The sequence below is a fragment of the Streptomyces sp. NPDC102437 genome, assembly GCF_044765565.1.
Classification (GTDB): domain Bacteria; phylum Actinomycetota; class Actinomycetes; order Streptomycetales; family Streptomycetaceae; genus Streptomyces.
Genome location: NZ_JBIWKI010000019.1, coordinates 112,567 through 168,598, shown reverse-complemented (window position 1 = coordinate 168,598; position 56,032 = coordinate 112,567). Strand labels below are relative to the sequence as shown.

Annotated in this window: 48 protein-coding genes and 1 pseudogene (2 of these 49 running past the window's edge); 26 read left to right on the top strand and 23 right to left on the bottom strand. The window is 71.2% G+C overall.

Features of this window, described 5'->3' with window-relative positions; genetic code table 11:
• The 3 genes in view from ACIRJP_RS24530 to ACIRJP_RS24520 are tightly spaced (at most 19 nt apart) and all read right to left on the bottom strand, a layout consistent with a single transcriptional unit that may run on beyond the window.
• Positions 1 to 435: the start of a sugar ABC transporter permease gene (locus ACIRJP_RS24530; RefSeq protein ID WP_404177876.1), read on the bottom strand. Its footprint begins 438 nt before the window's first position; the window shows 435 of its 873 coding nt (coding positions 1-435); its start codon is at positions 433 to 435; the stop codon falls past the left edge of the window.
• The gene (locus ACIRJP_RS24525; protein ID WP_404177874.1) at positions 432 to 1,451 is read right to left on the bottom strand and encodes a carbohydrate ABC transporter permease; all 1,020 of its coding nucleotides are present in this window, start codon (positions 1,449 to 1,451) and stop codon (positions 432 to 434) included. The genes ACIRJP_RS24530 and ACIRJP_RS24525 overlap by 4 nt, the downstream gene beginning before the upstream one ends.
• A 19-nt stretch (positions 1,452 to 1,470) precedes the next feature.
• Complete coding sequence (locus ACIRJP_RS24520) at positions 1,471 to 2,745, bottom strand: extracellular solute-binding protein (protein WP_404177871.1); 1,275 nt, start codon at positions 2,743 to 2,745, stop codon at positions 1,471 to 1,473.
• A gap of 358 nt (positions 2,746 to 3,103) precedes the next feature.
• Between ACIRJP_RS24520 and ACIRJP_RS24515 the strand changes: the two genes are divergently transcribed.
• Both ACIRJP_RS24515 and ACIRJP_RS24510 read left to right on the top strand, forming a co-directional pair.
• Positions 3,104 to 4,141 carry a LacI family DNA-binding transcriptional regulator gene (locus ACIRJP_RS24515; protein WP_404177868.1) on the top strand — a complete coding sequence of 346 codons (1,038 nt, stop codon included), beginning with the start codon at positions 3,104 to 3,106 and terminating at the stop codon, positions 4,139 to 4,141.
• A 197-nt stretch (positions 4,142 to 4,338) separates the two neighbouring features.
• Complete coding sequence (locus ACIRJP_RS24510; protein WP_404177941.1) at positions 4,339 to 5,238, top strand: phosphatase PAP2 family protein; 900 nt, start codon at positions 4,339 to 4,341, stop codon at positions 5,236 to 5,238.
• A gap of 34 nt (positions 5,239 to 5,272) precedes the next feature.
• Here the strand turns inward: ACIRJP_RS24510 and ACIRJP_RS24505 are convergent, their stop codons facing one another.
• Positions 5,273 to 6,871, bottom strand: a complete 1,599-nt coding sequence (locus ACIRJP_RS24505) for an amidohydrolase (protein WP_404177865.1) — start codon at positions 6,869 to 6,871, stop codon at positions 5,273 to 5,275.
• Positions 6,872 to 6,882: 11 nt separating this feature from the next.
• Positions 6,883 to 8,358: an APC family permease gene (locus ACIRJP_RS24500; protein ID WP_404177862.1), complete on the bottom strand. Its 1,476-nt coding sequence runs from the start codon at positions 8,356 to 8,358 to the stop codon at positions 6,883 to 6,885.
• 142 nt (positions 8,359 to 8,500) lie between these two features.
• On the opposite strand from ACIRJP_RS24500, the gene ACIRJP_RS24495 reads away from it, so the two are divergent.
• Positions 8,501 to 9,115 carry a TetR/AcrR family transcriptional regulator C-terminal domain-containing protein gene (locus tag ACIRJP_RS24495; RefSeq protein ID WP_358942304.1) on the top strand — a complete coding sequence of 205 codons (615 nt, stop codon included), beginning with the start codon at positions 8,501 to 8,503 and terminating at the stop codon, positions 9,113 to 9,115.
• Positions 9,116 to 9,148: 33 nt separating this feature from the next.
• Here the strand turns inward: ACIRJP_RS24495 and ACIRJP_RS24490 are convergent, their stop codons facing one another.
• The gene (locus ACIRJP_RS24490; RefSeq protein WP_404177859.1) at positions 9,149 to 12,139 is read right to left on the bottom strand and encodes a bifunctional [glutamine synthetase] adenylyltransferase/[glutamine synthetase]-adenylyl-L-tyrosine phosphorylase; all 2,991 of its coding nucleotides are present in this window, start codon (positions 12,137 to 12,139) and stop codon (positions 9,149 to 9,151) included.
• A gap of 135 nt (positions 12,140 to 12,274) precedes the next feature.
• On the opposite strand from ACIRJP_RS24490, the gene ACIRJP_RS24485 reads away from it, so the two are divergent.
• Positions 12,275 to 12,787 carry a pyridoxamine 5'-phosphate oxidase family protein gene (locus tag ACIRJP_RS24485; protein WP_404177856.1) on the top strand — a complete coding sequence of 171 codons (513 nt, stop codon included), beginning with the start codon at positions 12,275 to 12,277 and terminating at the stop codon, positions 12,785 to 12,787.
• Here the strand turns inward: ACIRJP_RS24485 and ACIRJP_RS24480 are convergent.
• The 4 genes from ACIRJP_RS24480 to ACIRJP_RS24465 form a co-directional block, all read right to left on the bottom strand.
• Complete coding sequence (locus ACIRJP_RS24480) at positions 12,780 to 13,601, bottom strand: putative protein N(5)-glutamine methyltransferase (protein WP_404177853.1); 822 nt, start codon at positions 13,599 to 13,601, stop codon at positions 12,780 to 12,782. The two genes, ACIRJP_RS24485 and ACIRJP_RS24480, sit on opposite strands and share 8 nt — an antisense overlap.
• A gap of 193 nt (positions 13,602 to 13,794) precedes the next feature.
• The gene (locus ACIRJP_RS24475) at positions 13,795 to 14,865 is read right to left on the bottom strand and encodes a TolB family protein (protein WP_404177850.1); all 1,071 of its coding nucleotides are present in this window, start codon (positions 14,863 to 14,865) and stop codon (positions 13,795 to 13,797) included.
• Positions 14,862 to 16,163, bottom strand: a complete 1,302-nt coding sequence (locus ACIRJP_RS24470) for an MFS transporter (protein ID WP_404177847.1) — start codon at positions 16,161 to 16,163, stop codon at positions 14,862 to 14,864. Before ACIRJP_RS24470 ends, ACIRJP_RS24475 begins: the two co-directional genes overlap by 4 nt.
• Entirely contained in the window at positions 16,163 to 17,509 is a 1,347-nt protein-coding gene (locus tag ACIRJP_RS24465) for a discoidin domain-containing protein (protein ID WP_404177844.1), read from the bottom strand. The genes ACIRJP_RS24470 and ACIRJP_RS24465 overlap by 1 nt, the downstream gene beginning before the upstream one ends.
• A 593-nt stretch (positions 17,510 to 18,102) precedes the next feature.
• Here ACIRJP_RS24465 and ACIRJP_RS24460 point away from each other — a divergent pair.
• On the top strand, positions 18,103 to 18,303 hold the full coding sequence (locus ACIRJP_RS24460) for a hypothetical protein (protein WP_404177841.1): 201 nt from the start codon (positions 18,103 to 18,105) through the stop codon (positions 18,301 to 18,303).
• Between the two features lie 368 nt (positions 18,304 to 18,671).
• Here the strand turns inward: ACIRJP_RS24460 and glnA are convergent, their stop codons facing one another.
• Positions 18,672 to 20,033 (bottom strand): type I glutamate--ammonia ligase, encoded by a 1,362-nt coding sequence (glnA, locus tag ACIRJP_RS24455; protein WP_072483343.1) that lies wholly within the window; start codon positions 20,031 to 20,033, stop codon positions 18,672 to 18,674.
• A gap of 245 nt (positions 20,034 to 20,278) precedes the next feature.
• On the opposite strand from glnA, the gene ACIRJP_RS24450 reads away from it, so the two are divergent.
• The 5 genes from ACIRJP_RS24450 to ACIRJP_RS24430 all read left to right on the top strand — a co-directional run bounded on the left by ACIRJP_RS24450 (position 20,279) and on the right by ACIRJP_RS24430 (position 26,272).
• Positions 20,279 to 20,971, top strand: a complete 693-nt coding sequence (locus ACIRJP_RS24450) for a DUF3105 domain-containing protein (protein WP_404177838.1) — start codon at positions 20,279 to 20,281, stop codon at positions 20,969 to 20,971.
• Positions 20,968 to 21,699: a DUF305 domain-containing protein gene (locus ACIRJP_RS24445; RefSeq protein WP_404177835.1), complete on the top strand. Its 732-nt coding sequence runs from the start codon at positions 20,968 to 20,970 to the stop codon at positions 21,697 to 21,699. The genes ACIRJP_RS24450 and ACIRJP_RS24445 overlap by 4 nt, the downstream gene beginning before the upstream one ends.
• Positions 21,700 to 21,825: 126 nt before the next feature.
• Positions 21,826 to 22,251: a CBS domain-containing protein gene (locus ACIRJP_RS24440; protein ID WP_404177833.1), complete on the top strand. Its 426-nt coding sequence runs from the start codon at positions 21,826 to 21,828 to the stop codon at positions 22,249 to 22,251.
• Between the two features lie 453 nt (positions 22,252 to 22,704).
• Positions 22,705 to 24,381: a multicopper oxidase domain-containing protein gene (locus ACIRJP_RS24435; protein WP_404177830.1), complete on the top strand. Its 1,677-nt coding sequence runs from the start codon at positions 22,705 to 22,707 to the stop codon at positions 24,379 to 24,381.
• 136 nt (positions 24,382 to 24,517) lie between these two features.
• Positions 24,518 to 26,272, top strand: coding sequence for an NAD+ synthase (locus tag ACIRJP_RS24430; protein ID WP_404177827.1), 1,755 nt, complete (start codon positions 24,518 to 24,520; stop codon positions 26,270 to 26,272).
• 88 nt (positions 26,273 to 26,360) lie between these two features.
• Here ACIRJP_RS24430 and ACIRJP_RS24425 read toward each other — a convergent pair whose 3' ends face one another.
• The 3 genes from ACIRJP_RS24425 to ACIRJP_RS24415 form a co-directional block, all read right to left on the bottom strand.
• Positions 26,361 to 27,401 (bottom strand): endonuclease/exonuclease/phosphatase family protein, encoded by a 1,041-nt coding sequence (locus ACIRJP_RS24425; RefSeq protein ID WP_404177824.1) that lies wholly within the window; start codon positions 27,399 to 27,401, stop codon positions 26,361 to 26,363.
• A gap of 227 nt (positions 27,402 to 27,628) precedes the next feature.
• Positions 27,629 to 28,321: a TetR/AcrR family transcriptional regulator gene (locus ACIRJP_RS24420; RefSeq protein WP_404177821.1), complete on the bottom strand. Its 693-nt coding sequence runs from the start codon at positions 28,319 to 28,321 to the stop codon at positions 27,629 to 27,631.
• Entirely contained in the window at positions 28,318 to 29,934 is a 1,617-nt protein-coding gene (locus tag ACIRJP_RS24415; protein ID WP_404177818.1) for an MFS transporter, read from the bottom strand. Before ACIRJP_RS24415 ends, ACIRJP_RS24420 begins: the two co-directional genes overlap by 4 nt.
• 175 nt (positions 29,935 to 30,109) lie before the next feature.
• Between ACIRJP_RS24415 and panB the strand changes: the two genes are divergently transcribed.
• From panB to ACIRJP_RS24400, 3 genes are all read left to right on the top strand, one after another.
• On the top strand, positions 30,110 to 30,997 hold the full coding sequence (gene panB / locus ACIRJP_RS24410) for a 3-methyl-2-oxobutanoate hydroxymethyltransferase (RefSeq protein WP_404177815.1): 888 nt from the start codon (positions 30,110 to 30,112) through the stop codon (positions 30,995 to 30,997).
• A 141-nt stretch (positions 30,998 to 31,138) separates the two neighbouring features.
• Positions 31,139 to 32,161, top strand: a complete 1,023-nt coding sequence (locus ACIRJP_RS24405; protein WP_404177812.1) for an ATP-binding cassette domain-containing protein — start codon at positions 31,139 to 31,141, stop codon at positions 32,159 to 32,161.
• On the top strand, positions 32,158 to 33,012 hold the full coding sequence (locus tag ACIRJP_RS24400) for an ABC transporter permease (RefSeq protein ID WP_404177809.1): 855 nt from the start codon (positions 32,158 to 32,160) through the stop codon (positions 33,010 to 33,012). Before ACIRJP_RS24405 ends, ACIRJP_RS24400 begins: the two co-directional genes overlap by 4 nt.
• A 9-nt stretch (positions 33,013 to 33,021) precedes the next feature.
• Here ACIRJP_RS24400 and ACIRJP_RS24395 read toward each other — a convergent pair whose 3' ends face one another.
• Complete coding sequence (locus ACIRJP_RS24395; protein ID WP_404177938.1) at positions 33,022 to 36,342, bottom strand: AfsR/SARP family transcriptional regulator; 3,321 nt, start codon at positions 36,340 to 36,342, stop codon at positions 33,022 to 33,024.
• Between the two features lie 204 nt (positions 36,343 to 36,546).
• Here ACIRJP_RS24395 and ACIRJP_RS24390 point away from each other — a divergent pair, with 204 nt between their 5' ends.
• Positions 36,547 to 37,353 carry a site-2 protease family protein gene (locus tag ACIRJP_RS24390; RefSeq protein WP_404177806.1) on the top strand — a complete coding sequence of 269 codons (807 nt, stop codon included), beginning with the start codon at positions 36,547 to 36,549 and terminating at the stop codon, positions 37,351 to 37,353.
• 31 nt (positions 37,354 to 37,384) lie between these two features.
• Here ACIRJP_RS24390 and ACIRJP_RS24385 read toward each other — a convergent pair whose 3' ends face one another.
• Complete coding sequence (locus ACIRJP_RS24385) at positions 37,385 to 37,558, bottom strand: hypothetical protein (RefSeq protein ID WP_404177803.1); 174 nt, start codon at positions 37,556 to 37,558, stop codon at positions 37,385 to 37,387.
• A gap of 144 nt (positions 37,559 to 37,702) precedes the next feature.
• Positions 37,703 to 38,413 (bottom strand): NADPH-dependent F420 reductase, encoded by a 711-nt coding sequence (gene npdG, locus ACIRJP_RS24380; protein ID WP_404177800.1) that lies wholly within the window; start codon positions 38,411 to 38,413, stop codon positions 37,703 to 37,705.
• A 152-nt stretch (positions 38,414 to 38,565) separates the two neighbouring features.
• On the opposite strand from npdG, the gene ACIRJP_RS24375 reads away from it, so the two are divergent.
• Positions 38,566 to 39,168 carry a hypothetical protein gene (locus ACIRJP_RS24375; RefSeq protein WP_404177797.1) on the top strand — a complete coding sequence of 201 codons (603 nt, stop codon included), beginning with the start codon at positions 38,566 to 38,568 and terminating at the stop codon, positions 39,166 to 39,168.
• A 96-nt stretch (positions 39,169 to 39,264) separates the two neighbouring features.
• A complete protein-coding gene (locus ACIRJP_RS24370) occupies positions 39,265 to 40,590 on the top strand; it encodes an MFS transporter (protein WP_404177794.1) in 1,326 nt (441 codons plus the stop codon).
• A gap of 46 nt (positions 40,591 to 40,636) precedes the next feature.
• Here the strand turns inward: ACIRJP_RS24370 and ACIRJP_RS24365 are convergent, their stop codons facing one another.
• Complete coding sequence (locus ACIRJP_RS24365; RefSeq protein ID WP_404177791.1) at positions 40,637 to 40,870, bottom strand: hypothetical protein; 234 nt, start codon at positions 40,868 to 40,870, stop codon at positions 40,637 to 40,639.
• A 58-nt stretch (positions 40,871 to 40,928) separates the two neighbouring features.
• Between ACIRJP_RS24365 and map the strand changes: the two genes are divergently transcribed.
• Both map and ACIRJP_RS24355 read left to right on the top strand, forming a co-directional pair.
• Positions 40,929 to 41,786 carry a type I methionyl aminopeptidase gene (map, locus tag ACIRJP_RS24360; RefSeq protein WP_404177788.1) on the top strand — a complete coding sequence of 286 codons (858 nt, stop codon included), beginning with the start codon at positions 40,929 to 40,931 and terminating at the stop codon, positions 41,784 to 41,786.
• Positions 41,787 to 41,968: 182 nt separating this feature from the next.
• Positions 41,969 to 42,046 (top strand): annotated as a pseudogene (locus ACIRJP_RS24355) (biliverdin-producing heme oxygenase); the annotation flags it as partial.
• 18 nt (positions 42,047 to 42,064) lie between these two features.
• On the opposite strand, the gene ACIRJP_RS24350 reads toward ACIRJP_RS24355, so the two are convergent.
• Positions 42,065 to 42,751, bottom strand: a complete 687-nt coding sequence (locus tag ACIRJP_RS24350) for a PhzF family phenazine biosynthesis protein (protein WP_404177785.1) — start codon at positions 42,749 to 42,751, stop codon at positions 42,065 to 42,067.
• A gap of 348 nt (positions 42,752 to 43,099) precedes the next feature.
• Between ACIRJP_RS24350 and efeO the strand changes: the two genes are divergently transcribed.
• Genes efeO through ACIRJP_RS24330 form a run of 4 tightly spaced genes read left to right on the top strand, consistent with a single transcriptional unit; the run spans position 43,100 to position 47,421 of the window.
• A complete protein-coding gene (efeO, locus tag ACIRJP_RS24345) occupies positions 43,100 to 44,236 on the top strand; it encodes an iron uptake system protein EfeO (protein ID WP_404177782.1) in 1,137 nt (378 codons plus the stop codon).
• Positions 44,237 to 44,256: 20 nt separating this feature from the next.
• Positions 44,257 to 45,531: an iron uptake transporter deferrochelatase/peroxidase subunit gene (efeB, locus tag ACIRJP_RS24340; protein WP_404177779.1), complete on the top strand. Its 1,275-nt coding sequence runs from the start codon at positions 44,257 to 44,259 to the stop codon at positions 45,529 to 45,531.
• 32 nt (positions 45,532 to 45,563) lie between these two features.
• Complete coding sequence (gene efeU, locus ACIRJP_RS24335; RefSeq protein WP_404177776.1) at positions 45,564 to 46,550, top strand: iron uptake transporter permease EfeU; 987 nt, start codon at positions 45,564 to 45,566, stop codon at positions 46,548 to 46,550.
• Entirely contained in the window at positions 46,483 to 47,421 is a 939-nt protein-coding gene (locus tag ACIRJP_RS24330; RefSeq protein ID WP_404177773.1) for a hypothetical protein, read from the top strand. Before efeU ends, ACIRJP_RS24330 begins: the two co-directional genes overlap by 68 nt.
• Before the next feature lie 63 nt (positions 47,422 to 47,484).
• Here the strand turns inward: ACIRJP_RS24330 and ACIRJP_RS24325 are convergent, their stop codons facing one another.
• Positions 47,485 to 48,231, bottom strand: a complete 747-nt coding sequence (locus tag ACIRJP_RS24325; protein ID WP_404177770.1) for a bifunctional DNA primase/polymerase — start codon at positions 48,229 to 48,231, stop codon at positions 47,485 to 47,487.
• A gap of 256 nt (positions 48,232 to 48,487) precedes the next feature.
• Here ACIRJP_RS24325 and ddaH point away from each other — a divergent pair, with 256 nt between their 5' ends.
• A complete protein-coding gene (gene ddaH / locus ACIRJP_RS24320) occupies positions 48,488 to 49,381 on the top strand; it encodes a dimethylargininase (RefSeq protein WP_404177767.1) in 894 nt (297 codons plus the stop codon).
• 13 nt (positions 49,382 to 49,394) lie between these two features.
• Here the strand turns inward: ddaH and ACIRJP_RS24315 are convergent, their stop codons facing one another.
• Positions 49,395 to 50,399, bottom strand: coding sequence for a small ribosomal subunit Rsm22 family protein (locus ACIRJP_RS24315; protein ID WP_404177764.1), 1,005 nt, complete (start codon positions 50,397 to 50,399; stop codon positions 49,395 to 49,397).
• 138 nt (positions 50,400 to 50,537) lie between these two features.
• Between ACIRJP_RS24315 and ACIRJP_RS24310 the strand changes: the two genes are divergently transcribed.
• Positions 50,538 to 51,848 (top strand): hypothetical protein, encoded by a 1,311-nt coding sequence (locus ACIRJP_RS24310; protein ID WP_404177761.1) that lies wholly within the window; start codon positions 50,538 to 50,540, stop codon positions 51,846 to 51,848.
• A 65-nt stretch (positions 51,849 to 51,913) separates the two neighbouring features.
• The gene (locus ACIRJP_RS24305) at positions 51,914 to 52,255 is read left to right on the top strand and encodes a hypothetical protein (RefSeq protein WP_404177758.1); all 342 of its coding nucleotides are present in this window, start codon (positions 51,914 to 51,916) and stop codon (positions 52,253 to 52,255) included.
• Positions 52,256 to 52,297: 42 nt separating this feature from the next.
• Here ACIRJP_RS24305 and ACIRJP_RS24300 read toward each other — a convergent pair whose 3' ends face one another.
• Positions 52,298 to 53,620, bottom strand: a complete 1,323-nt coding sequence (locus ACIRJP_RS24300; protein ID WP_404177755.1) for a multidrug effflux MFS transporter — start codon at positions 53,618 to 53,620, stop codon at positions 52,298 to 52,300.
• A gap of 86 nt (positions 53,621 to 53,706) precedes the next feature.
• Here ACIRJP_RS24300 and ACIRJP_RS24295 point away from each other — a divergent pair, with 86 nt between their 5' ends.
• On the top strand, positions 53,707 to 54,711 hold the full coding sequence (locus tag ACIRJP_RS24295) for a Gfo/Idh/MocA family protein (RefSeq protein WP_404177936.1): 1,005 nt from the start codon (positions 53,707 to 53,709) through the stop codon (positions 54,709 to 54,711).
• On the opposite strand, the gene ACIRJP_RS24290 is transcribed toward ACIRJP_RS24295, so the two are convergent.
• Positions 54,698 to 56,032 carry the 3' portion of an alkaline phosphatase D family protein gene (locus ACIRJP_RS24290; protein ID WP_404177752.1) on the bottom strand. 294 nt of this gene lie beyond the right edge of the window, so the window shows 1,335 of its 1,629 coding nt (coding positions 295-1,629); its start codon lies off the right edge, out of view; it ends in the stop codon at positions 54,698 to 54,700. The genes ACIRJP_RS24295 and ACIRJP_RS24290 overlap by 14 nt on opposite strands.

The window sequence follows — 56,032 nt, the reverse complement described above, 5'->3', positions numbered from 1 at the left end:
GCCCGCCATGATGTTGTAGATCGGCACGATGAGGACGGCGACCGGGAACATCTGGGTGATCAGCAGCGTCCACATCAGTCCGCGCTTGCCGGGGAAGCGGAAGCGGCTGACGGCGTAGCCGGTGGAGGCGGAGACGATGACGCCGAGGAGCGTGGTGAGTCCCGCGATGAGCAGGGAGTTGCCGAACCAGGTGAGGAACTTCGTGTTCTGGATCAGGTTCGTGTAGTTGTCGAACGTCGTCTCTTTGAAGAAGTCCGTGGTGGTCGCGTACGCGGCGGGCTTCAGCGAGGTGAGCAGGACCCACAGCACGGGGAAGACGGCGATCACGGACGCGACGATGAGCGTCAGGTGCAGACCGGCGGAGGCCAGCGGCGAACGCTCCCCGCGCAGCCGGACCTTGGGCGACGCGGTGGGGGTGGGTGCGGTGGTGGTCACCAGTCGTCTCCCTGGGTGCGCAGGACTCGCCGGTAGACGGCGGCGAAGATCAGCAGGAGTACGAGGATCAGTACGCCCCAGGTGGAGGACTGCGCGAAGTCGCGCGGGCTGATCTCGAAGGAGAACTTGTACGCCTGGGTGACCAGGATCTGGGTGGCCTCGCCGGGTCCGCCGCGGGTCAGCAGGAAGATCACCGGGAACATGTTGAAGGTCCAGATGGTGGAGAGCAGGATCACCGTGGTGGAGACCGGCCGCAGTCCCGGCAGGGTGATGTGGCGGAACCGCTGCCAGGCGGTGGCACCGTCCATCTCGGCGGCCTCGTAGTGCTCGCTGGGGATCGACTGCAGTCCGCCGAGCAGGGCGACCATCATGAACGGGACGCCGAGCCAGACGTTGACGGCGATGACGGAGAACTTCGCCCAGGTCGGGTCGTTCAGCCACGGGACGGCGTCGATCCCGCCGCCGGAGAGGATCTTGTTGAGCAGCCCGCGGTCCTCGTTGTAGAGGAAGCGCCAGGCGAAGACGGAGACGAAGCCGGGGATGGCCCAGGGCAGGATGAGCGCCATCCGGTAGGCGGAGCGGCCGGCGATCCTTCGGTTGAGGATGTTGGCGAGGGCCATGCCGAGGCAGAAGGTGATGGCCACGCAGGAGACCGTCCACACCAGGGTCCAGCCGAGCGTGCCGAGGAACTGGTCGCCGGTGAGGGCGTCGGTGTAGTTGTCCAGGCCCACGAACTCGTACGTGGCGGGCATGTGGTTGACACCGATGGACCGTTCGACGTTGCGCTCGTTGGCGTCGGTCATCGACAGGTAGATGCCGCGGACCAGCGGATAGCCGATGATCACGCCGATCACGACGACGACCGGGGCGACCATGGTCCAGGCGTACCAGTGGGTCGACAGGGCCCGCCGGAGCCTGCCCGGCGGCGGGGGGGTGCCAGTACCGCGGCTCCGGCCGCGGGCGACGACGTCGTCGCCCGCGGCCTTCGCCACCGACTGGCCGGTGTGGACAGCCATCAGCCGGCCTGCCTTCCTGTTACTTCCAGCCCTTGAGGAGCTTGCGATAGGAGTCGCCGGTCGTCTTCGTGGCCTTCTCCGGCGTGGTCTGGCCGGTGAGGACCTTGGTGTACTCGGTGACGAGCGGGGCGAAGAGGCTGCCGGTCTCGGGGATCCAGGGGCGCTCGACGGCCGTCTCGACGACGGGCTTGAAGAACCCGACGATCTCGTTGTCGACGACGTCCTGGCGGGCGTAGGCGGAGGTGCGGGTCGGCAGGAGGCTCAGCTCCTTGGTGACCTTGGCCTGGGTCTCGGCCGACGTCATGTAGTCGACGAAGGCGTAGGAGGCGTCCAGGTTCTTGGAGCCCGCGTAGACGGCCAGGTTGTGGCCGCCCTGCGGGGCGCCCTGCGCGGCGGAGCCGGCCGGGACCGGGGCGATGCCCAGGTTGGCCTTGTCCTTGAACTCCTTGCCGGCGTAGGTGTCGGCGACGGCCCACGGGCCGTTGATCATCATGGCGACCTTGCCGTCCTTGAAGGACGCCTGCATGTTCTCCCAGCCGTCCGTGGCATCGGTCTTGGCGGCCCCGGAGTCGACGAGGTCCTTGACGACCTTCATCGCCTTGACGCCCGCGGGGTTGTCGATGGTGACGGACTTGGTGGAGGCGTCGACCATGTCGCCGCCCTCGCCGTAGAGGAAGGAGAGGAACCAGTACGCGTCGTCGCCGCGCAGGTACATACCGGTCTTGCCGGTCTTGTCCTTGATCTTCTTGGAGACGGTCTTCAGCTCGTCGACGGTCTTGGGGACCTCGACGCCGGCCTCCTTGAAGATCTTCTTGTTGTAGAAGATGCCCATGGAGTCGATGACCTGCGGCACCGCGTACGTCTTGTCGTTGTACTTGGTGGACGCGGCGGCCTGCTTGAGGAAGTCGCCCGGGTTCTTCAGCGCGGCGGTGCCGTCGAGCGGCGCCAGGTAGCCGAGGTCGGCGAACTCGGGGGTCCAGGCGACCTCGGAGCGGATGACGTCGGGGGCGTCGGAGCCGGACTGCGCGGCGTTCTTGAACTTGTTCTGCGCGTCGCCGAAGGGGACGTTGACGTACTTGACCTTGACCTTCGGGTGCTTCTTGGTGAAGTCCTCGGCGATCTTCTTGAAGACCTTGTCCTCGCTGCCCGCGGTGGAGGTGTCCCACCACGTCACGGTGCCGGCGAGTTCACCCGAGCTCTTGCTCGTGCCCTCGGACTCGTTGTCGCTGCCGCAGGCGGTCGCCGCGAGCGCCAGGGCCGCGACCAGGGCGGTGGCCGTTATGCCACGTCGCATCTGAACTCCTTCAACTGCCGTACCGCTCCGTCGCGGCGCCGGGTCGACGAGAACGTAACAAGGATGAAAGAACGCCGAAAGAGTTTGCGGAATATTTCTGCAAGTGCCGACGATCGTTACATTCGCGTGTCCTCACGGTTGCCGTCAAGACCCTTGACGCCCGGCATCACGCCCTGGCAGTCGCAGTCCACAGCCCCCGGGCCGGGTGGTGCGACGATCCGACCGAAGCCCGCAAGCCCGGCTCGCAAGTCCTTGCAAGATGTTGCCGGGAAACCCCCGCGAACCGGCGCACGGGGGCACTCGTCGGATACATGCCCATGGTGGGCAATCCGACATACGCCCGGTACAGTCCACTTCCATGACCGCACGGCTTGCCGATATCGCAACTCAGGCGGGGGTCAGCGAAGCGACGGTCAGCCGTGTACTGAACGGCAAGCCCGGTGTTGCAGCGGCCACCCGTGAATCCGTTCTCGCCGCGCTCGACGTCCTCGGCTACGAACGGCCCGTACGGCTGCGCAGGCGCAGCGCGGGGCTGGTCGGGCTGATCACGCCCGAGCTGGAGAACCCCATCTTCCCCGCCCTGGCCCAGGTCATCGGCCAGGCGCTGACGCGGCAGGGCTACACGCCGGTGCTGGCCACCCAGACCCCGGGCGGCTCCACCGAGGACGAGTTGACCGAGATGCTGGTCGACCGCGGCGTCTCGGGCATCATCTTCGTCTCCGGTCTGCACGCGGACACCTCGGCCGATATGCAGCGCTATGAAAAACTGCGCGCCAAGGGTGTCCCGTTCGTCCTGGTCAACGGCTTCTCGCCCAAGGTCCAGGCGCCGTTCATCTCGCCGGACGACCGGGCCGCGATGCGGCTCGCGGTGACGCATCTGGTGTCGCTGGGCCATCAGCGGATCGGTCTCGCGGTCGGCCCGAAGCGGTTCGTGCCGGTCCTGCGCAAGATCGAGGGCTTCCATGCCACGATGCAGGACCAGTTGGGCCTCGCGCCGGACGCGGTGGAGGAACTGATCCAGCATTCACTGTTCACTCTTGAGGGTGGACAGGCCGCGGCGTCGGCGCTGATGGAGCGGGGCTGCACGGCGGTGGTGTGCGCGAGCGACATGATGGCGCTCGGCGCGATCCGGGCCGCCCGGCGGCTGTCGATGCAGGTGCCGCGCGATCTGTCGGTGGTCGGTTACGACGACTCGCCGCTCATAGCGTTCACCGATCCGCCGCTGACGACGATCCGTCAGCCGGTGACGGCGATGGGCCAGGCCGCCGTGCGCACGCTCCTGGAGGAGATCGGCGGCACGCCCGCCCCGCACAGCGAGTTCGTCTTCATGCCCGAACTGGTCGTTCGCGGTTCAACGGCAGCCGGCCCCGGACCCGCTCCGACCACCACCGCCTGACCACCCCAGGATCCCACGACCGCTCCTGACGCGCATTCCACCGCGCGCTCGCGCATTCCACCACGCACTGATGTGCAGCCCGGACCCGACCGGAGGATGATCGGGCGGAGGGGCAATTTCTGGCAGACTCTGTGCCTATGGGTGAATTGAGCGTGACATCGAAGGAAGGCCGGTCGAAGGCCACCCCGTCACCCATCGTGGACGAGGCGGCCCCTGCGGCGAACCCGAAGCGCAACACCGGACGGCGTGCCGGCGGCCCGGCGGGACTGCGTTCCCTGCGCTCCCCCCGACGCCCACGCATCTGGTTCGAAATCCTGCTCGTCGCGGCCAGTTACTGGGTGTACTCGCTGGTGCGCAACGCCGTCCCGGAACAGCGGACCGAGGCGCTGCGCAACGCCGACCGGATCTGGTCGGCCGAGAATCACCTGGGCATCGCCGTGGAGCAGGCGGTCAACCACGCGGTGAATTCCGCGACATGGCTGATCGTCTCGATGAACTACTACTACGCGACACTGCACTTCGTCGTCACCGTCTGTGTGCTGGTGTGGCTGTTCCGCTGCCACGCCGGCCGCTACGCGGCGGCCCGGCTGGCCCTGTTCGCGACCACGGGTGTGGCGCTGCTGGGCTACTACCTGTATCCGCTGGCACCGCCCCGTCTGATGAACGGCGGCCAATTCATCGACACCGTGCTGGTCCATCACACCTGGGGTTCGATGGCCTCGGGCAACTTCAAGAACATGTCGAACCAGTACGCGGCGATGCCGTCGATGCACATCGGCTGGTCGCTCTGGTGCGGTCTGACCGTCTTCGCGCTGACCTGCGCGCCCTGGGCACGGATCCTTGCCCTGCTCTACCCGACGCTCACCCTGGTCGTCATCGTGGCGACCGCCAACCACTTCTGGCTGGACGCGCTGGGCGGCATGGCGTGCCTCGCCTTCGGCTGCGCCGTCTCGTACGCCTGGTACGGCTCGCTGCCGCACCATCTGCCCAGGCGAGTGGCGCCACCGTGCCAGAAGGCCCGGCTGGCGGGCCTCACCGCCGCTGCGCCGCTGCGGACCCGGCGCCCGACGGCGGACGCGGCGGCGGGCCGCCGCTGAGGCCGCGCCCGCCCGCCGCCGGGGCCGCGCCGGCTCAGCCCCGGTGCGCCACACGTCCCCCGCACACCGTGAGCCGCACCGGCGCCTCGCCCAGCTCGTCCGCCGGTGCCGCCACCGGGTCCACCCCGAACGCCGTCAGATCGGCCCGGTAGCCCACCGCGATCCGGCCCGCGACCTGCTGCTCCCCGGCGGCGACCGCCGCGTGCGAGGTGCAGCCCTCCAGCGCCATCAGCCCGGTCAGCGCCTGCTCGGCGGTGACCGGCTCGGTGTCGTACGCCCCGGGCAGCCGCCGCAGCCGGGCCGTGGCCAGCACCTGCCGGACGTCGTAGTGGGCGATCGGCCAGTCGGAGCCCAGCGCCAGGTACGCCCCGGCGTCCCGCAGGTCCCGGCAGCGCCAGGCCCGTCCGGCCCGCTCGTCGCCGAGCCGCTTCGACCACTCGTCGCTGTGGTCTGCCCGGGTGTACGCGGTGTGTGTGGGCTGCATCGAGGCGATCACCCCGACCTCGGCGAACCGGGCGGCGAGGTCACCGGGCACGGTCTCGATGTGCTCGATGCGGTGGCGGAGCCGGCCGCCCTCCCCCAGCGCCTGCACCGTGTCCAGCACATGCCGCACGGCGGCGTCGCCGATGGCGTGGGTGGCGGTGCGCACCCCGGCGTGGTGCAGTTGGTGGACGGCGGCGGTGTACGCCTCGGGGTCTGGCCAGAACGCCTCGGTGCCCTCCCCGTGACAGTCGGCGTGCTCCAGCCACGCGGTGCCGCCCTCGACGGTGCCGTCCATGAAGAACTTGACACCACCGACGCGCCAGAGCCGGCCCGCCTCGCTCTGAACGCGCACCAGCTCGTCCAGGGCCTCCTTGTCGGCGCCCGGCATGCACCAGGGGGCCAGCCGCAGTCGTACCGGCAGGTCCGTCTCCTCCTCCACGGCGGCCAGCAGCTCGGGCACGGAGCCGTCGGCGAGGTCCATCACATGGGCCCCGGTGAGACCGGTGGCGGCCATCGCGGAGAGCAGCTCCACGAGGCGGGTGCGGCGCTCGGCGTACGAGGGTCTGGGCAGCCGTTCGCCGACCAGATCCATCGCGGCGTGCTCGATCAGATGCCCGGTGGGGCGGCCGTCGGGGTCGCAGACGACGGTGGAGCGCTGGACGAAGGTGCGAGGGCCGGTGATCCCGGCGCGTTCCAGGGCCGCGCCGCTGGCCAGGGCGGAGTGTCCGTCGTAGAGCCGGATGAAGGCGGGGGCGCCGCCGATGGCGTCCTCGATCAGGGCCCGGTCGACGGGCCGGCCGCCGAAGGCGTTGTGGTCCAGGCCCCAGGCGACGATCCAGTCCTCGGTCCGTTCGGCCGCGGCCAGAGCGGCGCGCAGCTGGTCGAGGTCGCGGACGGCGGTGAGGTCGGTGCCGGTGGCCATCTCCAGTCCCCAGACGGGGTGGCTGTGCGCGTCGACCAGGCCGGGCGTGAGGGTGGCCCCGGACAGGTCGATGTGCTCGGTACCGTTGCCGCGCCATTCGCGCAGCCCGGCCTCGTCGCCGACTGCGGTGATCACCCCGTCCTTGACCGCCACGGCGGTGGCTTCCGGCCGGGCCGGGTCGAGGGTGCGGACACGGGCTCCGGTGAGGAGGAGGTCGGCTGCGGGCACGGTGGGGCTCCTTAGGCGGTGGTGGTGGCAGGGGCGGGGGCGGCCTCGGCCGCGGTCTCCTGCGACGGTGGAGATGACGGCTCGGCCGCGAAACGGGCGTACACCTCGGGCTTGTCGCGCTTCAGCCGGTACGCGAGGGCCAGCCCGATCAGGAAGACCGCGGGCACCAGCGAGACGAGCACGATGTTCACCCCGGTCGAGGCGCCGGAGAACAGGTCGACATGATCGGTGACCAGGAAGAGCGCGGCTGCCAGCAGTACGGAGGCGACGACCGGTGCGACGACGGTGCGGAACCTTCCCTCGCCGTGGGCGAACCGGCGGAAGAACAGCGGTACGGCGATCGCGGCGAGCAACTGGAGCAGCATCAGGCCGAGCATTCCCGGGGTGTTGACCCAGAGCAGCAGTTGCGCGTACGGGTCGGCGCCGGCCGCCGCGAAGCCGATGACGATCACGGCTCCGAGGGCGATCTGGGCTAGCCCGGCCACGTAGGGGGAACGGTGGCGGGGGTGAATGCGGCCCAGGGCAGCGGGCAGCACCCCTTCCTCGGAGAGCGCGAGTCCGTACCGGTTGATGGCGTTGTGGAAGGCGAGCAGCGAGGCGAGGACGCTGGTGACGATCAGGATGTGCATCAGGTCCGCGGCCCAGGAGCCGACGTAGTGGGTGATGGCGGAGAAGAAGAGTCCGCCGGGGTCTGTGGTGGCTGCCCTGACGACGTCCGCGTCGCCGAACGCCTGGATGACGGTCCAGACGATGAACGCGTAGAAGAGCCCGAGGAACGCGACGGCGATATAGGTGGCGCGGGGGACTGTGCGGTCGGGGTTCCGTGCCTCGCGCCGGTAGATGACCGTGGACTCGAAGCCGGTGAAGGCGGCGAACGCGCAGGCCAGCACCGCGGCCGTGCCGGGTACGAGGGCGTTGCCCGGGGTGAAGGAGGCGAACGAGATCCCGTCGGCCCCGCCGTCCAGGAGCACTCCGCCGGCGAGCAGGACGAGGATGCCGGTCTCGGCGACGAGCAGCACCCCGAGGACCTTGGCACCGAAGTCGATGGAGCGGAAGCCGCCGTACCAGATGAGCAGCAGCCCGGCGAGAGAGATCGGCAGCCAGGGGATGTCGATGCCCCACAGGGCCTTGGCGGTGTCGGCGGTGGTGGAGCCGAGCAGCCCGTAGACGCCGATCTCCATGCCGTTGTAGCCGAGCATCGCGATCAGGGCGGAGGCGATGCCGACGGGGCGGCCGAGGCCCCGGGTGATGTAGGCGTAGAACGCGCCGCCGCTGCGGACATGGCGGCTCATGGTGGTGAACCCGATGGCGAATATCGCGAGCGTCACCCCGGCCAGCAGATAGCCGACCGGGGCGCCGATGCCGCCGAGCATGATGGCTATGGGGGCGACTCCGGCCATGACCGTGAGCGGGGCGGCCGCCGAGATGACGAAGAAGGCTATGTCGGCGGTGCCGAGGGTGCCTTTTCTGAGGGTTGGCGCATCCATGCGAAAGGGGAGCCCTTCTGCGACTGGCGGGGAGCAGGGACCGGCGACCGAAAATCTAAAGGCTTTCGGTTTCGCGCAATGTAGCCTCACCCACGGGCATCCGGGAAGACCTTCCGGTGGATACACGTCAGGAGAACCAGCCATGGGGCGGCCGCGGAAACCGCTGCTGGACCGGGAGCGCATAACCAGCACGGCGCTCGAACTCATCGACGAACAGGGCGAGTTCAGCGTCCCGCAGATTGCCCGACGGCTCGGGGTGCAGACCGGGTCGCTCTACCACCATGTGGACGGAAGGGGCGGCGTCGTCGAGCTCGTCCGGGAACGGGTGTGCGCCGCGATCGACTCCGCGGCCTTCGACGTGGAGCCCTGGGACGCGGCCATGACGGCGTGGGCCCGCTCCTACCGTGCCGCGTTCGCCGCCCACCCGCGGGCGATTCCGCTGCTGACGACGTCACCGGTGCGCGCCCCGAAGGTCCTGGACCACTACGAGCGGGCGGTCCGGCTGCTGCTGGGCGTCGGCTTCGCGATGGCCGAGGTGATGACGGTGATCACCGCGCTGGAGAACCTGGTGCTGGGCTCGGCGCTGGACCTGGCGGCCCCGGAGACTATGTGGGAGCTCCCGGACGACACCACGACGCCCCGCCTCGCCGAGGCGCTGGCCGCGGTGGGCACGGGGCGGGCGGACGCGGCGTTCGAACTGGCGCTGGGCGCGTTCATCGGGCACGCCCGCGCGCTGCTGGACGCGAAGGAGGCGTGACGGGGGCGGCCGACGGACCGTCTCGCGCCCGCATCACGCCCCGTAGAACCGCTCCTCCATCACCGCCCGCGCCCGCCGGGTGATCCGCCGGTAGTCGTCCAGCATGTCCCCGACGTGCCCCGGCTCGTACCCCAGGTACCGCCCGACCGCGAGGAGTTCACGCGGACCCGACGGGAAGGTGTCGCCCGGCCGGCCGCGCACCAGCATCACCGCGTTGCGCACCCGGGTCGCCAGCACCCATGCCTCGTCCAGTGTGGCCGCGTCCTCGCCGGAGATCAGCTCCGCCGCGCAGGCCGCGGCCAGTGCCTCACGGGTGCGGGTGGTGCGCAGCCCCGGTTCAACCCAGCCGTGCTGCATCTGCATCAGCTGGACGGTCCACTCGACATCGCTCAGCCCGCCGCGCCCCAGCTTGGTGTGGAGCGTCGGATCCGCGCCGCGCGGCAGCCGCTCGGACTCCATCCGGGCCTTCAGCCGCCGGATCTCACGGACCGCGTCGTCCCCCAGGCCCTCCATGGGATAGCGCAGCGGGTCGATCAGGTCGATGAAGTCGCGGCCCAGTTCCGCGTCGCCCGCGACCGGTACGGCGCGCAGCAGCGCCTGGCTCTCCCAGACCAGCGACCAGCGCCGGTAGTAGGCCTCGTACGACGCCAGCGAACGCACCAGGGGCCCGCTCTTGCCCTCCGGCCGCAGGTCGGCGTCGATGATCAACGGCGGGTCTGCGGTGGGCAGTTGGAGCAGCCTGCGCATCTCGGCGACCACCGCGTTCGCGGCCCGGCCGGCCTCCTGCTCGTCGACGCCCTCGCGCGGCGAGTGGACGAACAGCACATCGGCGTCGGAGCCGTAGCCGAGCTCGTGGCCGCCGAACCGGCCCACGCCGATGACCGCGAACCGGGTGGGCAGGGTGTCCCCCCACTGTTCGCGCACGGCGGCGCGCAGGGCTCCCGCGATCGTGACGGCGTTCAGATCGGTGACCGCGTTGCCGACCCGGTCGACCAGCGCCCCCGGGTCCTCCTCGGCGGGCCTGTCCTCCGTACCGTACGAGCCGATGAGGTCCGCGGCCGTGGTCCGGAACAGCTCGCGCCGCCGCACCCCGCGCACCACCGCGACCGCGGTCTCGGCGTCGTCCGCGCGCCCCACCGCGGCCAGCACCTCCTGCTCCAGGTTCTCCCGGGTGCGCGGCCGCAGCCCCTGCGGGTCGCCGAGCAGCGCCACCGCCTCCGGGGCCCGCAGCAGCAGGTCGGGGGCGAGCCGGCCGGCCGACAGGACCCGGGCGAGGTTCTCCGCCGCGGCGCCCTCGTCCCGCAGCAGCCGCAGGTACCAGGGGGTCTTGCCGAGCGCGTCGGACACCTTGCGGAAGCCGAGCAGCCCGGCGTCCGGATCGGCGGAGTCCGCGAACCAGCCGAGCAGCACCGGCAGCAGGGTGCGCTGGATGGCTGCCTTGCGGGACACCCCGGACGACAGTGCCTCCAGGTGCCGGAGCGCGGCGGCCGGATCCGCGTAGCCGAGCGCTTCGAGCCGGTGCGCGGCCGCCTTCGCGCTGAGCCGGGACTCGCCGGGCGCGAGCTGGGCGACGGCGTCGAGCAGCGGCCGGTAGAACAGCTTCTCGTGCAGCCGCCGCACCACGGAGGCGTGCCGCTTCCACGCCTGGTTGAGTTCGGTGATCGGGTCCGTGCGCATCCCGAGGGAGCGGCCGATCCGCCGCAGGCCCGGCGCGTCCTCCGGGACCAGGTGGGTGCGGCGCAGCCGGTAGAGCTGGATGCGGTGCTCCATGGCGCGCAGGAAGCGGTAGGCGTCGTCCAGTTGCGCGGCGTCCACCCGCCCCACGTAGCCGCCCTCGGCGAGGGCGCGCAGGGCCTCCAGCGTGGTGCCGCTGCGCAGGGTGGTGTCGCTGCGGCCGTGCACCAACTGGAGGAGCTGTACGGCGAATTCGACGTCCCGCAGGCCGCCGGGGCCGAGCTTGATCTCGCGGTCGACGCGGTCGGCGGGGATGTTGTCGACGACGCGGCGGCGCATCTTCTGCACGTCGGGGACGAAGTTCTCGCGGTCCGCGGCCTGCCACACGAGCGGCGAGACGGCGTCGACGTACTCCGCGCCGAGCTCGGGGTCGCCGGCCACCGGCCGGGCCTTGAGCAGCGCCTGGAATTCCCAGGTCTTGGCCCAGCGCTGGTAGTACGCCAGGTGCGAGGAGAGGGTCCGCACCAGGGGGCCGTTGCGGCCCTCGGGGCGGAGGTTGGCGTCGACGGGCCAGATGGTGCCCTCGACGGTCGTGTCGGAGCAGATCCGCATCATGTGCGCGGCCAGCCTGGTGGCGGCCTGGACGGCCTCGCTCTCCTCGTAGCCGTCGACCGGTTCCGTGACGAAGATGACGTCGACGTCGGAGACGTAGTTCAGCTCGTGCCCGCCGCACTTGCCCATCGCGATGACGGCGAGCCGGCAGCGGGCGGCGTCGGCGGGCGCCGCCGTACGGGCGATGGCGAGCGCCGCCCGCAGGGTCGCGGTGGCCAGGTCGGCCAGCTCGGCGGCGGCCTCGGCGACGTCCGTCGTACCGCACACGTCACGGGCCGCTATCGACAGCAGGCACCGGCGGTAGGAGACGCGCAGCGAGTCCGGGTCGTCGGCCCCGGCGAGCCCCTGCTCGAACTCGGCCACGCCGGGGTGGAGGTCGGTGGCCTCGTAGGTGACCAGGGCCTGCCAGTCGCGGGGGTGACGGGCGAGGTGGTCGCCGAGCGCCTCGGAGGCGCCGAGCACCCCGAGCAGCCGGTCCCGCAGCGGTTTGGCGGTGATGAGCGTGTCCAGCAGGACCTGCCGTTCGTCCGCCTCCTCGGCCTCCACCAGCCGGACGAGCCCGTTCAGCGCCAGATCCGGGTCGGCGGTGGCGCCGAGCGCTTCGAGCAGCACCGGGTCGGAGCGTACGGACGACAGATCGGGCAGGTCGAGCAGCCGCTCGGCGGCGGAGGGGTCGGTGAAGCCGTGCCGCAGCAGTCGGGTGAACGTGCTGCTCCTTCGCCCCGGCACCGTCGTCATTCCGTGCTCTCCCGCTCGCCGCCCACACACCATTCAGCGTTCCGAGCCTAGCCCGGCACCGATGAATTCGGAGCGGGTGCGCGGTCTGCACTTCGCAGGCACGATCATCTCAGGACCCGACCGAGAGGCCCCTTCATGTCCGGATTCGAACCCTACGCCGAGCTGGACGGCGACTACAGCGACAAGAACGCGACGGCCTGCCCGTGGTCGACGGCGCGGGACCTGCTGACCAGGGCGGAGCTGTACTGGCTGTCCACGGTCCGCCGGGACGGCCGCCCGCACGTCACTCCGCTGATCGGGGTGTGGGCGGACGGCGCGCTGCACTTCGCCACCGGCGCCGAGGAGCGCAAGGCCCGCAATCTGGCCGCCAACCCCGAAGTGGTGCTGACGACCGGGATCAACACCATGTCGGAGGGGCTCGACGTGGTGGTCGAGGGCAGGGCGGAACGGGTGACGGACGAGGGCCGGCTGAATCTGCTGGCCACGGTCTGGGAGGCGAAGTACGGCCCGGAGTGGCACTTCGACGTCCGGGGCGGCGCCTTCGTGCACTCGGGCCGTACGGCGCTGGTGTTCCAGGTGCGCCCCCGCAAGGCCTTCGGCTTCGGCAAGGGCGCCCGTTTCAGTCAGACCCGGTGGCGGTTCAGCTGACCGTGCCGCTCGCGGGCGGGGCGGCCGGGCCGGGTCTGGTCGCGATGACGACGGTCGCGCAGAGCTCCTCGGAGCGGACGACGCGCGGGATCAGGCCGCTGCGGGCGACGGTCTCCTCGGCCCGTGCCGCCTGCCGCTCGCTCGTCTCGACCAGCAGATGCCCACCCGGTGCCAGCCACCGCGGGGCCTCCGCGGTGACCCGGCGCAGGACGTCGAGGCCGTCCGCGCCGCCGTCGAGCGCCACCCTCGGTTCGTGGATACGGGCCTCCGGGGGGAGCAGCTCGACGTCGTCCGTGGGGACGTAGGGCACGTTGGCGAGCAGGATCTCCACCCGGCCGCGCAGCGAGGCGGGCAGCGGTTCGAAGAGGTCGCCCTCGTACACTTCGCCCGCGTCGCCGATGTTGCGGCGGGCGCACCGCACGGCGGCGGGTTCGACGTCCGCGGCGTGGAGTTCGGCCCGGCCCAGCGTCGCGGCGAGCGCGGCGCCGAGGGCTCCCGAGCCGCAGCACAGGTCGACGACGACCGCTCCGGGAGCGGTGAGGGCGGCGGCCTGCCGGACCAGGAACTCGGTGCGGCGGCGGGGCACGAAGACGCCGGGGTCGACGGCGATCCGCAGGCCGTCGAACTCGGCCCAGCCCAGGACGTGTTCCAGGGGGAGTCCGGCAACCCGCCGTTCGACCATGGCCGCGATCGCGGCGGGATCGGTGGCGGTGGCGAGGATCAGCTCCGCCTCGTCCTCGGCGAATACACAGCCGGCGGCGCGGAGCGCGGGAACGATGGCGGAGAGGGTGAGCGGTGAAGCGGTGACCGACATGAGCGGAGCCTTTCGGGAAAGCCGATGGGCGCTCCGCGGTCGACTATGCCGGGTCGACGACGCGTTCGCGGGAGCTGAGCACCCAGCCTGATACAGCGTTGATGGGTCTCACCTCCTTGGTCGGCCCCCGTGTGGGGATGCGTCACATTACACCGGCCGTGTCGTACCTGTCGCGCTCCGGACAAGGCCCGGCTCAGCCCGCCGATGCCGGGGCCGCCACCGCGACCGGCGACGACCCGCCCTGCACGGCCATGCGGGGCGCCCCCGTCCCGTCCGCGGGCACGGTCCAGATGTCGCTCCCCCGGCCACCCGTGCCCGGCAGCGCGTAGGCGAGCGTGCCGTCGCCCAGCCAGGCCGCCTGGTCGTCGACGCTGTGCTTCTCGGCGAGCGGCGTCTCACGCATGGTGCGCAGGTCGAGGACGTACAGCCGCCAGGGCGCCGCCTCGTCGTCGGAGACCTTCTTCTTGAAGGCGAGCTTGGTGTTGTCGGGCGACAGGGAGGGGCATTCGACGTTCTGCCGCAGTGCCTTCGCCGTCCAGTCCCGCATGTTCCCCTCGACGAGGTAGGTGCGGCCCTTGGTGGAGACGGTCGCGTAGAAGCGGTTGTCGTCGCGGGCGAAGGTCACGCCCCAGTAGTTGACGTCGGGGGCGTGGTAGCGGGCGCCGTCGATGGTGAGCTGGATGTTCTCCATGGACTTGATGAGGTATCCGGTGCGCTGGTCGAGGATGGCGGTGCGGGTGGAGAAGGACGTGGTGGCGTACGAGTCACCGGTCGCGAACACCGTCCAGGACAGCATCCGCCCGGAGGCGGAGACCCGGGCGCGGGTGGGTACGCCGGGCACGGTGATGCGGCGCTTCTCGCGCAACTGCCGGTCGAGGACGATCGCGTACGTCTTCGGCAGCACCCCGGGCCCGGCCCGCAGGCAGAGCGCGCCTGTGTCCGAGGCGTAGAACCGGTCGCAGGCGGGTCCGCCGCGGGTGCGGGCGCCACCGGTGCGGGCGTCGGTGGTCCGGGCGCCGCCGGTCCGGGCCTCGGTGAGCGGCTGGTGCGCGACGCGCCCGCCTGCCGTGTCCCGGAAGTACAGCGCGGGGCCGCCGAGGGTGAACGAGGCGTCGGCCTCGGCGCTTTGGCCCTTCGTCCGCTGTCCGGCGTGCATCACGTACCCGACGGAGCCGCCCGCGAGGAGCAGCACCGCGGCCACCACGACGGCGATCCTGGCGCGAGGGCCCAGCGGGGCCGCGGCTTTCGGGAACCTGGCACTCATACGGTCCGCCTTCCGGAGATCTGGGCTTGCGGTTCCCCGGGGGCCGGGGCGACGGAGGGGTTGCGCGGCAGCAGCGCCCAGCCGCCCGCGAGGGCGGCGAGCAGGGCCGAGAGAGCCGCCCACAGCGCCGGCTTCGGACCCCACAGGGTCCAGGCGGCGCCGAAGCCCGCCGCGGCGAGCATCCGGGCCAGCGCCTGTCCGGTCTGGAGCACGGCGAGTCCGCCCGCCCTGCCGTCGGCGGGCAGCACGGGCCCGGCCAGGGCCATCAGCACCCCGTCGGTGGTGGCGTAGAAGACTCCGAGCAGTACGAGGACGGGTACCAGCAGGAGCGGGGCCGGGCCGCCGGCCGGGGCGAGAAGCGCGGCGTACACGCCGAGCAGCGCGAGATGTCCGTAGAGGAACGGCAGCCGCCGGCCGACCCGGTCGGCGATCCGGCCCGCCGGGATCGCCAGCAGCAGGTAGCAGGCCGCCGCGCCGAGCGGCAGCAGCGGGAACCAGCTGACGGGGAGGTCGAGCCGGTGCTGGAGCAGGAGATAGACGAAGGCGTCGCCGACGGTGGCGGCGCCGAGCAGACAGGCCGCCGCCAGGATCCGCCGGAAGGCTGGGTCGCGGAGCGCCGCGAACGCCTTGCGTCGGCGGGGAGCCGGGGTCACCGGTTTCGGTGCCGGCTGCTGCCCGGGGACGTACAGGACGAGGAGCAGTACGCCGAGCAGGCCGACGCAGAAGCTGACGACGAACACCGCGTCGTAGGCGTCGGCGGTCGCCCAGAGCAGCGCGAACGCGGCGAGCGGGCCGAGGAGGGCGCCCGTGGTGTCCATCGCCCGGTGCACGCCGAAGGACCGGCCGAGCGCCTCGGGCGGGCTGCTCAGGGTGATCAGCGCGTCGCGGGGTGCCGTGCGGATGCCCTTGCCGACCCGGTCGGTGGCGAGGGCGGCGGCGATCTGGGCGGTGGCTCCGCCCGCGAGCAGCAGGCCGAGCCGGGAGAGGGCGGAGAGGGCGTACCCGAGCCCGGCGACCCGTTTGTGGCCGCGGCCGCGGTCGGCGGCGTACCCGCCGAGCAGTCGTACAACGGCGGCGGCGCCATTGAACAGGCCGTCCAGGAAGCCGAATTGGAGGGGTGAGAGACCGAGTCCGAGGACCAGGTAGAGCGGCAGCACCGCGGTGACCATCTCGGAGGAGACGTCGGTGACGAGGCTGACCGTGCCGAGTGCGATTACGGTGCCTGGAACGCCCCGGCCCGCCCCGCCGGAGCGGGGCCGGGCCGGTGCGTCCCGGCGGCCTGTGGTCGCCAGGTACATCAGTGGCAGGTGTACTTCGGGCTGGTGTCCTTGGTCTTGCCGTCGGTGCCGACGTAGTTCCAGCTGTAGCCGGAGTCGGTGAAGTCCAGCTTCAGGACGCCGTATTCACCGCTGATCCGCTTCTGGCTGTTGGGCTGGACCTCCTCGATGGGGTAGGGCTCGGCGCCGCCCATCCCGCCGACGATCTCGGTGATCCCGTCGGCGACGGCCTTCCCGTCGGGGTTCTGCGGGGCGAACCGCTCGTAGTGGTGGTCGTGTCCGTTGAGCACCAGGTCGGCCTTGGCCGCGTACAGGAGCTTCCAGACCGGCCTGCTGACCGGGTCGTTGCCGTGTCCACCCGAGGAGTAGAGCGGGTGGTGCCAGTAGGCGGCGACGCACGCCTTGCTGTTCTTGGCGATGTCGGCCTTGAGCCAGTCGATCTGGGCGCTGTTGTCGAAGGAGTTGGAGTCGAGGGCGATGAAGTGCCAGTTGCCCTCGTCGTAGCTGTAGTAGGTCTTGCCCTGCGGGTAGGCGATGGCGCCGAAGTACGACTTGTAGCCGGCCAGCGCCCCGGCCGGGTCGTACGTCTCGTGGTTGCCCGGCACCGGACGCGTCTTGGCCTTGAAGACACCCCATGTCTTGTCGTAGTAGGCGCGGAAGTCGGCGATCCGGGCGTCGTCGTACTGGCTGTCGCCCATCGTCAGATAGAACTTCGGGTCGATCTTCTGGGCCAGCGCCGCGGTCTTGGGGTGAGCGCAGTCGCTTTCGGAAGCGGTGCACTGGGCGGCTATGTCACCGGCGGCGACCACGGTGAAGGCGCCGGTCTGCGGCGGCTCGCTGCCGGGCGTGCCGTACACCTCCATCTCGTACAGCGAGTAGCCGTAGGCGGTGGAGCGCGCGGTGCCGTACACGCGCAGGTAGCGGCCCTTGCCGGTGAGGGAGGCCCAGTCGTCGGTGCCGCCGTCCCCGGCCGTCTCCTCGGCGAGCCGGGTCCAGGTGGTGCCATCGGCGGAGATCTCGATCCGGTACGCCTTGGCGTACGCGGCCTCCCAGCTGAGCTTGACCCGCGTGACGCCGGCGCCGGCGCCGAGGTCGACGCCCAGCCACTGCGGGTCCTTTCCCTCGACGCTCGCCCAGCGGGTGGCCGGGTCGCCGTCGAAGGCGTTCTGCGGTCCGAATTCGGAGCTTTCGTCGGAGGAGGAGGTGGCGGTCCTGCCGCCCGAGATGAGGGGGTCGGCCGCCGCGCCGGCCCGGTCGGGGTAGGCGAGCAACAGGCCGCCCACGAGGACGAGTACGGCGGCGACGACCACGCCCACCGTACGGCGCCGCGTGGGCGTGAGGGGCAGAGCTGAGCCGTTCGGGTGCATCCCTGGACTCCTGGCCTTGTGGGGGTGGCGAGAGCTGTGCATCGGTGCGTGGCCCCGCATCCGGCCCGGGTGCGGGCAGGGGGCGGGGCCGTGGTGGCCGGGCCAGAGCTCTCACTGAGCGCGTCATGCCTGCGGAAGCGGGGCACCGCGCCGAGCCACCGCCGGGAATGCTAGCGAACAGTAAACTTTCCTACCAGTCCCCCAACTGGCTTCCTTACACGGCCTGTTCGGCATTCGTGCGCTCGACATTCCAGCGTTCGGATTCCGTTCGACGGCGAGCGGCAGCCGGACGCACTCCGGGCCGGAGGCTTGCCGACTCCGGCCCGGATCGTCACCGCGTCGCCGCGACGTGGCTACAGCACCGGCAGCAGCGCCTTCAGCTCGAAGGCGGTGACCTCGCAGCGGTACTCCCCCCACTCCTGCCTTCTCGTTGCACAGGAAGTTGCGGTGGGCGGCTCACCTCCACAAAGGCGAATGACACCCTGCACCGCCAGCACTGTCACTCGAACGGCGCAACATGACGTGCCACCCACATGGGTGAAAGCCAAGCTGACTAGTGCCCCAACCGAGGTAATCCGTGAAAGGGGAACCAAATGCGCATTCGACGAATCCTCGCCGCCGTCATCGCCACGTCAGCCCTCGCCGGACTCGGCCTCACAGGCATCGCCACAGCCACCGCACAGGGCGCCCCCTCCTACGTCACCCCTTCTGAGTGCAGGCAGGGCGGCGGAACGCCCGATCTGGCGGACAACCTCTGCAAGGGCGGTATGCACAACGGGGAGCAGATCGACTGACCCCCCACGAGGCGCTCGACTGAACCCCACAAGGCGCCCCGCAGCCACGCGCCGCGGGGCGCTCCCGCGCGAGCGCAGCGAACTGCCAAGGTCCGCGCGGCCGTAGACCGCACCCGAGGGACTCCTTCGTGCAGGTCGGCGGAACGACATTCGCGCAGGCACGCCTGCGAACCGGCCCTCCTGCCCGCTTCCTGCGCCCACCGCTGATGCCTAGCCGTGAAGGACGCACGCGGAAGCCGTGGACGGCATGTACGAAGCCGTCGCTGCGGCAGCGGACGGCCCAGGGCGTCAAGAACGGCTTCGGGCCGACGGTGCGACACCGTCGGCCCGAAGCCGAGAGCACAGGCTCTATACCCTCTGGCCAGGGATCACAGCACCGGCAGCAGCGCCTTCAGCTCGAAGGCCGTGACCTCGGAGCGGTACTCCTCCCACTCCTGCTTCTTGTTGCGCAGGAAGAAGTCGAAGACGTGCTCGCCGAGCGTCTCGGCGACCAGTTCGCTCTTCTCCATCAGCGCGATCGCCTCGCCCAGGTTCTGCGGCAGCGGCTCGATGCCCATCGCGCGGCGCTCCGCGTCGGACAGCGCCCAGACGTCGTCGTCGGCGCCGGCCGGGAGTTCGTAGCCCTCCTCTATGCCCTTGAGGCCCGCGGCAAGGAGTACCGCGTACGTCAGGTAGGGGTTGGCGCCGGAATCGATGGAGCGGACCTCCACCCGGGCGGAGCCGGTCTTGCCGGGCTTGTACATCGGTACGCGGATGAGCGCGGAGCGGTTGTTGTGGCCCCAGCAGATGTACGAGGGGGCCTCGCCACCGGCGCCCGCTGCGCGGGAGGAACCGCCCCAGATGCGCTTGTAGGAGTTGACCCACTGGTTGGTGACGGCGGAGATCTCCGCGGCGTGGGTGAGCAGACCGGCGATGAAGGAGCGGCCGACCTTGGAGAGCTGGTACTCGGCGCCCGACTCGTAGAAGGCGTTGCGGTCGCCCTCGAAGAGGGAGAGGTGGGTGTGCATGCCCGAGCCGGGGTACTCGGAGAACGGCTTCGGCATGAACGTCGCCTGCACGCCCTGCTCCAGCGCGACCTGCTTCATCACCAGGCGGAAGGTCATGATGTTGTCGGCGGTGGAGAGCGCGTCCGCGTACCGCAGATCGATCTCCTGCTGGCCGGGGGCGCCCTCGTGGTGGCTGAACTCGACCGAGATCCCCATGGATTCGAGCATGGTGATCGCCTGGCGGCGGAAGTCCATGCCGACGTTCTGCGGGGTGTGGTCGAAGTAGCCGGAGCTGTCGGCGGGGGTGGGGCGGCTGCCGTCGACCGGCTTGTCCTTCAGCAGGAAGAACTCGATCTCCGGGTGGGTGTAGAAGGTGAAGCCCAGGTCGGAGGTCTTGGCGAGGATGCGCTTGAGGACGTAGCGCGGGTCGGCGAAGGACGGTGAGCCGTCGGGCATCAGGATGTCGCAGAACATCCGGGCCGTGCCGGGGGCCTCCGCCCGCCACGGCAGGATCTGGAACGTGCCCGGGTCCGGCTTGGCGATCATGTCGGACTCGTACACCCGGGCGAAGCCCTCGATGGCCGAGCCGTCGAAGCCGATGCCCTCGTCGAACGCCTGCTCCAGCTCCGCGGGGGCGACCGCGACCGATTTGAGGTAGCCGAGGACATCGGTGAACCACAGCCGTACGAAGCGGATGTCGCGCTCCTCAAGCGTCCTGAGGACGAATTCCTGCTGCTTGTCCATAGCCACATCCTTGCAGTTCAGACGGTCCGTGCACCACCGCCCGGGGTAGGGGAGAAGCTCCAGTATCACGACCCGGGATTTCACCCAGATTACGCACACGAAGTGAGATGGAGCACCCGCCCACCCACTACGATCGGCGCCCATGGCGCGCAAGGGGTGGAACGCCTTCATGACGGCCCCGCGCGCGCCGGTTCTCCCGGCCTCCGGCCCGTCCGCCCCACCCCTTCCCAGAAGGACCTGACGACATGAGCTTCGACCCCAGGACCCCCATGGCGCAGCAGCACGACGCCCACCGCGCGCGGCAGCGCCGCGACCGTGCCCTGGCCATAAGCCTGAGCGTGCTCGTGGTCGTGGGGCTGGTCGGCTTCGGCTCGTACATGGTGCTGGAGAAGTCCGAGGCGTCCGAGCAGAAGCATGCCTCCCCGGCTGCGGACGGCAAGGCCGACGACAAGGCGCCCTCGGCACAGCAGCAGCAGAAGTCCGCCGGTGGGCCGATCGAGGGGCTGCGGACCTGGGACGCGAAGAAGCTGACCCGCAACCATGTCACCGGGGCCGTCGCCTACCCGATGAAGCCGCCGGTCGGCGGCGACCACAACCCCGTATGGATGAATTGCGACGGCCGGGTCTACAAGAACGCGGTCCCCGATGTGAACGCCGTGCACGCGATGGAGCACGGAGCGGTGTGGGTGACGTACACGGGCAATGCACCGGCCGCCGATGTGGCGAAGCTCGCCGAACGGGTCGGCAGGACGCCGTACTCGCTGATGAGCCCGTACGCGGGCCAGTCCGGAACGATCATGCTGACCGCCTGGGGCAACCAGGTGACCGTGGACGGCGCCGACGACCCGCGGGTCGACCAGTTCTTCTCGAAGTTCGTGCAGGGGGCACAGACGCCCGAGCCCGGTGCGACGTGCTCGGGCGGGCTGGAGGCGCAGTGACTGCGGGGAGGCGCATCCGGCGCGTCGAGTGGGTGGCGGGCTCCGCCGTGGTGCTCGCGCTGCTGTTCGCGGGGGTGGCGACGGTCGCCTCCGCTCGCGAGGACGGGAGCGGGGCGGACCGTGTCGCGGCCGCGCCGCGCACACCGGCGGCGGACTCGGCGGACGCCGGTTTCGCCCGCGACATGGCGGTCCACCACCAGCAGGCCGTGGAGATGTCCTTCATCGTCCGTGACCGCACGAAGGACGCGGAGGTGCGCCGGCTCGCGTACGACATCGCCAATACGCAGGCCAATCAGCGCGGCATGCTGCTGGGCTGGCTGGACCTGTGGGAGCTGCCGAAGACGTCCGCCGGGCAGCCGATGGCCTGGATGGCGGCCGGGCACGAGGGCCACTCGATGAACGACATGGACGACATGGACGGGATGGACGGGATGGCGGGCACGGGGACCGGCTACCGGGCCCACGACGGCTCCCTCATGCCCGGCATGGCCACCAGGACCGAGCTGGACCGGCTCCGTTCGGCGAGCGGCAGAGCGGCAGAGGTCCAGTACCTCCGGTTGATGACCGAGCACCACAAGGGCGGCGTCGACATGGCCCGCGGCTGCGCGAAGCTGTGCACGGTGAAGGCGGAGAAGCGGCTCGCCGGCGGGATGGTCGAGGCCCAGCGCTCGGAGCTGGACGAGATGGCGGGGATGCTCGCGGCGCGAGGCTCCGCACCCCGCTCCTGAAACATTCCCCGGATCCGCAGATGCACTCGAACGGGTGGTAGCGGTCGCGACCCCCGAACGGACCCATGACGATGGGTTCGCTCGGGGACGTACGGCATGCCCATCGGCACGCAGGAGGAATCCCTCATGACCACTGCCAAGGACATCATGCACACCGGGGCCACATGGATCCCCGCGCACGAGACGCTCGACCGGGCCGCGCAGCTGATGCGTGACCACAAGGTCGGCGCGCTGCCCATCTCGGCAAGCGGCGAGAAGGACCGGATGATCGGCATCCTCACGGACCGCGACATCGTGATCGGCTGTGTGGCGATGGGCCACGATCCGTCGAAGATGACGGCGGGCGACCTCGCCCAGGGCACGCCCCGCTGGATCGACTCGGAGGCGGACGTGGACATGGTTCTGGAGGAGATGCAGACCCATCACATCCGCCGGCTCCCGGTCGTGAAGGACAAGATGCTGATCGGCATGATCAGCGAGGCCGACCTGGCGCAGCACCTCACCGCGGAGCAGATCGGCGGCTGGGCGGAGAAGGTCTACGCCCGCGGCTGACCCGCCGCACCGACCCGGCCCGGCCCGGCACCCCCGCTCTTACGGACCCCGCTGTCCGGATCCGGCCGAAGCACGGCCCGGTCCGGACGGGAGGCCCCGGGTGCCGGGCCGTTGTGCTGCCCCCCGGCCGCCCTGCGGTCCGCCCCGCCGGGCCCCGTACCAGCGGCGATACGTTTCTGCGCGCGAGGGATACCCGGCGGGGGTAGGGTGCTCGACATGACCCTGAGTGGATGTGCGAAATACGGACAGTTGTTGCTGTACGTCTCGCTGCTCATCGGGATCCTCCGCCTTCTCAGGGGCGTCGCGGCACGGGACGCACCCCGGCCGGGGCGGGATCCCCGGCCGGACATGACCCGACCGGCCCCGTTGTCGGTACTGCACATATAGAAGGGGCGCCTCCCCCCTCCCCCAGCAGACCGAAATACCGACAACACCCCGAGGTGCACCTCCGTCATGCGCACTCCACCCACCCGACGCGCCGTGCTCGGCGCCGCTGTCGCCACCGCCGGTTCGGCCGTGCTGGCCGCGTGCTCCGGCGAATCCGACACGGCCCACGGCGGCAAGAAGACCGGCAGCGCGAACGCCGGTGGCACCAGCCACGGCGGCGTGAACCACGGGGCCTCCCCCGGCGGGAAGCACGGGGTCTCGCCCCGTGCGAAGTCCGAGGGCGAGTACGTCTCCCCCCACGGGGCGGAGGTCACGGCGGCCGAGGCGAAGCGGAGCTCGGGCCCCCTGCGGAAGGTCCGCCTCGTCGCCACCCCGTCCCGGCTCGATCTGGGCGGCGGGCTCACCGTCGGCTCCTGGGCGTACGAGGCCCGGCTGCCCGGCAAGGAGCTCCGGGTCACGATGGGCGACACCCTGGCGCTCACCCTTGCCAACCACCTGCCCGCGGAAACGACTCTGCACTGGCACGGCCTCAATGTGCGCAACGACATGGACGGCGTGCCCGATCTGACGCAGGCGCCCATCAAGCCCGGCGCGGAATTCGCCTACCGGTTCAAGGTCCCGCACGCGGGGACGTACTGGTTCCACCCGCACACGGGCGTCCAGCAGGATCGCGGACTGTACGCGCCGCTGATCGTCGAGGACCCGAGGGAGCCGCTCAAGTACGACAAGGAGTGGGTCGTCGTCCTGGACGACTGGGTCGACGGGGTGGCCGGTTCGACGCCGGACTCGGTGCTGTACGAGCTCAGCGGGGGCAGGGGCAGCATGGACCACGGCAGCGGCTCGCACGGCGCCCCCGCCAAGGGCCGCACCGGCCCCACCCGGCTGATGCGGGACTCCTACAGCGAACTGCTCGACAGCCACGGGGGCGACGTCGCCTACCCGTACTACCTGATCAACGGCCGCACCCCGAAGTCCCCCACGTCCTTCACCGCGAAGCCCGGCGACCGGATCCGGCTGCGCATCATCAACGCGGGCGGCGACACCGCCTTCCGGGTGGCGCTCGGCGGCCACCGGATGACGATCACGCACACCGACGGCTACCCGGTCCGGCACACCACCACCGACGCCCTGCTGCTGGGCATGGGCGAGCGGTACGACGTGCTGGTCACCGCCGGCGACGGGGTGTTCCCGCTGACCGCGCTCGCGGAGGGCAAGCGGGCCTCGGCGCTGGCCCTGCTCCGTACCGGGAAGTGGACGGCACCCACCGCGTCCGCACGGCCCGAGGAACTGTACGGAAGGCTGGTGCAGGCTGCGGAACTCGCGCCGGACGAGTCGGTGGAGCTGTCCTCGCGCAAGCCCGACCGGACGATCCGGTTCAAGATGACCGGCAACATGCGGGACTACGACTGGGCCTTCGACCACGAGCCGTACGACCCCCACCGGCGTCGCCCGGTGGAGGCGGGCGAGCGGGTCAGGCTGGAGTTCTTCAACATCACGCAGATGTGGCACCCGATCCATCTGCACGGGCACTCGTTCGGCCTCGTGGGAGCGGCGGGGCCGGACCACCGGGCGACCCGGCGGGGACGGGCCGACTGGGCGCGCAAGGACACCGCGATCATCCGGCCGAACAGCTCGCTGGCCGTCGAGTTCGACGCCAACAACCCGGGGCTGTGGATGCTGCACTGCCACAACATCTACCACTCGGACGTGGGCATGATGACGGTCCTCGGCTACCGCCGGTAGGGCCTGTCCGGCGGATCAGGGTCGCGACCCCGGCGGTGATCCGCCGGACAGGCCCTATATCCGCCCCGGCGGGCCACGGCCATGATTCCGCGGCCCGCCAGGACATTGCGTCAGTCAGACGATTACACTGGTGCGCGTGCCTCAACTACGTCTCGCACTGAATCAGATCGACTCGACCGTCGGTGACCTCGCCGGCAACACCGAGGCGATCGTCCACTGGACCCGGCACTCCGCCGAACAGGGCGCCCACCTGGTGGCGTTCCCGGAGATGGTGCTGACCGGCTACCCCGTCGAGGACCTGGCCCTGCGCCCGTCCTTCGTCGAGGCCTCGCGGCAGGCGCTGCGCGCGCTCGCCGCCCGGCTCGATGCCGAGGGCTTCGGGGAGCTGCCGGTCGTGGTCGGCTACCTCGACCGCTCGGAGACGGCCCAGCCCCGCTACGGGCAGCCGGCCGGCTCCCCGCAGAACGCCGCCGCGGTGCTGCACCGGGGGCAGGTCGCGCTGACCTTCGCCAAGCACCACCTCCCCAACTACGGCGTCTTCGACGAGTTCCGGTACTTCGTGCCGGGCGACTCGATGCCGGTCGTACGGGTCCACGGCGTGGACGTGGCGCTCGCGATCTGCGAGGACCTCTGGCAGGACGGCGGCCGGGTGCCGGCCGCGCGGGCCGCCGGTGCGGGTCTGCTGCTGTCGATCAACGCCTCGCCGTACGAGCGGGAGAAGGACGACACCCGGCTGGAACTGGTCCGCAAGCGGGCCCAGGAGGCAGGCTGCACCACCGCGTACCTGGCGATGATCGGGGGCCAGGACGAGCTGGTCTTCGACGGCGACTCGATCGTCGTCGACCAGGACGGTGAAGTGATCGCCCGCGCCCCGCAGTTCGCCGAGGGCAGCGTCGTGCTCGACCTGGAGCTGCCGGCGGCCGCCGCCGAGCCGCCGTCCGGGGTCGCCAACGACGGACTGCGGATCGACCACGTGGTGCTCTCCGATGAGCCGCTCCCGGCGTACCCGGCGGAGCTGACCGGCGGCTACGCGGAACGGCTGGACGACGACGAGGAGCTGTACTCGGCACTGGTCGTGGGGCTGCGGGCGTACGCCGCCAAGAACGGCTTCAGCAGCGTGCTGATCGGGCTCTCCGGCGGGATCGACTCGGCGCTGGTCGCCGCGATCGCCTGCGACGCGCTGGGGGCGCAGAACGTGTACGGCATCTCGATGCCGTCGAAGTACTCCTCGGACCACTCCAAGGGCGACGCGGCCGAGCTGGCCCGCCGCACCGGGCTGAACTTCCGCACCGTGCCGATCGAGCCGATGTTCGACGCGTACATGGGCTCGCTGGGGCTCACCGGTCTCGCCGAGGAGAACCTCCAGTCGCGGCTGCGCGGCACGATGCTGATGGCCGTCTCCAACCAGGAGGGCCAGATCGTCCTCGCGCCGGGCAACAAGTCCGAGCTGGCGGTCGGCTACTCGACGCTGTACGGCGACTCGGTCGGGGCGTACGGCCCGATCAAGGACGTCTACAAGACGTCGATCTTCCGCCTGGCGAAGTGGCGCAACCGGGCCGCCGAGGAGCGCGGGCAGACCCCGCCGATCCCGGAGGCGTCCATCACCAAGCCGCCCAGCGCCGAGCTGCGCCCGGGGCAGGTCGACACGGACTCGCTGCCCGACTACGACGTACTGGACCGGATCCTGGAGCTGTACGTCGACCGGGACCAGGGTTTGGACGAGATCGTCGCGGCCGGCTACGACGCGGCGCTGGTGGCGAAGACGCTGCGGATGGTGGACACGGCGGAGTACAAGCGGCGGCAGTACCCGCCGGGCACGAAGATCTCCCCGAAGGGCTTCGGCAAGGACCGGCGGCTGCCGATCACCAACCGGTGGCGCGAGTCGGGCTGAGCGGGGCGATGGCGCGGTGGCCGGGCGGACCGGTCACCGCGCCCTCGCGTTCGGGCGCGCGTCAACGGTGGCGGAACGGCTCACCGCGTCACAGCTTCACGCGCGCCACGATCGGCAGGTGGTCGCTCTCCGTCGCGCCGAGCGTCCACGAGGACACCGGTTCGATGTCCTTCACCAGGATCTGGTCGATCCGTGCCATCGGGAACGAGGCCGGCCAGCTGAAGCCGAAGCCGTCGCCTGCCGCACCCTGGGTGGAGCGCAGCTGGGAGCTGACCGCGTTCAGGGCACGGTCGTTCATCGTGCCGTTGAGGTCGCCGAGCAGGATCACCCTGTCGAGCCGTTCGTCGGCGATGGCCTCGCCCAGGGCGTCCACGCTGTCGTCGCGCTGGTTGGCGGTGAATCCGGCATGCAGCTTCACCCGTACGGACGGCAGGTGGGCCACGTAGACGGCGACCTCGCCCTTCGGTGTCGTCACCGTGGAGCGCATCGCGCGGGTCCAGCCCATCTTGATGTCGACCGGCCTGGTGGCGCTCATCGGGTACTTGCTCCACAGGCCGACGGTGCCCTGCACCGAGTGGTACGGGTAGCGGTCGGCGAGTGCCGCCTCGTACGTCGCCACCTTGCCGTTCGGCAGCTCCTCCAGGGCGATGACGTCGGCGCCGGAGTCCGCGACCTTCCGGGCGGTGCCCTTGGGGTCGGGGTTGTCGGCGTTGACGTTGTGGGTGGCCACGGTGAGGTCGCCGCCGGTGCCGGACTTGTCGGTGAGCAGGCCGCCGAAGGCGTTGAACCAGACCACGACCGGCAGCAGCAGGGCGATCAGCGCGGTCGCCGAGCGGCGCACCAGGCCGAGGACCAGCAGCAGCGGGACGAACGCCCCGAACCACGGCAGGAACGTCTCGGAGAGGCTGCCCAGGTTGCCGATGGCGTTCGGGATCTCGGCGTGGAAGGCCATCACGAGGGTGAGGAGCACCGAGCAGAGGGCGAGGACGATGCCGCGCAGCCAGATGCCCGGGTCGCGGGTCAGCCTGTCGCGCAGGTCCCGGAAGCGGGATCCCGGCCCGACGCCCCCCGGCTCCGGTTCCGGTTCCGCACGGTCGTTCCCGGTGTCCGCTCCGTACGCCTGCACCATCGCGCTGTCCTCACTGCCTTGCCGTGCATGTCGCCGCGCCCTCGACCCTAGGCGATGGGCGGCGTGTTTCCTGCCGTCGACGACGGCCGTACTGCCACGAGGACGAAGGGCGGGGTCCGGCGGGTTCCGGCCGGGCGGGGTCTGTGGGGGCTTGTGACAGAACGCTCACACTCGGGCGGGTCCGGTTCCGCGCCCCGGTCCGGGAGTGTCGGGCGTCGCCGACCGTGTCAGCTGCCGCCCGACTGGCGGGGGGCCAGGCCCTCGACCAGGGCCTGGACGATGCGGTCGGCGAGATCATCGGGCAGCGGCGCGTCGGGCCGGTGGATGGTGCGTACGAGCATGGGCCCGAGGAACAGGTCGTCCATCAGCCCCACGTCCAGGTCCGCCCGGAGTTCGCCGGCGTCGACGGCGCGCTGGACGGCGGCCAGCATGGCGACGCGGCGGGGTGCGATGACGCTGCTGTGGTACTCCTCCCACAGCTTGGGGTGGCTCTTCATCTGCGCGAAGACGTTGTACAGCAGGGCCGAGGAGCGCTGGGCCAGGCCGCGCCTGCGCAGCGAATCCAGCAGCAGGCGCAGGTCGTCGAGCCCGGCGGTGCCCGAGACCGCGGGCTCCGGCGGCTCCATGTCCTTCAGGACGTCGACGAAGAGTTCTTCCTTGCCGCTCCACCGCCGGTAGATCGTCGCCTTGCCGACCCCCGCGGTCCGGGCTATCCGCTCGATGGACAGGACCGCCAGGGGCTCACCGGCCTCCAGCAGTCCGACGACGGCGTCCAGGATCGCCCGCTCGGCCGCCGCGCTGCGCGGCCGGCCCCGGCGCGGTTCAGGGGTCTTCCCGAGCCGCTGCCCCGGGCCCTGTGCCGGTGCCTGTGCCCGTGCGTCGGTCCACCCCTCGCTGCGGTGCCGGGTCGCCGGGGTCATCGGCCCGCTCCCGCCGCGCGTACCGGCCGGTCGCCCCGGCCGGACCCGTCGGGGCCTTTTGCGGCGGGCGGCTTCCCCGGCAGGAAGAGCGCGACCACGAGGGCGCCCACCAGGGCGATGGTCGCCGAACCGATGGCGGTGACGTGCATGGCCTTCAGGAACGCGTCGTTCGCCGAGGCGATCAGCCCGGCGCCCGCCGGGCCCAGCTTGTCCGCGATGGCGAGCGTCGCCTCGATCGACTCCCCCGCCGCGTCCCTGGCCCCGGCCGGGAGCGCGGCGAGGTGGCCCTCGATGTCGCCCCGGTAGACGGTGGAGAGCACCGAACCGAGCACGGCGACCCCGAGCGCCCCGCCGACCTGCCGGAAGGTGTTGTTGATGGCGGATCCGGAACCGGCCTTCTCCCGGGGCAGCGCCTGCATCACCGAGACGGTGACCGGTGTCATCACATGCGCCATGCCGGTGCCCTGGACGAAGAAGAGCAGGCACAGCACCCAGACCGGCGTGGTCTCGTCGAACAGCGCGAACGCCGCCAGCCCGACGGCGACCAGCAGCATGCCGACGGTGCAGGTGGCGCGGGCGCCGAAGCGGTCGACGAGCAGCCGGGCCCGGGGCGCGAAGATCACCTGAGTGGCGGCCAGCGGCAGCAGCATCAGTCCTGCCTGGAGTGCGGTCCAGCCGCGCACGCTCTGCATGTAGAAGGCGGAGAAGAAGGTCACCCCCATCAGTGCGAAGAAGACCAGCGCTATGGCGGCGACGGCCGCGGCGAACGACGGCTCCTTGAAGTACGAGATGTCGATGGCCGGGTGGGTGCTGCGCTTCTCGTGCCAGACGAACCCGGCCAGGACGAGCAGCCCGCCGAAGCTCGACAGCAGCACCACGGGGTCGGCGAAGTCGGCGAGCTGGCCACCGCGGATGATGCCGTACACCAGCAGCACCAGGCCGACGATGGAGAGCACGACGCCGAGCGGGTCGATCCGGCCCGGGTTCGGGTCCTTGGAGTCCGGCACCAGCAGGGCCATCGCGATCAGCGCCACGATCACCACAGGCACGTTGACCAGGAAGATCGAGCCCCACCAGAAGTGTTCGAGCAGCAGCCCGCCGGTGATCGGGCCGATCGCGATGGCCACGCCGACGCTGCCGGCCCATATGCCGATGGCCCTGGGCTGTTCGTCGCGCTCGAAGACGTTCACCAGGACGGCGAGGGTGGCCGGCATGACGAACGCGGCGCCGAACCCCATCAGGGCGCGCCAGGTGATCAGCTGGGCCGGCGAACCGGACATGGCGGCGAGCGCGGAGCCGGTGCCGAAGAGCAGGATGCCGAAGAGCAGCACCTTCTTGCGGCCGATGCGGTCGCCGAGCAGACCGGCGGTGAACAGGAGTCCGGCGAAGACGAGCGTGTAGGCGTTGATCGCCCACTCCAGCTGGCTCTGGGTGGCGCCCAGGCCGGTGGGTGCGGGGCTCGCGATGGTCTTGACCGCGACGTTCAGGATCGAGTTGTCCAGTACGACGATGAGCAGGCTGAACATCAGGACGACCAGGATCGCCCAGCGGCGACGGTGGACCGCCTCCGGAATCTGGGGCGCGGCGGCGCGAGCACCGGACGGCATCGACATGAAACGGAGCTTATCCGATTTCGATACGAGACCGTCTCGTATTGGAAAGCCGTTTGGGAAACCCTTTACGGGCGTGCGCGGGGCCCACTTCCCGTGGACCACCGCGGGATGCCACCATGGAACCGGTCCGGGGACGCCGTCAGGGCGCCTCGAGATGACGAAGGAGCCGTTGGCAATGTCGCTTCAGGCTGCGCAGAATCAGTCCGCAACACCTCCCGCGGGTACCCGCACCGACAGCAGCAAGGCGCTGTACGGAGGCAAGAGCACCCGCCGAATCTCCGTCCACGACATCGCCGCCGCCACCGAGCGCGGCGAGAAGTGGCCCATGCTCACCGCCTACGACGCGATGACCGCGTCCGTCTTCGACGAGGCCGGGATCCCGGTCATGCTCGTCGGCGACTCCATGGGCAACTGCCACCTCGGTTACGAGACCACCGTGCCCGTCACGATGGACGAGATCGCGATCCTCTCCGCAGCGGTCGTACGGGGCACCAAGCGTGCCCTGATCGTCGCGGACCTGCCCTTCGGGGCATACCAGGAGGGCCCCGCCCAGGCCCTGCGCAACGCCACCCGGCTGATCAAGGAGTCCGGCGTCGGCGCGGTCAAGCTGGAGGGCGGCGAGCGGAGCCACGAGCAGATCAAGCTGCTCGTCGACGCCGGCATCCCGGTCATGGCCCACATCGGTCTGACCCCGCAGTCCGTCAACGCGATGGGCTACCGGGTGCAGGGCCGCGGCGAGGAGGCCGCCCAGCAGATGCTGCGCGACGCCAAGGCCGTGCAGGACGCGGGCGCGTTCGCCGTCGTCCTGGAGCTCGTACCGGCCGAGCTGGCCGCCGAGGTCACCCGCACCCTGCACATCCCGACGGTCGGCATCGGCGCCGGGCCCGACACGGACGCCCAGGTGCTGGTCTACACCGACATGGTCGGGCTGACCGGCGGCAAGGTGCCGCGCTTCACCAAGCAGTACGCGAACCTGCGCCAGGTGCTGGGCGACGCGGCGAAGGAGTTCGCGGAAGAGGTCGTCGGAGGCGCCTTCCCGGCCGCCGAACACACCTTCCACTAACTCCACCGGTCCCACCGGTCCTGCCGGTCCCGCCGGTTCGTTCCCTCCGAACCACTGCCGGCACCACCGACAGCCCGCCGACATCCCCCATCGGCGGGCTGTCGGCCTGCTGTCGGCGGACTGTCGGTGGTGGCTGGTCCCATGGTGGGCATGACGCGAATCGACAAGAACCCCAGGAGCGGCCCGAACGCCGTCGAGGTCCGGGGGCTGGTCAAGCACTACGGCTCGACCAAGGCGCTGGACGGCGTGGACCTCGATGTCCGCGAAGGCACTGTGCTCGGTGTCCTCGGCCCCAACGGAGCGGGCAAGACCACGCTCGTACGCTGCCTGTCCACCCTGATCGTCCCCGACGCCGGACACGCCGTCGTGGCGGGCTACGACGTGGTGAAGCAGCCCCGGCAGCTGCGCCGCACCATAGGTCTGACCGGGCAGTACGCCTCGGTCGACGAGAAGCTCTCCGGCTGGGAGAACCTCTACATGATCGGGCGGCTGCTCGATCTTTCCCGCAAGGGCGCCCGGTCCCGGGCCGACGAGCTGCTGGAGCGGTTCTCGCTCACCGACGCGGCGAAGAAGGCCGCGATGGACTACTCCGGCGGCATGCGGCGCCGGCTCGACCTGGCTGCCTCGATGATCGGCAACCCGGCCGTGCTGTACCTGGACGAGCCGACGACGGGGCTGGACCCCCGGACCCGCAACGAGGTCTGGGACGAGGTGCAGCGGATGGTCGCAGAGGGGGCGACCGTGCTGCTCACCACCCAGTACATGGAAGAGGCCGAGCAGCTCGCCGGCGAGCTGACCGTCATCGACAAGGGGAAGATCATCGCCCGGGGCGGGGTCGACGAGCTGAAGGCGAAGGTCGGCGGCCGCACCCTGCAGATCCGGCCCTCCGACCCGGCGCAGCTGGCCGCGATGGCGCAGGCGATACGCGAGGCGGGGCTCGACGGGGTCTCGGGAGCGCAGGCCGTCCCGGACGAGGGACTGCTGTACGTACCGATCCTCAGCGACGAGCAGCTGACCGCCGTGATCGGCCTGCTCGGCACCCGGGGCTTCCCGCTGGCGCACGTCGCCACCGCGCTGCCCAGCCTGGACGAGGTCTTCCTCGCCATCACAGGCGAGAAGTCCGCTTCCGTCACCGACACGATCCCCGAGGAGGTCGCGGCATGAGCACGGCGACTCTGACACCCACGCCCACGCCCACCGAGTCCGCGCGGGTGAGGGCGGTCCACGACGAGGGCCGGATAGGGCTGCGGAACAACCTGCGCCACATCGGGGCGCTGGTGCGGCGCAACATGCTCCAGATCAAAAAGGATCCGGAGTCGATGTTCGACGCGCTCCTGATGCCCGTCATCTTCACGCTGCTGTTCGTGTACGTCTTCGGCGGATCGGTCGGCGGCAGCATGGGCGGCGGCCGACAGGAGTACCTGAACTACCTGATCCCCGGGCTGATGGCGATGATGGGCATGAACATCGCCATGGCGGTCGGCTCCGGCGTCAACGACGACTTCCGCAAGGGCGTCATGGACCGGTTCCGGACGATGCCGATCGCCCGTTCCTCGGTGCTCATCGCGAAGATCGTGGTCGAGCTGGGCCGGATGATGGTCGCCACCCTCATCCTGCTGGCCATGGGCTTCGCGCTCGGCATGGAGCTCCAGGAGTCGGTGCTCGGGCTGCTCGGGGCGATCGCGCTGTCGGCCGCGTTCGGCGCCGCCATCATGTGGATCTTCATCCTGCTCGGACTGACCATGAAGACGGCCCAGGCGGTTCAGGGAATGGGGATGCTCGTGCTGATGCCGCTCCAGTTCGGTTCCTCGATCTTCGCCCCGACCAGGACGATGCCCGGCTGGCTCCAGACGTTCACCGACTACAACCCGCTGTCCAATCTGGCCGACGCCGCGCGCGCCCTGATGATGGGCGGCCCGCTCGCCCACTCGGTCCTGGTGACGCTCGGCTGGACCGTGGTCATCACCGCGGTGATGGCGCCGCTCGCGGTCGCCAAGTTCCGTAAGAAGTCCTGACCGGCCGGGTCACTCCCGGTACGCGTCCACGAGTGCGGTGGCCTCCTCCAGACAGAGGCCGCCGCCCTCGGCGTACGCGCTCTCGTAGGCGGGCCGGCCGAGCACGGCGACGGCCAGTTCTTCCGCCCGTGCCCAGTCGTCGCGCTCCATCGACGTCGGTACGTGGCCCAGGGGCAGCAGTTCCCGGCCCGCCCCCAGCAGCCGGGCCGCGGTGGTGGCCCGCCGTTCGCCGCCGATGCCGGCCAGCGAGCGCGCGAGGGAGACGAGGTTGATGACGGACATCTGCGGGGCCACCAACTGCGACAGCCGGTCGTGGGACCGCTCCAGCGCCACCAGGCCCTGGGGCAGGGCGTCCGCGTACCGCCCGTCCTGGTTGTCCAGCCAGGCCATCGCGCCCAGCACGACCCCGTCGAAGATCGCCATGGTCTCGGAGTGGAACTCCTCGCGCAGTACGGTGAGTTGCTCGCGCGCCTCGCCGGTGCGGTCGGTGCGCCCCAGCCACATGGCCAGATGGAGCCGGGCGATGGACCTCGTGTCGTGCCGCCCGGCGATCACCTCGCGCAGGATCGCCTCGCCCTCGGCGCCGCGGTCCATCTCGGTGAGCACGGCCGCGTATCTGGTGCTCAGGACCGCCACCTGGGAGGCCGCGCCCAGCTCCTTCGCGTACCCGATGGCTACCTGGAAGTCCTCGGCCGCGCGGGCGTACTCGCCCCGGCGTTCGTTGGCCTCGCCCCGCGCCGAGAGCGCTTCGGCGACGCCCCAGTCGTCACCGATCCGGCCGAAGAGCTCCAGGCTCTCGTCGGCGTCCGTGCGCGCGTCGCCCGCCCACTCGGGCCGGTTGGCCAGCACGTTGGCCCGCGTCTGGAGGGCCCCGGCGAGCTCCCATTCGTAGCCGAACTCCCGGCAGGCGCGGACCGTTTCGTCCAGCAGCTCGCGCAGCCTGCCGGTCTCCCCGACGAGCATGACCGCGAAGAACCAGAGCGATGCCGGGACCCGGCAGGTCTGCGGCTGGCCGGCCCGGTAGGTGTTCGCGATGACCCGCAGCCGGGCCATGCTCGCCTCGTCGGTCCACCGCTCCGCGGCGTGGTCCATGCTGACCAGCCGGATCAGCCCCGCCTGGCGGCGTGCCTCCTGGAGCAGTTCGGGCCGCATGGGCGGCGGTGCGTCGGTGCAGCGTTCGTGGATGGAGGGCGCGGGCTCGGCGGGCGGGGCGAAGGGGTCGGGGCCCAGCGCGGCGGCGTCGGCCCAGTGCAGCGCGTCGCCGCTCAGATTGCGCATCTGCCAGTACCAGCACAGCGAGAGCACCATGCAGAGCGTCTCCTGCTCGTCGCGGGCGGCGACGGCGCAGCGCAGGGCGGTGCGGATGTTCTCGTACTCGCGCTGGAGCAGCTCGATGGCGGACCGCTGCCCGGCGCCGCGGAGCCGGGGCTCCGTGGTGCGGACCAGTTCCCGGAAGAACACCAGGTGGCGCCGGACCACGGGGTCGCGCTCCGCCGCCTCGTCGAGCCGGGCGGCGGCGTACTCTCCGACGGTCTCCAGCAGCCGGTAGCGCATCTCGCCGTCCTCGGCGGGCGCGGCGACGACGAGCGATTTGTCGACGAGGGAGCCGAGCAGCCCGGCGACCTCGCGCTCGCCCTGCGGCCCGTCCGCGCAGACCGCCTCGGCGGCGGTCAGGGTGCAGCCGCCCGCGAAGACGGAGAGCCTGCGCAGCACGGCGCGTTCGGCTTCGTCGAGCAGGTCCCAGGACCAGTCGACGACGGCGCGCAGGGTCTGCTGCCGGGGCAGTACGGTGCGGGCTCCGCTGGTGAGCAGACGGAACCGGTCGTCGAGCCGGTCGGCGATCTGGCGCGGGGTGAGCATCCGCAGCCGGGCGGCGGCGAGTTCGATGGCGAGCGGCAGTCCGTCGAGGCGGCGGCAGATCTCCGCCGAGGCGGCCGCGGTCTCCTCGTCCGTGTCGGTCCGGAAGCCCGGCCGGGCGGCGGCGCCGCGTTCGGCGAACAGGCGCAGCGCCATCGGGTCGGGCAGCGGTTCGACGGGGCGGACGAACTCGCCCGGCACGCCGAGCGGTTCACGGCTGGTCGCGAGCACGGTGAGCTGCGGGCAGTTGGCGAGCAGGTGGTCGGCGAGGGCGGCGGCCGCGTCGACGAGGTGTTCGCAGTTGTCCAGGAGCAGCAGCATGCGGCGCCGGGAACAGTGCTCGGTGAGGCGGGCGAGGGGGTTGTTCCCGCTTCCCTCGGCGACCCTGATCTCCTCGGCACCGGCGCCGCGCAGCACGGTCTCGCGGGCGCCGAGCGCGGTGAGTACGGCCTCCGGGACCGCATCGGGGTCGTCGACGGGGGCGAGTTCGGCCAGCCAGACGCCGTCCGGCCAGGCGGGCCCGGCGGATTCGGCGGCCTCCTGGGAGAGCCGGGTCTTGCCCGCGCCGCCGGGGCCCAGGAGGGTGACGAGCCGGGCGTGCGAGAGGTCCTCGCGCAGGGTCTCGATGTCGTCCTCGCGCCCGACGAAACTGGTGAGCCTGGCCCGGAGGTTGCCGTGCCGTGCGGCGGGGGGCGCGGTGCGGGGAGCTGTAAACCGCGCGGCCGGGGCGACGGGGGCGGGCGGACGGACCGGGTCCTGGCGGAGCAGTTCGGCGTGGAGCGAGCACAGTTCGGGGCCGGGGTCGGTGCCGAGGCGGTCGGCGAGCAAGGTGCGGACCTCGTCGTAGGCGGCCAGTGCCTGGGCGGTGCGCCCGGCGTCGCGCAGGGCGCGCAGCCGCAGTGCCTGGAGGGGTTCGTCGATCGGGTGCTCGGCGCACAGGGCGACCAGTTCGGGCAGGGCCTCGTCCGCTCGGCCGAGCGCCAGGACGGCACGGAGCCGGTTGCGGCGGGCATCCAGCCGCCGGGCGTCCCAGCGGGCCGAGACGGCGTCGCGGTCGGGCAGATCGGCCAGGACCGGGCCGCGCCACAGGCCGAGCGCGTCGTCGAGGACCACCTTGGCCTTCGCCGCGTCGCCCTCCTCCAGCGCCCGCGCGCCCTCCCCCGCGAGCCTTTCGAAGCGGTACAGGTCGACGGTGTCCGGCTCGGCGGCCAGCCGGTAGCCGCTCTCGGCGGAGACGACCGCGTCGTGGCCGACGGCGCGCCGGAGCCGGCCGACGAGCGCCTGGAGTGCGCCCACCGCGTCGGCGGGCGGTTCCCCGTCCCACACCTCGTCGACGAGCACGGCGGCGGGGACGGTGCGGCCGGGGCGCATCGCGAGGACGGTGAGCAGGGCGCGCAGCCGTGCCCCGCCGACGGCGACGGCCGTGCCGTCGTCGCTCAGTGCCCGGGTCGTTCCGAGGATGCAGTAGCGCACCGGCCCATTCTCCGTGACCCTGATCGGGAAACGCACACCTGTCCGCCCGTACCCCTGTGCGGCATGCTCCGGATCGCTCGTCATGCCCCCACCCTGTCCGGAACCACCGCCCCGGCGCGAGACGTTTGTGACGTGTCGGCGGTACGGTCGGGCTCACCGCCCGGCGCATTGTCCCCCTTCCGGCCGTCCGTCAGGAGTTCGCCGATGACCAGCGCAAGCGCCCGCAGCGACCGCCGGATCAGCCCGGTCTTCCTCGGGATCGCCGCCGTGACGGCGGTGTCGGGCTGGGCGGTGTGGACGGACACCGGGTATCCGTACGGGCTCGCGGTCTTCGTCTTCGTCACGGGGGCATGGGTCGTCTCGCTCTGCCTGCACGAGTACGCGCACGCCCGCACCGCGCTGCACAGCGGGGACCTCTCGGTCGGTGCCAAGGGATACCTCACCCTCAATCCGCTCGCCTACACGCACGCTGTGCTCAGCATCGTGCTGCCGGTGCTGTTCGTGATCCTGGGCGGGATCGGGCTGCCCGGCGGCGCGGTCTTCATCGAGCGGGGGCGGATCCACGGACGGTGGAAGCACAGCCTGATCTCGGCGGCGGGCCCGCTGACCAACGTGCTGTTCGCGCTGGTGTGCACGGCGCCGTTCTGGCTGCACGCGCTGGACGGTGTCCCGAGGGAGTTCCGGTACGCGCTGGCGTTCCTGGCCCTGCTCCAGGTCAGCGCGGCGATCCTGAACTTCCTGCCGGTGCCGGGGCTGGACGGGTACGGGGTGATCGAGCCCTGGCTGTCGTACCGGATCCGGCGCAAGGTGGAGCCGTTCGCGCAGTTCGGGCTGCTCGCGGTGTTCGCCGTGCTGTGGATCCCGGAGATCAACCACGTCTTCTTCGACCTGGTCCACGGGGTGCTGGACTCACTGGGCGTGAGTGGCCTGGGCACGGAGTGCGGCCGCGCCGCCTATCGGTTCTGGGAGCACTGGAACGAGGAGTATCCGGTCTGCGCCTTCGGCCGGTGACCGGCGGACCGGCGGGCCGGCGGTCTCGTCCTCAGCCCGCGCTCTGTGCGCGGTGCCGGCGCAGGTAGAACCACGCCATGTTGGACGAGAGCCCGGCCAGCAGCACCCAGACGATCCCGAGCAGGCTGCCCTGGACGAACGAGATCACGGCCGCGACGACGGCCAGGACACAGACGGTGATGGCGTAGAGAGCGAGTCGGGGCATGGGGGGCGGCTCCTGTCGGGGGCGGTGCACGGTCCCGTCCAGTGTCCCCCATGCCCCTTTTCGCGCGCCGCAGGGTGGGCCCGGAATCAGGTCGGGCCCGGACGGCCGGTAGCGGTCCGGCTCGGACGTCGGTGGCGGTCCGGCTCAGACGTCGGTCGTGCGGAGTCCCGCGTGCGCCTTGTAGCGGCGGTTCACCGAGATCAGGTTGGCGACCAGCGACTCGACCTGGTGCGCGTTGCGCAGCCGGCCGGCGAAGATGCCGCGCATGCCGGGGATCCGGCCCGCCAGCGCCTGCACGAGGTCGGTGTCGGCGCGGACCTCGCCCAGCACCAGCACATCGGTGTCGACCTCCTCGATGGACTCGTCCTGCAGCAGCACCGCCGAGAGGTGGTGGAAGGCGGCGGTGACCCGGGAATCCGGCAGCAGGGCGGCTGCCTGCTCGGCGGCGCTGCCTTCCTCGGGCTTCAGCGCGTAGGCGCCCTTCTTGTCGAAGCCGAGCGGGTTGACGCAGTCGATGACGAGCTTGCCCACGAGCTCGTCCCGCAGCGACTCCAGGGTCTTGGCGTGCCCGTCCCACGGCACGGCGACGATCACCACGTCGCTGCGACGCGCGCACTCCGCGTTGTCCGCGCCCTCGACGCCGTGGCCCAGCTCCTCGGCGGCGCTCTTCGCACGGTCGGCGGCCCGGGAGCCGATGATCACCCGCTGCCCGGCGCGGGCGAACCGGTAGGCCAGGCCGCGTCCCTGGGGTCCGGTGCCGCCGAGCACGCCGACGGTCAGCCCGGAGACGTCGGGAAGGTCCCAGGGGTCCTTGGCGGGGGGCTTGGCCGCGCTGTCACTGCCATTCGTAGTCATGGCTCCGACATTACTGCCCGCCACGGAACGGGACCCGGGGTCATCCCTTGTTCCCGTCCCGGCTCCCGTCCTGTTCCCGTCCTTGTTCCCGTTCGGCTGGTTCGGGGCCGTTCTCCGGCGCCGGACAGGGGCCCTCGGGCAGGATGCCGGCCATGGATGCCGTACGCGTCGCCCTGCTCCGTGAAGTGCTCGCCGGGACCGAGTGGCCCGCCGCGACCAGGCGATTCGCCGGGGCGCTGCGGTCGTCCGTCGTGCCGCACGGCGGCGGCCTGCTGCTGGTGGGGACCGCGGCGTACGAGCCGTGGCATCTGGCGGCCCATCTGGTCGACGAGTCCGCCTGGTCCGGGCTGCCGGAGCTGGCCCCGACCCTGGTGCGCCACCGGGTGGAGCCGGGCGGCCCCGCGCATCTGGCCGTGGGCCTCGGCCGGATCGCGGCGGCGGGGCGGGGCGAGACGCTGCTCCTGGTGGCCCCGGAGCGGCCCGGCGCGGGGCTGCTGGAGCGGGTGCACGACGCGCGGCGCGCCGGGGCCACGGTGCTCTCGCTGAGCGACGGCGATCCGGAGGTGTGCGGGCTCGCCCACGAGACGCTCGCGGTGACCGGCGCGGACGACGTGGACCTGGACACCGTGCAGCATCTGGTGAGCGCGGCAGCCGGGGAGAACAGCGCCCCCGCGCCGCGCGGCCGCCGCGGCTTCCGGGACCGGCTGTTCCGGCTCGCCGACCAGCTGACGGCGCCGCCCCCGGCCCGGTGGTGACGGGCTGCCGATCACGGGCCCCGGCGGCCTCCGCAGCCGCCGTCGCCGAAGAAATCCCGTTGCGGCACTTCCCGCGGCGCCTCAGCATGGCCTCCTGTGACCTCTGCTCCGTCCCCGGCCGCCCGGCTGGCCGCTCTGCTGCCCGACCTCACCCCTCTTCGCGCCTCCGCCGACTTCCGGCTGCTGTGGTTCCAGGGGCTGGTGACGTACTTCGGCAGCTTCATGGCGATGATCGCGCTGCCGCTCCAGATCAAGGAGCTGACGGGTTCGCCGCTGGCCGTCGGGGTGATGGGCGCGGTGGAGCTGGTGCCGCTGGTCGCCTTCGGCCTGTACGGCGGGGCGCTCGCGGACGCCGCGGACCGCCGCAAGGTGATCCTGGCCACCGAGGCCGGGCTGGGGCTGCTCGCCCTCGTACTCCTGGTGAACGCGGCGCTGCCCGGCCCGATGCTCTGGCCGCTCTACCTGGTCGCGGCCGGGGTCTCCGCGCTCGCCGGGCTCCAGCGGCCCGCGCTGGACTCCCTCATGGCCCGGATCGTGCCGCACGAGCAGCAGACCGCGGCCGCCGCGCTGAACTCGCTGCGCTGGCAGTTCGGCGCGATCACCGGTCCTGCGGTGGCGGGGCTCGTGGTGGCCTACGCCGGGCACGCCACGGCGTACGCGGTCACGGTGGCCACGTTCGCCGTCTCCGTGCTCCTGTGTCTGCGCCTCGCGCCCGCGCCGCCCGCCCGGGACAGCAAGAAGCCCTCGCTGCGCGGCATCGCCGAGGGGGCCAGGTACGCCTGGAGCCGGCCGGTGCTGCTGGGAACGTACGCGGTCGACCTGGCGGCGATGTTCTTCGCGTTCCCGAACACGATCTTCCCGTTCCTCGCGGACGACCTGGACGCCGACTGGTCGCTGGGCCTGATGTACGCGGCCGGGTCGGTCGGATCGCTGGTGCTGGGGCTGACCAGCGGCTGGACGTCACGGGTGCGGCGCCATGGGCTGTTCGTGGTGTTCGGGGCCGCGGTCTGGGGGCTGGCGATCGCGGCGGCCGGCTGGTTCGGCAACGTGTGGCTGGTGCTGGTCTGCCTGGCGGTGGCGGGCGCGGGCGACATGCTCAGCGGCCTGGGACGCTCCACGATCTGGAACCAGACGATCCCGGAGGAGCTGAGGGGCCGACTGGCGGGCATCGAGGTGCTCTCGTACAGCGTCGGCCCGCAACTGGGTCAGGTCCGGGCCGGTGCGATGGCGGGCTGGACGGGAACCCGGTCGGCGATCTGGAGCGGCGGTGTGGCGTGCGTGGCCTCGGTCGCGCTGCTCACGGCGGCGCTGCCGAAGCTGCTCACCTACGACTGCGAGACGGACGAGGACGCGCTGCGCAGGCGGGAGGCCAGGGAGGCCAGGGAAACCGCAGCCGGCGAATCCAGCCCCTCGGCCGCCTGAGGAACGCCGGGAACGGGCCCCGGGGACGGGGCCCCGGCGCCCCCGGTCATGCCTGCCGGTCGGGCGGGGTGGTGCCCCCGTCGTGCCACTTGGGGTCGTTCTCCCACTCCAGGTTCCGCTCCCGCGCGATGTCCATCGCGTGCTGCGCCTCCTCACGGGAGGTGTACGGCCCGAACCGGTCCTTGGCCGGGCACTCGGGGCCCTCCTCGACCTTGTGGTGTTCCAGGCAGTAGTACCACTCGCCCGGCTTGCCGACCGTGCGCTTCTTGAACAGGGCCATCATCGGCTCCTTCCCTCGGAGCCATGCTGCCCCAAGCTCGCTGGTTAGACTCGCTGACATGTCTGGCCAGTCGCTGCTCGTACCCGGGGAGATCACTCCCATCCGCTCCGTACCCGGAAACATCCGGCGCCCCGAATACGTGGGCAAGCCGGCCCCCACCCCGTACACCGGTCCGGAGATCCAGGACACCGACACCATCGAGCGCATGCGCATCGCCGGCCGGATCGCCGCACAGGCGATGGCGGAGGCCGCGAAGCACATCGCCCCGGGTGTCACTACGGACGAACTCGACCGGGTCGCCCATGAGTTCATGTGCGACCACGGCGCCTACCCGTCGACGCTCGGCTACCGCGGCTTCCCCAAGTCGCTCTGCACCTCGCTCAACGAGGTGATCTGCCACGGCATCCCGGACTCCACGGTGCTGCGCGACGGCGACATCGTGAACCTCGACGTCACGGCGTACATCAACGGTGTGCACGGCGACAACAACGCCACGTACCTCTGCGGCGACGTGGCCGAGGAGTCCCGGCTGCTCGTGGAGCGCACCGAGGAGTCGCTGAACCGGGCCATCAAGGCGGTCCGGCCGGGCCGGCAGGTCAATGTGATCGGGCGGGTCATCGAGTCCTACGCCAAGCGCTTCGGCTACGGCGTGGTGCGGGACTTCACCGGGCACGGGATCAACTCCTCGTTCCACTCCGGCCTGATCATTCCGCACTACGACAGCCCGCGCGCGACCACCGTGATGCAGCCCGGGATGACGTTCACCATCGAGCCGATGCTGACGCTGGGCAGCCACGACTACGACATGTGGGACGACGGCTGGACGGTGGTGACGAAGGACCGCAGGCGCACCGCCCAGTTCGAGCACACGCTGGTTGTGACGGAGACGGGCGCCGAGATCCTCACGCTCCCGTAACCGCCCGGACCGTTCCTACGCGAACGCGGCCGCTCTCCTGGGCGGCCGCTTTCGCGTATCCGCACGCGGAACCAGGCGTATCGCTTTTACCGACAGACCGTCGGGAAGCCGTTGACTCAGGTAGGCCTGAGCAAAAAAGATCGGAGTTGTCGACAGCACCACCGCTGCACGCGGTCGCTGCCGACGAGTGCAAGCGCGCGTTCGCGCTGAACACGGCGGTGTTCCGGGAGCTGGGGGAGGTGTTCCCGCTCAGCGCGTAGTGGCGCCCCGGGCCCGGTTCAGCGCCGGGCCCGTACAGCGGCCAGTGCCACCCGGCCGCCGACCTCCACCGTGCCGTCGGGCGCGGGGGCGGTGAGGATCTGGGAGCCGCGGCCCTGCCTGATGTTGAGGGCGCGCCCCAGCTCCGCGCTGAGCAGCAGCGCCGCCGCTCCGGTCGCCTCGTCCTCCAGGATGTTGTCGTCGCGCCGGGGGAACGCCCGCGCCCTGACCCGGCCGGCCGCCTCGTCCTCCCAGGCCCATACGTACAGCCAGCCCTCCCCCGGCGGCGGCCCGTCCAGCGCCTCGACCTCGGCGACGGACCCGTACCGCTCCAGCGTGCGCGGGGGTGCCCACTCGGGGCGGGCCGTGATCCAGGTGAACTCGCCGTCCTGGCGGGCGAAGACCTCCCCGACCGGAAGCTCCAGGATCTCCAGGTCGAGCAGCCAGGCCGTGCCGACGAGCGGATGCCCGGCGAACGGGAGGCGCAGTCCCGGCGTGTAGATGTCGACCTGTCCGCGTTCGGGGTCGTCGACGAACACCGTCTCGCTGAAGCCGAGCCGGCCGGCCAGCGCCTGCCGGGACGCCTCGTCCGGGTAGGTACGGCCGTCGCGCACCACGCCGAGGGCGTTGCCGTGCCGCCCGTCGGGGCCGCAGAACACGCGCAGTACGTCGATGCCCTCGGGTACGTCGAAGTCGCTGTCGCTCATTCGGGCATTCAAGCACCGCCCGGGTGGCGGCCCTTCGCCCGGTCCGCCCGGGCGGTGCCGTCATGGGACCCGAACGGGTAGTTCCACCGGCAGCCGGCGAGATGTTCCCGCATCCGCGGACCGGGGGCCCCTTGTCGTGCCGACAGAGATGCTTGACCATTGCTTGACCTTTCCATGGGGCATCCATGAGCAGTCCGTGACCAGTCCGTTCCCGAGCCTGACGGATGAGAGCTGAATCACGGCACGGGTGGGTATCGCTCAGGTAAGCCTCGGTTAAGTTAGGTCCGCCTCACCTGACTTTGTCCTGCTTCTTCTCCCGCTTCTCCTTCGTCCTCATGTGGAGCCCGTATGCGAGCCGTTCGTTTCTCCGTCGTCACCGCTGCCGCCACCGTGGCCGCTCTGACCGCCGTCACGGGCTGCGCACAGAAGAGCGACGGCAAGGGTGACGGCGCCGTCCAGGTCGTCGCGAAGGACGACTCCTGCGAGGTGTCGAAGAAGAAGCTCCCGGCCGGTCACATCGAACTGGCCGTGGAGAACAAGGGATCCAAGGTCACCGAGGTCTACGTCCTGTTCCCGGACGACCGCATCGTCGCCGAGCGCGAGAACATCGGCCCCGGCACCAAGGCCGACATCACGGCCGAGATCAAGGCCGGTTCGTACGAGATCGCCTGCAAGCCCGGCATGAAGGGCCACGGCATCCGGCAGAAGCTGGAGATCACCGGCGCCTCCGCGGCCAAGCGCAGCCCCGAGATGGACAAGGCCGTCGCGGAGTACCGCACCTACGTCCAGGCCCAGGCCGACGAGACGCTGCCGAAGGCCAAGAAGTTCACGGACGCCGTCACCGCCGGTGACACCGAGGCCGCCAAGAAGGCCTACGCCGACTCCCGGCTCGGCTGGGAGCGCACCGAGCCGGTCGCCGAGTCCTTCGGCGACATCGACCCGAAGGTCGACATCCGCGAGGACGGCCTGGAGGACGGCCAGAAGTGGACCGGCTGGCACCGCCTGGAGAAGGCGCTGTGGCAGGACAAGAAGCTGGGTGCCGAGGAGAAGGCCCTCGCTCCCGTCCTCTACAAGGACCTGCTCGACTGGCAGAAGCGGGTCGGCACCGCGGACATCACCCCGACCTCGATGGCAAACGGCGCCAAGGAGCTCCTGGACGAGGTCGCCACCGGCAAGGTCACCGGTGAGGAGGAGCGCTACAGCCACACCGACCTGGTCGACTTCAAGGGCAATGTCGAGGGCGCCGAGAAGTCCTACGAGCTGCTGAAGCCGATCGCATCGAAGAACGACGCCGCTCTGACCACCACCCTGGACAAGCGGTTCGCGGAGCTCAACACGCTGCTGGACAAGTACCGCAAGGACAAGGGCTCCTACGAGTTCACCTCGTACGAGAAGGTCTCCAAGGCGGACCGCAAGGAACTGTCGGACGCGGTCAACGCGCTGGCCGAGCCGCTGTCCCGGCTCGCCGCCGCGGTGACGAAGTAACGAGCGGAGGGCTCCGGGTCATGTCCGATCAGACACAGGCCGCCGAAACCCCGGCAGGGACCACCGGCCCCGCCCCGTCCCGCCGGGCACTGCTCGGCTGGGGCGGCGCGGGTCTCGCGCTCGGCGCCGTCGCGGCCGGTGGCGCGGTCGCCGCGGTGCGTCCGGGCAGCGACGCGGTGCCGGCCGCGGACAGCGGTGCGGCGGTGCCGTTCCACGGTGCGCACCAGGCCGGTATCGCCACCGCCGTACAGGACCGGCTGCACTTCGCCGCGTTCGACGTGACGACGAAGGACCGCGCCGAACTGATCGCGCTGCTCAAGGAGTGGACGCGGGCGGCGGAGCGGATGACGGCCGGCCACGCGGTCGGCGACGGGGCGTACGGCGGTCTCGCCGAGGCCCCGCCGGACGACACGGGCGAGGCGCTGGGGCTCAAGCCGTCCCGGCTCACCCTCACCATCGGCTTCGGGCCCTCGCTCTTCGCCAAGGGCCGGTTCGGCCTGGAGGACAAGCGGCCCGAGGCGCTCGTCGACCTGCCGAAGTTCCCCGGCGACAACCTCGACGCGGCGCGCAGCGGCGGCGACCTCTGCGTCCAGGCGTGTGCGGACGACCCGCAGGTCGCGGTGCACGCCATCCGCAACCTCGCCAGGATCGGCATGGGCCGCACCGCGATCCGCTGGTCCCAGCTGGGCTTCGGCAAGACGTCCTCGACGACGCCGGACGCGCAGACCCCGCGCAACATGTTCGGCTTCAAGGACGGCACCCGGAACATCTCCGGCACCGACACCGCCGCGCTGGACAAGCATGTGTGGGTCGGCGGGAAGGACGACGCGGGCTGGATGACCGGGGGTTCGTACCTGGTGGCCCGGCGCATCCGGATGCACATCGAGACCTGGGACCGCACCTCGCTCCAGGAGCAGGAGGACGTCTTCGGCCGCGACAAGGGCGAGGGAGCCGCGGTCGGCAAGTCCAAGGAGCACGACGAGCCGTTCCTGAAGGCGATGCTGCCGACCGCGCACGTGCGCCTCGCCCACCCGGACAGCAACGACGGGGCGACGATCCTGCGCCGCGGCTACTCGTTCACCGACGGTACGGACGGCCTCGGCCGGCTCGACGCCGGGCTGTTCTTCATCGCCTACCAGCGCGATGTCCGCAAGGCGTTCATTCCGTTGCAGCGGCGCCTCGCGGCGCACGACGCACTCAACGAGTACATCCAGCACGTGGGTTCGGCGCACTTCGCCGTCCCGCCGGGCGTCCGTGACAAGGACGACTGGTGGGGCCGGGCGCTGTTCTCGTAACGGGACTCGAAGCAGAAAAGGAGAACCGAGACGTGTTCAGCAACTTCCTGATCGGCCTGCGTGAGGGCCTTGAGGCCAGCCTGGTCGTCTGCATCCTCATCGCCTATCTGGTGAAGACCGGCAACAAGGACAAGCTGGTGCCGATCTGGACCGGCGTCGGGATCGCGATCGTCGTCAGCCTGGCCTTCGGCGCCGGGCTCGAATTCGGTTCGCAGGAGATGACGTTCAAGGCCCAGGAGGCGCTGGGCGGTTCGCTGTCGATCGTCTCCGTCGGTCTGGTCACCTGGATGGTCTTCTGGATGCGGCGCACCGCGCGGCACCTGAAGACGGAGCTGCACGGCAAGCTCGACGCGGCGCTCGCGATGGGGACCGGCGCGCTGGTCGCCACGGCGCTGCTCGCGGTGGGCCGGGAGGGTCTGGAGACCTCGCTGTTCGTGTGGCGTGCGGTGCACGCGGCGGACGACGGCTGGCACCCGATGATCGGCGCGCTCCTCGGGATCGCGGCCGCCGTCGTGCTGGGCTGGCTGTTCTACCGCGGTGCGCTGAAGATCAACCTGTCGAAGTTCTTCACCTGGACCGGCGGCATGCTGGTGATCGTCGCCGCGGGCGTGCTCGCGTACGGCGTCCACGACCTCCAGGAAGCGGAGTTCATCGGCGGACTCCACAACCGGGCGTTCGACATCAGCGCCACGATCCCGCCGGACAGCTGGTACGGCACGCTGCTGAAGGGCACGTTCAACTTCCAGCCCGACCCGACCGTTCTCCAGATCACGGTGTGGGCGCTGTATTTGATCCCCACCCTCGCGCTGTTCCTCGCCCCGGTAGGGTTCGGACGGTCAGGAGGGGCCCTCTCGCGAGGGGCGACGGATCAGAAGGCGCGGAAAGCAACGGATGAGAAGTCTGAGGCCGGTTCGGCTGGCGACGGGGCTCGCGACGGCGACGGTGCTGTCGATGACGGCGAGCGGTTGCGTGACGGTGCACGGCGAGCTGGCAGTGGTACCGGCGGCAACCAGGTCTGAGGCCGCTCAGGCCCTGAAGGCATTCACCTCCGCGTACAACGCGGCGGACAAGGCCTACGACCCGGCCCTGGACGCGGACCGGGTCACCGGTCCGCTCGGTGCGATCAACCAGGCCGGGCTGAAGGCGCGGCAGAAGAACCATCCGGACGGCAACCCGAACCATTCGCCACTGGAACTGACCGACGCCGACTACCTCATCCCCAAGAAGGCCGGCTGGCCGCGGTGGTTCCTCGCGGACACCGACTCCAACCGCGACCAGGACGACGGGAAGCTGGACACCCGTTGGCTGGTGGTCTTCGTCAAGGCCGGGCCCGGCGCCGGGTGGAAGGCGTCCTACCTGTCGGTCGTAGCCCCCTCCCGGCTGCCCGCCCTCGCGAAGGACGACGACGGCCGGGCCAGGCCGGTGGCCGCGGACAGCAGCACTCTGGCCGTGGCGCCGAAGGACCTGAGCACCCAGTACACCCAGTACCTGCAAAAGGGCGCCCCGGACGTCTTCGCCCCCGGCTCCGCCACCTCGGGCTGGCGGGAGGCGCGCCGGACCACCCGGCGGGCGGGCTTCTCGTACCAGTACATCGACCAGCCGCTGGACAGCGGTACGTACGGCCCGCTCGCCCTGGAGACGGACGACGGCGGGGCGCTGGTCTTCTTCAGCAGCAAGCACTTCGAGCGGCAGACCGCGGCGAAGGGGCTGCGCCCGCCGCTCAACGCCGACGTGGAGGCGCTGCTGACCGGTGAGGTGAAGTCCACCCTCACCAAGGAGCGGGTCTCCAGCCAGCTGGTGTACGTCCCGAAGAAGGGCTCGACGAAGGCCGGCGGCAAGGTCGTCCTGCTGAACAGGCTGCCGGGCCTGACGGCGGCGAAGGGCTCGTGACGGAACCGGGGCCGCCCGCGGGCGGCCCCGGTCTTCCGCGGGACGGTGTCCTGCGGACAATGCCTAACGGCTCAGCGGCCAGGCCACCGAGTCATGGTCGAGATCGCTCTGGTCCGCCGCGTCCGCGTACTGCGCGCACGCGTCGGTGAGCGTCTCCAGCAGGGTCAGCGGGTCGGGCAGCGGGTTCTCCGGCCCACGCACCCACCGCACGTCCAGTTCGCCGGGGAGCAGGGCCGGCGGCAGGAGCACATAGCTGCCCCTGCAGTGCCACCGCAGCCCCGGATGTTCGTCCATGGTCTCGGGATGGCAGTCGAGCTCGCACGGCCACCATTCGTCCTCGTCCTCGGGCGTACCCCGGGTGGCGGTGAAGAAGAGCATCCGGTCGTCGCCGGAGCGGGCGACAGGGCCGACGTCGATGCCGGCGGCGAGAAGGCGTTCCAGGGCCTGGGTGCCCGCGGACAGCGGCACGTCGAGCACGTCGTGGATCATGCCGGTCGCGGTGATGAAGTTGGCCTGCGGCTGGCTGCGGGCCCAGCGCTCGATCTGGGCCCGGTCGGTGGTGGACTGCGTCTGCCAGGCGAAGGAGATCGGGTGCCGGGCGGGGGTGGGACAGCCGATGCGTTCGCACGAACATCGGTATCCGGCCGGATGGGCGGCGGGCGCGATCGGCATTCCGGCCTCGGCGACGGCCAGGAGCAGCGCCTCCCGGGCGGTGTCGTCGACCGCGCTCTGCTGCGGTTTGGGTCGGCGTCGCAGCCATTGGGAAAATTTGCTCTCTGAGCCGCGATAGCGGCCGAAATCGGCGCCCATCTATCCCCTTACCTCTGCGTTGCCCCTGCCCATGGTCCCACCATCCTGCGCCCCGGGTGGCCGGACTCCCGAAGCGGGGTACGGGCGACGATGCCGCGAGCTGGGCACTATGACACTTCTTGTCATGAAATGACGGGTGCGTCTCAGGGCCCCGGTCCCTACACCGGGCGTCGGTGCACCGGCCCGCGCACGACATGGCCGGCGGCGGCGAACCACCCGATCGGATCACTGTGCGCGGGGCCCGGGAGAGCGGACCATGGGCTCACGCACACACCCGTGCGATGCCCCCGGCAGGCAACCCCTGCCTTTTCGTGAGGAGCCTCCGTTGCCTCGTGAAGCTCGTGAAGCCACAGCCCGCCGCTACCTGATGTGCGCGCCCACGCATTTCAGGGTGACGTACTCCATCAATCCCTGGATGGACCCCAGCAAGCCCGTGGATCTCCCCCTGGCCCAGACCCAGTGGGAGGACCTGCGCGACCGGTACCGCGCCCTCGGGCACACCGTGGAGCTGATCGCCCCCCGCCCCGAGCTGCCCGACATGGTGTTCGCCGCCAACGGCGCCACCGTCATCGACGGGCGGGTGCTGGGCGCCCGCTTCGCGTACCGGGAGCGGTACGAGGAGGCCGGGGCCCACCGCGAGTGGTTCCGGGCCAACGGCTTCACCGAGATCCATGAGCCGGACCACGTCAACGAGGGCGAGGGCGACTTCGCGGTCACCGCGTCGTACGTGCTGGCCGGGCGGGGCTTCCGGTCCAGTCCGCTCTCGCACGGCGAGGCCCAGGAGTTCTTCGGGCGCCCGGTGATCGGGCTCGATCTGGTCGACCCGCGCTACTACCACCTGGACACGGCACTGTCCGTGCTCGACGACGCGGGCGACGAGATCATGTACTACCCGGGGGCGTTCTCGCCGGGCAGCCGGTCGGTGCTGGCCCGGCTCTTCCCCGACGCGCTGATCGCCGAGGAGGCGGAGGCCGCGGCGCTCGGCCTGAACGCGGTGAGCGACGGGCTCCATGTGCTGCTGCCGCAGGCCGCGACGGGGCTCTTCGATCCGCTGCGGGCGCGGGGCTTCGAACCGGTGCCGATGGACCTGGGCGAGCTGCTCAAGGGCGGCGGCAGTGTGAAGTGCTGCACGCAGGAGCTGCGGGGGTAGGGCCTGGCGGCCGTCAGCCGTCCTCCCCGGGGGGCGGCCACTCGTCGCCCCACGCGATGTCCCGGGCGGCCCGGTACAGCTCGCCGTGCCGCTTGGTGACCGTGGCTCGCCGCAGGGCCTCGTCGCGGGTGCACAGGTCCAGCAGCACCTGCCCCTTGCGGATCTGCGGCTTGCGGGTGATCCGCGCCGCCACGGGCTGTGTCCCGAAGCGGGTCGCCACCACGTAGCTGAACTTCTCGTCCTCGTACGGCAGCGAGCCGCCCTTGACCTGGCGGTGGAGCGAGGAGCGGCTGACCCGGGCCGAGAAGTGGCACCAGTCGGTGCCCGGCTCGATCGGGCAGGCCGCGCTGTGCGGGCAGGGCGCGGCGACCGTCAGCCCGGCGGCGATCAGCCGGTCGCGGGCCTCGATGATCCGGGCGTAGCCGTCGGGCGTGCCCGGTTCGACGACCACGACCGCCTGCGCCGCCGCGGCGGCGGTGTCCACGAGGGCGGCGCGGACGTCCGCGGTCAGCTCGTTGAGTACGTAGGAGACGGTGACCAGGTCCGTGCGGGCGAGTTCGAGGCCCGCGCCGATCCGGGCCCGGCGCCACTCGGCTGCGCGCAGGGCGGGGATGGCGGAGAGCTCCGCCAGTTCACGGCCGAGGGCGAGTGCGGGCTCGGCCCAGTCCAGCACGGTGGTGCGCGGTTCCTCCCCCTCCCAGGCCCCGGCCACGGCCCAGCTCGCCGCTCCGGTGCCGCCGCCGACGTCGGTGTGCGTGACGGGCGCCCAGTCCGGGGCGGCCTCCCGGAGCGCGTCGAGGGCGGACCGTACCGCTTCGAAGGTGGCGGGCATCCGGTACGCGGCGTACGCGGCGACGTCGGAGCGGTCGCGGAGCACCGGCGCGTCGGTCGGGGTGGTCCCGCGGTAGTTGGCGATGAGCCGTTCGACGGCCTGGGCGGCCTGCTTGGGCGGCAGTCCGTCGAGCAGTCCGGCGAGCGTCGCGCGCAGGACTTCCGCGCAGGGGAGGGTGGCGTTCACCGACGAATTGTAGGCAAAGCCGACGGACCCGCCTCCGCCCCGGTATCCGCGCGGAACTGCACGGAATCCGAACTGCCGCGATGCCCACGCAAGTTGCTACGCTGACCGCCGCGTCGGGATTGCCCATCGAGGGGAACCATGAGACAGAAGATCGTGCGCCTGGTTCTGGTCGGCGGAGTGCTCGTGCTGGCCATGCTTCTTCTGCTCGCCACCTGCGGCAGCGGTGAGAAGGACACGGACGAGCCGGAGAAGCAGGCCAAGAAGAAGAGTCCGTCCGAGGTGACACAGCTCACCGTCCCCTCCGCGTACGCGCCCGAGCGCGGCTGGGAACTCATCGGTACCTCGCCCGACTACGCGATCTCCCGGACCACGGGCCGCCTCGCCTACCTGGTACGGGAGTCGGAGACCAAGTACCAGCTGCGGACCATCGACTCCAGGACGGGGGAGACCGGCTGGCACGGCGAGAGCTGGCGGCCCCCGTCGCCGCACCAGTTCCCGAAGCTCCTGGCGGTGACCGTCGACGACCACGAGTACTTCGTGACCTGGGCGTACGGGAAGGTCGGCGAGAACGCGCTGACCCCGGCCGACACGATCGTCTCGCTGGATGTCTACGACGTGGAGGACGGCTACCGGCGGCGCGTCGAGGTGCCGTGGAACTCGGTCCCGACGGTCTCCACCACCGGACCCGGCATCCTCATCAGCGACGGCCGGACGAACAGCGCGGTGGTCGACCCGGTGACCGGCCGGGTGTCCAAGGTCACGGCGTCCGCGCTCAATTACCCGAAGGGCTGCAAGACCTGCAAACAGCTCACCGAGGTGCGCGGGCTGACGCAGAAGGGCCTGCTGGTCAGCGGGTCGAAGGAATTCTGGGTGCAGGGCGGCTGGTTCAGCCGCAATGTCGCCCCCAAGGGCACGGACAAGTTCAGCGGGATCCCGACGTCGGTGGTCCCGGGCCTGATCCTGGCGAAGTGGCAGCTGGACAAGAAGGCGAAGCGCGCCGCCACCCACGACATGTGGGTGGTGCACGACGTGGAGACGGGCAAGCCGCTGGCCTCGGTGGAGTGCAGCAAGCCCGCGATAAAGCCGGGCCAGTACCCGCAGCTCGTCGCCGCGCCCTCGGGTTCCTACCTGGTGGCCGGGCCGCTCGCGTTCGACCTGGCCACGAAGCGGGGGTTCTGCTTCGAGGGTGCGGACGGCACGAAGCCGCTGACCCTGGCCTCGGTGAACGACGAGGGCACCGCGTACGGCGCGGCGAGCGCGCGCAACGCGGCCGACGTCCTGGCCGGCGGCGGCGCCCCGGTCGCGGTCGCCGTCCGCAGCGGTTCCACGGGCGCCCTGCCCTCGAACGTGCGCGTCCCGGGCATGGAGACCGCGGACGGTGTCGGACTGTTCCGCTGGACGGACGAGAAGGACCGCCCGCACCTGATCGGGTACCCGAGGTCTTCGTAACGGCGTGGGGTGCCGGGGCGGAAACTCGTTCGCCCCGGCTCGAACCCCGCTGTCGAAAGTGGGACATGGGAATCTGGACCGACGCCTTCATCGCGCCCCCGAAACCCGTTCTCCTGCGGCCGGAGGCGTTCGGCAGCCTCGCGGTCGAGCTGGCGCGCGAGCGTGTGGCCCGCACGCCGTGGGCGCTCCTCGCGGGGAAGCTCCGCGTCAACGCCAGTCTCATTCCGCAGCACCGGCCGCTGTCCGCCGATCACTGCGGGAATCCCGGCGGGCCCACGCATCCGGTGCGGACCTGCGTGGTCCACACCTTCAAGCACTCCATGGCGGAGGGACCGGTACCGGCACTCGCCTCCGTCGCCTCGCGCTGCTTCGGGCCGGACATGATCAGCGGCGATACCTGGGGCTGAACCCCGGCACGGCCCCACCGCCCGGCGTCGGTGGCGTGCTCGTCACGCCGCCCGTCGCCAGGGCCGGCACAGCCCCAGGAAGCAGGCCATCGCGCCCACCGCGCACACCAGCTGCACGACGGCCATCGGTACGGCCGTGCCCTCGCCCGCGATCCCGACGAGCGGCGAGGCGATGGCGCCGATCAGGAAGGACGAGGTGCCGAGCAGCGCGGAGGCGGAGCCTGCCGCGTGCTTCGTACGCATCAGTGCCTGTGCGTTCGTGTTCGGCATCGCCATCCCCATCGCCGACATCAGCACGAACAGCCCGGCGGCGACGGGGAACAGGCCCACGTCTCCGAAGACCCCGGTCGTCATCAGCAGCAGTGCGGCCGCGGCGAGTGTGATGACCGAGAGCCCGACGGCGAGCGCCTTGTCCAGGCTGACCCGGCCGACCAGGATCTTGCCGTTGATCTGGCCCACGATGATCAGGCCGACCGAGTTGATGCCGAAGAGCAGGCTGAACGTCTGCGGCGAGGCGCCGTAGATCTCCTGCATGACGAACGGCGATGCGCTCACGTACGAGAAGAGGGCGGCGAAGGCGAGGCTGCCCGCGATCATGTAGCCGGTGAAGACCCGGTCGGCGAGCAGTCCGCGCATGGTGCGCAGCGCGTCGCCGAGGCCGCCGGTGTGCCGCTCCCGCGGCGGCAGGGTCTCGCCCAGCCACTTCCAGACGACGAGGGTGAGCACCAGGCCGACGACGGTGAGGACGGCGAAGATCCCGCGCCAGTCGGTGAACCGCAGCACCTGGCCGCCGATCAGCGGGGCGACGATCGGCGCGACGCCGGAGATGAGCATCAGGGTGGAGAAGAACCTGGCCATCTCCACGCCGTCGTACATGTCGCGCACCACGGCACGGGCGATGACGATGCCCGCCGCACCGGCCAGGCCCTGGAGCAGGCGGAAGCCGATGAGGAGCCCGGTGGTGGGCGCGAAGACGCAGAGCGCGGTGGCGACGACGTAGATCATCATGCCGATGAGCAGCGGCCTGCGCCTCCCCCACCGGTCGCTCAGCGGGCCGACGACGACCTGTCCGAGCGCCAGGCCGGTCAGGCAGGCGGTGAGGGTGAGCTGGACGGTGGCGGCGGGCGCGTGCAGGGAGTCGGTGACCGCGGGCAGGGCGGGGAGGTACATGTCCATGGAGAGCGGCGGAACCGCGGTGAGGCCGCCGAGGACGAGGGTGACGAGGAGTCCGGTGCGCCTGGCCGCTTCGACAGCGGCCGGCTTTCCGGGGGTGGTGCCGGTGACTCCGGGCTCTGTGGCCCCGGTTCCGGCGGTCGATATGTGTGTGCGTTCCTGCTGGGCCCGGCTTGCGCCGCTCTCCGGCATTTCCATCTCCATGTCGTTGAATCCGCATCTATGCTCTCAGCTCAGCCGGACTGGTCGAGACCTCTTGGGGAGCAGGCATGACAGGCATGAGCGGCACGGTGCGGTGGGGTGTGCTGGCGACCGGCGGTATCGCCACGGCGTTCGCCGAGGATCTCCGGTCGATGCCGGACACGGAAGTGGTGGCCGTCGCGTCTCGGACGGACGCCTCGGCGCAGGCGTTCGCCGAGCGGTTCGGGATACCCCGGGCGTACGGCAGCTGGGCCGCGCTCGCCGCCGACGACGAGGTCGATGTGGTGTACGTCGCCACGCCGCACTCCGCGCACCGGGAGGCGGCGGCGCTCTGTCTGGAGGCCGGGAAGCACGTGCTGTGCGAGAAGGCGTTCACGCTCAACGCCCGGGAGGCGGACGAGCTGGTGAAGCTCGCCCGGGACCGGGGGCTCTTCCTCATGGAGGCCATGTGGACGTACTGCAACCCGGTCATCCGGCGCATGACGGAGCTGGTGCGGGACGGCGCCATCGGTGAGATCCGCACCGTGCAGGCCGACTTCGGGCTCGCGGGCCCGTTCGGGCCCGAGCACCGGTTGCGTGACCGGGCGCTGGGCGGCGGCGCGCTGCTGGACCTCGGGGTCTATCCGGTGTCGTTCGCGCAGCTGCTGCTGGGCGAGCCGGACCGGGTGCAGGCCGACGCCGTGCTCTCCCCCGAGGGCGTCGATCTGCACACCGCGATGCTGCTGGGCTGGTCGGAGGCGGGCGCCTCGGGGCTGCTGAACTGCTCGATCGTCGCGGACACCCCGCAGACCGCGGCGGTCACTGGCACGACGGGCCGGATCGAGTTCCCGCGCGGCTTCTTCTACCCGGAGCTGTTCGTGCTGCACCGGGCGGGACACGAGCCCGAGGAGTTCACCGCCAAAGCCGGGGGGCTGCGCGGGATGCAGTTCGAACAGGCCGAGGTGATGCGGGCGCTGCGGGCGGGTGAGACGGAGTCGCCGCTGGTGCCGCTGGACGGGTCACTGGCCGTGATGCGGACGCTCGACGCGGTGCGTGACCGCATCGGCGTCCGCTACGCGGCGGACGGCGTCACGCAGGGGTGAGGCCCTGGTTGCCCACCTCCGTGACGAACGAGGCGGCCGTCGCGAGGGGCGCGCCGGGGGTGGTGACGGCGGACACCGTGCGGTAGTCGGCGCGCGCGTGCTCCCGGCCCAGGGTGACGACGGCGTACCCGCGGCGGCCGTTGAAGAACTTCATGTGCGGGTTGGCCCGCATCTGGTTGTTCCAGCTGCCGGGCTTGTCCGAGCCGTCCTTGCCGCTGGTGATGGAGGTGGCGACGATCTCCGTACCGAGGGTGCGCGAGGCGGGGTCGTCGAAGTCCTTCTTCAGGTCGAAGCCGTAGCCGACGTGCACATCGCCGGTCAGCACCATCAGGTTGTCGACCCCGGCGGCCGCGGCGCCCTTCAGGATGCGGCCCCGGGAGGCGGGGTAGCCGTCCCACGCGTCCATGGACAGCTTGAAGGCGTCGGTGGGGACGTCGCGCCGCTGGGCGAAGGTGACCTGCTGCGGTACGACGTTCCAGGTCGCCCGCGAGGCGTGCCAGCCGTCGATCAGCCAGCGTTCCTGGGTTGCGCCGGTCATGGTGCGCGACGGGTCCTCGGACTCCGGTCCGGGCGTCTGCCAGCCGTCGCCGTACGCCTGGTCGCTGCGGTACTGGCGGGTGTCGAGGATGTCGAACTGGGCCAGCCGGCCGAACCGCAGGCGCCGGTAGAGCCTCATGTCGGGGCCGGTGGGCCGCTGCGGGGCGCGCAGCGGCTGGTTCTCCCAGTAGGCGCGGTACGCGGCGGCCCGGCGCAGCAGGAACTCCTCCGGCGGGACGTCGTTCTCGGGGGTCCCGCCCGCGTAGTTGTTCTCGGTCTCGTGGTCGTCCCAGGTGACGACGAAGGGGTGTGCGGCGTGGGCGGCGCGCAGATCGGGGTCGGACTTGTAGAGGCCGTACCGCAGCCGGTAGTCCTCCAGCGTGACCGTCTCCCGGTTGTAGTGGGCGGGGAGCCTGCGGTCGGTGTAGTTGCGGGCGCCGCCGGTCGCGTTGACGGCGTACTCGTAGAGGTAGTCGCCGAGGTGGAAGACGACGTCGACGTCCTCCTGGACGAGGTGCTTGTACGCGGTGAAGTAGCCGTCGTGGTACGCCTGGCAGGAGACGGCGGCCAGGCTCAGCGAGCTGTTGCGGGCGCCGCGGGCGGGCGCGGTGCGGGTCCGGCCGACGGGGCTGGTCCACGTTCCGGTGCGGAAGCGGTAGTAGAGCACGCGGTCGGCTTCCAGGCCCTTGACCTCGACGTGGACGCTGTGGTCGAACTCCGGGTGGGCGGTGGCCGATCCGCGCCGCACGACGCGGGAGAACCGCTCGTCGCGGGCGAGTTCCCA

Bases quoted from the DNA above. Each gene is read 5' to 3' on its own strand.
- ACIRJP_RS24525 (WP_404177874.1), bottom strand. From the start codon at position 1,451: ATGGCTGTCCACACCGGCCAGTCGGTGGCGAAGGCCGCGGGCGACGAC.
- ACIRJP_RS24350 (WP_404177785.1), bottom strand. From the start codon at position 42,751: ATGAGCGACAGCGACTTCGACGTACCCGAGGGCATCGACGTACTGCGC.
- ACIRJP_RS24450 (WP_404177838.1), top strand. From the start codon at position 20,279: ATGAGCTTCGACCCCAGGACCCCCATGGCGCAGCAGCACGACGCCCAC.
- ACIRJP_RS24390 (WP_404177806.1), top strand. From the start codon at position 36,547: ATGACCAGCGCAAGCGCCCGCAGCGACCGCCGGATCAGCCCGGTCTTC.
- ACIRJP_RS24460 (WP_404177841.1), top strand. From the start codon at position 18,103: ATGCGCATTCGACGAATCCTCGCCGCCGTCATCGCCACGTCAGCCCTC.
- ACIRJP_RS24480 (WP_404177853.1), bottom strand. From the start codon at position 13,601: ATGTCGGTCACCGCTTCACCGCTCACCCTCTCCGCCATCGTTCCCGCG.
- ACIRJP_RS24435 (WP_404177830.1), top strand. From the start codon at position 22,705: ATGCGCACTCCACCCACCCGACGCGCCGTGCTCGGCGCCGCTGTCGCC.
- glnA (WP_072483343.1), bottom strand. From the start codon at position 20,033: ATGGACAAGCAGCAGGAATTCGTCCTCAGGACGCTTGAGGAGCGCGAC.
- ACIRJP_RS24375 (WP_404177797.1), top strand. From the start codon at position 38,566: ATGGATGCCGTACGCGTCGCCCTGCTCCGTGAAGTGCTCGCCGGGACC.
- ACIRJP_RS24420 (WP_404177821.1), bottom strand. From the start codon at position 28,321: ATGACCCCGGCGACCCGGCACCGCAGCGAGGGGTGGACCGACGCACGG.
- ACIRJP_RS24425 (WP_404177824.1), bottom strand. From the start codon at position 27,401: ATGGTGCAGGCGTACGGAGCGGACACCGGGAACGACCGTGCGGAACCG.
- ACIRJP_RS24300 (WP_404177755.1), bottom strand. From the start codon at position 53,620: ATGCCGGAGAGCGGCGCAAGCCGGGCCCAGCAGGAACGCACACACATA.
- ACIRJP_RS24470 (WP_404177847.1), bottom strand. From the start codon at position 16,163: ATGTACCTGGCGACCACAGGCCGCCGGGACGCACCGGCCCGGCCCCGC.
- npdG (WP_404177800.1), bottom strand. From the start codon at position 38,413: ATGACTACGAATGGCAGTGACAGCGCGGCCAAGCCCCCCGCCAAGGAC.
- ACIRJP_RS24310 (WP_404177761.1), top strand. From the start codon at position 50,538: ATGAGACAGAAGATCGTGCGCCTGGTTCTGGTCGGCGGAGTGCTCGTG.
- ACIRJP_RS24325 (WP_404177770.1), bottom strand. From the start codon at position 48,231: ATGGGCGCCGATTTCGGCCGCTATCGCGGCTCAGAGAGCAAATTTTCC.
- ACIRJP_RS24500 (WP_404177862.1), bottom strand. From the start codon at position 8,358: ATGGATGCGCCAACCCTCAGAAAAGGCACCCTCGGCACCGCCGACATA.
- ACIRJP_RS24385 (WP_404177803.1), bottom strand. From the start codon at position 37,558: ATGCCCCGACTCGCTCTCTACGCCATCACCGTCTGTGTCCTGGCCGTC.
- ACIRJP_RS24295 (WP_404177936.1), top strand. From the start codon at position 53,707: ATGAGCGGCACGGTGCGGTGGGGTGTGCTGGCGACCGGCGGTATCGCC.
- ACIRJP_RS24475 (WP_404177850.1), bottom strand. From the start codon at position 14,865: ATGAGTGCCAGGTTCCCGAAAGCCGCGGCCCCGCTGGGCCCTCGCGCC.
- efeB (WP_404177779.1), top strand. From the start codon at position 44,257: ATGTCCGATCAGACACAGGCCGCCGAAACCCCGGCAGGGACCACCGGC.
- ACIRJP_RS24405 (WP_404177812.1), top strand. From the start codon at position 31,139: ATGGTGGGCATGACGCGAATCGACAAGAACCCCAGGAGCGGCCCGAAC.
- map (WP_404177788.1), top strand. From the start codon at position 40,929: ATGTCTGGCCAGTCGCTGCTCGTACCCGGGGAGATCACTCCCATCCGC.
- ACIRJP_RS24490 (WP_404177859.1), bottom strand. From the start codon at position 12,139: ATGACGACGGTGCCGGGGCGAAGGAGCAGCACGTTCACCCGACTGCTG.
- ACIRJP_RS24485 (WP_404177856.1), top strand. From the start codon at position 12,275: ATGTCCGGATTCGAACCCTACGCCGAGCTGGACGGCGACTACAGCGAC.
- ACIRJP_RS24305 (WP_404177758.1), top strand. From the start codon at position 51,914: ATGGGAATCTGGACCGACGCCTTCATCGCGCCCCCGAAACCCGTTCTC.
- ACIRJP_RS24400 (WP_404177809.1), top strand. From the start codon at position 32,158: ATGAGCACGGCGACTCTGACACCCACGCCCACGCCCACCGAGTCCGCG.
- ACIRJP_RS24495 (WP_358942304.1), top strand. From the start codon at position 8,501: ATGGGGCGGCCGCGGAAACCGCTGCTGGACCGGGAGCGCATAACCAGC.
- ACIRJP_RS24465 (WP_404177844.1), bottom strand. From the start codon at position 17,509: ATGCACCCGAACGGCTCAGCTCTGCCCCTCACGCCCACGCGGCGCCGT.
- ACIRJP_RS24330 (WP_404177773.1), top strand. From the start codon at position 46,483: ATGACGGCGAGCGGTTGCGTGACGGTGCACGGCGAGCTGGCAGTGGTA.
- ddaH (WP_404177767.1), top strand. From the start codon at position 48,488: ATGGGCTCACGCACACACCCGTGCGATGCCCCCGGCAGGCAACCCCTG.
- ACIRJP_RS24415 (WP_404177818.1), bottom strand. From the start codon at position 29,934: ATGTCGATGCCGTCCGGTGCTCGCGCCGCCGCGCCCCAGATTCCGGAG.
- ACIRJP_RS24440 (WP_404177833.1), top strand. From the start codon at position 21,826: ATGACCACTGCCAAGGACATCATGCACACCGGGGCCACATGGATCCCC.
- ACIRJP_RS24515 (WP_404177868.1), top strand. From the start codon at position 3,104: ATGACCGCACGGCTTGCCGATATCGCAACTCAGGCGGGGGTCAGCGAA.
- panB (WP_404177815.1), top strand. From the start codon at position 30,110: ATGTCGCTTCAGGCTGCGCAGAATCAGTCCGCAACACCTCCCGCGGGT.
- ACIRJP_RS24520 (WP_404177871.1), bottom strand. From the start codon at position 2,745: ATGCGACGTGGCATAACGGCCACCGCCCTGGTCGCGGCCCTGGCGCTC.
- efeO (WP_404177782.1), top strand. From the start codon at position 43,100: ATGCGAGCCGTTCGTTTCTCCGTCGTCACCGCTGCCGCCACCGTGGCC.
- ACIRJP_RS24365 (WP_404177791.1), bottom strand. From the start codon at position 40,870: ATGGCCCTGTTCAAGAAGCGCACGGTCGGCAAGCCGGGCGAGTGGTAC.